The 57,671-nt window shown below is 70.8% G+C and carries 47 protein-coding genes, 2 tRNA genes and 1 pseudogene (2 of these 50 only partly in view); 13 read left to right on the top strand and 37 right to left on the bottom strand.

Going from position 1 to position 57,671, the window contains the following annotated elements; genetic code table 11:
- Nucleotides 1-1,076: the 3' portion of a potassium channel family protein gene (locus J2S58_RS15380; RefSeq protein ID WP_205256559.1), read on the top strand. The gene continues 805 nt to the left of window position 1, outside the view; the window shows 1,076 of its 1,881 coding nt (coding positions 806-1,881); the start codon falls outside the window, past its left edge; the stop codon is at nucleotides 1,074-1,076.
- Between the two features lie 167 nt (nucleotides 1,077-1,243).
- Entirely contained in the window at nucleotides 1,244-1,945 is a 702-nt protein-coding gene (locus J2S58_RS15375; protein ID WP_205256560.1) for a GntR family transcriptional regulator, read from the top strand.
- Nucleotides 1,946-1,966: 21 nt separating this feature from the next.
- On the opposite strand, the gene J2S58_RS15370 is transcribed toward J2S58_RS15375, so the two are convergent.
- The 11 genes from J2S58_RS15370 to J2S58_RS15320 all read right to left on the bottom strand — a co-directional run bounded on the left by J2S58_RS15370 (nucleotide 1,967) and on the right by J2S58_RS15320 (nucleotide 13,686).
- Complete coding sequence (locus J2S58_RS15370) at nucleotides 1,967-3,304, bottom strand: MFS transporter (RefSeq protein ID WP_205256561.1); 1,338 nt, start codon at nucleotides 3,302-3,304, stop codon at nucleotides 1,967-1,969.
- 102 nt (nucleotides 3,305-3,406) lie between these two features.
- Complete coding sequence (locus J2S58_RS15365; RefSeq protein ID WP_205256562.1) at nucleotides 3,407-4,666, bottom strand: NAD(P)/FAD-dependent oxidoreductase; 1,260 nt, start codon at nucleotides 4,664-4,666, stop codon at nucleotides 3,407-3,409.
- Complete coding sequence (locus tag J2S58_RS15360; protein WP_205256563.1) at nucleotides 4,663-4,986, bottom strand: 2Fe-2S iron-sulfur cluster-binding protein; 324 nt, start codon at nucleotides 4,984-4,986, stop codon at nucleotides 4,663-4,665. Before J2S58_RS15360 ends, J2S58_RS15365 begins: the two co-directional genes overlap by 4 nt.
- Nucleotides 4,987-4,988: 2 nt before the next feature.
- Entirely contained in the window at nucleotides 4,989-5,963 is a 975-nt protein-coding gene (locus J2S58_RS15355) for a phosphotriesterase family protein (RefSeq protein WP_205256564.1), read from the bottom strand.
- Nucleotides 5,960-6,718: an HpcH/HpaI aldolase family protein gene (locus J2S58_RS15350; protein WP_205256565.1), complete on the bottom strand. Its 759-nt coding sequence runs from the start codon at nucleotides 6,716-6,718 to the stop codon at nucleotides 5,960-5,962. Before J2S58_RS15350 ends, J2S58_RS15355 begins: the two co-directional genes overlap by 4 nt.
- Nucleotides 6,715-7,800: an amidohydrolase family protein gene (locus J2S58_RS15345; RefSeq protein ID WP_205256566.1), complete on the bottom strand. Its 1,086-nt coding sequence runs from the start codon at nucleotides 7,798-7,800 to the stop codon at nucleotides 6,715-6,717. The genes J2S58_RS15350 and J2S58_RS15345 overlap by 4 nt, the downstream gene beginning before the upstream one ends.
- A 46-nt stretch (nucleotides 7,801-7,846) precedes the next feature.
- Nucleotides 7,847-8,524 carry a Rieske (2Fe-2S) protein gene (locus tag J2S58_RS15340; RefSeq protein WP_205256567.1) on the bottom strand — a complete coding sequence of 226 codons (678 nt, stop codon included), beginning with the start codon at nucleotides 8,522-8,524 and terminating at the stop codon, nucleotides 7,847-7,849.
- Entirely contained in the window at nucleotides 8,521-9,750 is a 1,230-nt protein-coding gene (locus tag J2S58_RS15335) for an alpha-hydroxy acid oxidase (protein WP_205256568.1), read from the bottom strand. Before J2S58_RS15335 ends, J2S58_RS15340 begins: the two co-directional genes overlap by 4 nt.
- 2 nt (nucleotides 9,751-9,752) lie before the next feature.
- Nucleotides 9,753-10,922, bottom strand: coding sequence for an amidohydrolase family protein (locus J2S58_RS15330; RefSeq protein WP_205256569.1), 1,170 nt, complete (start codon nucleotides 10,920-10,922; stop codon nucleotides 9,753-9,755).
- A 984-nt stretch (nucleotides 10,923-11,906) separates the two neighbouring features.
- Nucleotides 11,907-12,893, bottom strand: coding sequence for an aldo/keto reductase (locus J2S58_RS15325; RefSeq protein ID WP_205256570.1), 987 nt, complete (start codon nucleotides 12,891-12,893; stop codon nucleotides 11,907-11,909).
- A 25-nt stretch (nucleotides 12,894-12,918) separates the two neighbouring features.
- Nucleotides 12,919-13,686, bottom strand: a complete 768-nt coding sequence (locus J2S58_RS15320) for an MBL fold metallo-hydrolase (protein ID WP_205256571.1) — start codon at nucleotides 13,684-13,686, stop codon at nucleotides 12,919-12,921.
- Between the two features lie 507 nt (nucleotides 13,687-14,193).
- On the opposite strand from J2S58_RS15320, the gene J2S58_RS15315 reads away from it, so the two are divergent.
- The 3 genes from J2S58_RS15315 to J2S58_RS15305 all read left to right on the top strand — a co-directional run bounded on the left by J2S58_RS15315 (nucleotide 14,194) and on the right by J2S58_RS15305 (nucleotide 19,723).
- A complete protein-coding gene (locus J2S58_RS15315) occupies nucleotides 14,194-16,509 on the top strand; it encodes an EAL domain-containing protein (protein WP_205256572.1) in 2,316 nt (771 codons plus the stop codon).
- A gap of 625 nt (nucleotides 16,510-17,134) precedes the next feature.
- Nucleotides 17,135-17,836: a hypothetical protein gene (locus J2S58_RS15310; RefSeq protein WP_205256573.1), complete on the top strand. Its 702-nt coding sequence runs from the start codon at nucleotides 17,135-17,137 to the stop codon at nucleotides 17,834-17,836.
- Between the two features lie 45 nt (nucleotides 17,837-17,881).
- Nucleotides 17,882-19,723, top strand: coding sequence for a LamG-like jellyroll fold domain-containing protein (locus J2S58_RS15305; RefSeq protein WP_205256574.1), 1,842 nt, complete (start codon nucleotides 17,882-17,884; stop codon nucleotides 19,721-19,723).
- 16 nt (nucleotides 19,724-19,739) lie between these two features.
- On the opposite strand, the gene J2S58_RS15300 is transcribed toward J2S58_RS15305, so the two are convergent.
- From J2S58_RS15300 to J2S58_RS15250, 12 genes are all read right to left on the bottom strand, one after another.
- Nucleotides 19,740-20,939: a VWA domain-containing protein gene (locus tag J2S58_RS15300; protein WP_205256575.1), complete on the bottom strand. Its 1,200-nt coding sequence runs from the start codon at nucleotides 20,937-20,939 to the stop codon at nucleotides 19,740-19,742.
- On the bottom strand, nucleotides 20,936-23,269 hold the full coding sequence (locus J2S58_RS15295) for a DUF5682 family protein (RefSeq protein WP_370881838.1): 2,334 nt from the start codon (nucleotides 23,267-23,269) through the stop codon (nucleotides 20,936-20,938). Before J2S58_RS15295 ends, J2S58_RS15300 begins: the two co-directional genes overlap by 4 nt.
- Before the next feature lie 31 nt (nucleotides 23,270-23,300).
- A complete protein-coding gene (locus J2S58_RS15290; protein ID WP_205256593.1) occupies nucleotides 23,301-24,404 on the bottom strand; it encodes an AAA family ATPase in 1,104 nt (367 codons plus the stop codon).
- Nucleotides 24,405-24,412: 8 nt separating this feature from the next.
- On the bottom strand, nucleotides 24,413-25,933 hold the full coding sequence (locus J2S58_RS15285) for a DUF5691 domain-containing protein (protein ID WP_205256577.1): 1,521 nt from the start codon (nucleotides 25,931-25,933) through the stop codon (nucleotides 24,413-24,415).
- Nucleotides 25,930-27,252 carry an SWIM zinc finger family protein gene (locus J2S58_RS15280; RefSeq protein WP_205256578.1) on the bottom strand — a complete coding sequence of 441 codons (1,323 nt, stop codon included), beginning with the start codon at nucleotides 27,250-27,252 and terminating at the stop codon, nucleotides 25,930-25,932. The genes J2S58_RS15285 and J2S58_RS15280 overlap by 4 nt, the downstream gene beginning before the upstream one ends.
- A gap of 1,025 nt (nucleotides 27,253-28,277) precedes the next feature.
- Entirely contained in the window at nucleotides 28,278-30,404 is a 2,127-nt protein-coding gene (locus J2S58_RS15275; RefSeq protein ID WP_205256579.1) for a GmrSD restriction endonuclease domain-containing protein, read from the bottom strand.
- Between the two features lie 476 nt (nucleotides 30,405-30,880).
- Nucleotides 30,881-31,465: a toll/interleukin-1 receptor domain-containing protein gene (locus J2S58_RS15270; RefSeq protein WP_205256580.1), complete on the bottom strand. Its 585-nt coding sequence runs from the start codon at nucleotides 31,463-31,465 to the stop codon at nucleotides 30,881-30,883.
- Nucleotides 31,462-32,142, bottom strand: a complete 681-nt coding sequence (locus J2S58_RS15265; RefSeq protein WP_205256581.1) for a hypothetical protein — start codon at nucleotides 32,140-32,142, stop codon at nucleotides 31,462-31,464. The genes J2S58_RS15270 and J2S58_RS15265 overlap by 4 nt, the downstream gene beginning before the upstream one ends.
- Nucleotides 32,143-32,175: 33 nt before the next feature.
- Nucleotides 32,176-32,586: a hypothetical protein gene (locus J2S58_RS19235; protein ID WP_344469869.1), complete on the bottom strand. Its 411-nt coding sequence runs from the start codon at nucleotides 32,584-32,586 to the stop codon at nucleotides 32,176-32,178.
- Between the two features lie 104 nt (nucleotides 32,587-32,690).
- Entirely contained in the window at nucleotides 32,691-33,152 is a 462-nt protein-coding gene (locus tag J2S58_RS15260) for a hypothetical protein (RefSeq protein WP_205256583.1), read from the bottom strand.
- 552 nt (nucleotides 33,153-33,704) lie between these two features.
- Entirely contained in the window at nucleotides 33,705-34,148 is a 444-nt protein-coding gene (locus J2S58_RS15255; RefSeq protein ID WP_205256584.1) for a PIN-like domain-containing protein, read from the bottom strand.
- Nucleotides 34,145-34,822: a DUF433 domain-containing protein gene (locus J2S58_RS15250; RefSeq protein WP_205256585.1), complete on the bottom strand. Its 678-nt coding sequence runs from the start codon at nucleotides 34,820-34,822 to the stop codon at nucleotides 34,145-34,147. The genes J2S58_RS15255 and J2S58_RS15250 overlap by 4 nt, the downstream gene beginning before the upstream one ends.
- Before the next feature lie 80 nt (nucleotides 34,823-34,902).
- On the opposite strand from J2S58_RS15250, the gene J2S58_RS15245 reads away from it, so the two are divergent.
- Together J2S58_RS15245 and J2S58_RS15240 are read left to right on the top strand one after the other, a co-directional pair.
- A complete protein-coding gene (locus J2S58_RS15245; protein ID WP_240188852.1) occupies nucleotides 34,903-35,757 on the top strand; it encodes a tyrosine-type recombinase/integrase in 855 nt (284 codons plus the stop codon).
- Nucleotides 35,758-35,819: 62 nt separating this feature from the next.
- Nucleotides 35,820-36,809: an IS481 family transposase gene (locus tag J2S58_RS15240; RefSeq protein ID WP_306828789.1), complete on the top strand. Its 990-nt coding sequence runs from the start codon at nucleotides 35,820-35,822 to the stop codon at nucleotides 36,807-36,809.
- Nucleotides 36,810-37,242: 433 nt separating this feature from the next.
- On the opposite strand, the gene J2S58_RS15235 is transcribed toward J2S58_RS15240, so the two are convergent.
- The 4 genes from J2S58_RS15235 to J2S58_RS15220 form a co-directional block, all read right to left on the bottom strand.
- Nucleotides 37,243-37,315 (bottom strand) — tRNA-Arg (locus tag J2S58_RS15235).
- A 77-nt stretch (nucleotides 37,316-37,392) separates the two neighbouring features.
- Nucleotides 37,393-37,479: transfer RNA gene (locus tag J2S58_RS15230), tRNA-Ser, on the bottom strand.
- Nucleotides 37,480-37,581: 102 nt separating this feature from the next.
- Nucleotides 37,582-38,526, bottom strand: coding sequence for a hypothetical protein (locus J2S58_RS15225; RefSeq protein ID WP_205257987.1), 945 nt, complete (start codon nucleotides 38,524-38,526; stop codon nucleotides 37,582-37,584).
- The gene (locus J2S58_RS15220; protein ID WP_205257986.1) at nucleotides 38,523-40,499 is read right to left on the bottom strand and encodes an acetoacetate--CoA ligase; all 1,977 of its coding nucleotides are present in this window, start codon (nucleotides 40,497-40,499) and stop codon (nucleotides 38,523-38,525) included. The genes J2S58_RS15225 and J2S58_RS15220 overlap by 4 nt, the downstream gene beginning before the upstream one ends.
- Nucleotides 40,500-40,607: 108 nt before the next feature.
- Here J2S58_RS15220 and hisC point away from each other — a divergent pair, with 108 nt between their 5' ends.
- Nucleotides 40,608-41,681, top strand: coding sequence for a histidinol-phosphate transaminase (hisC, locus tag J2S58_RS15215; protein WP_205257985.1), 1,074 nt, complete (start codon nucleotides 40,608-40,610; stop codon nucleotides 41,679-41,681).
- 3 nt (nucleotides 41,682-41,684) lie between these two features.
- Here hisC and J2S58_RS15210 read toward each other — a convergent pair whose 3' ends face one another.
- The 9 genes from J2S58_RS15210 to aceB all read right to left on the bottom strand — a co-directional run bounded on the left by J2S58_RS15210 (nucleotide 41,685) and on the right by aceB (nucleotide 52,051).
- Nucleotides 41,685-43,025: an acetyl-CoA carboxylase biotin carboxylase subunit gene (locus J2S58_RS15210; RefSeq protein ID WP_205257993.1), complete on the bottom strand. Its 1,341-nt coding sequence runs from the start codon at nucleotides 43,023-43,025 to the stop codon at nucleotides 41,685-41,687.
- A gap of 56 nt (nucleotides 43,026-43,081) precedes the next feature.
- The gene (locus J2S58_RS15205) at nucleotides 43,082-43,948 is read right to left on the bottom strand and encodes a 5-oxoprolinase subunit C family protein (RefSeq protein ID WP_205257984.1); all 867 of its coding nucleotides are present in this window, start codon (nucleotides 43,946-43,948) and stop codon (nucleotides 43,082-43,084) included.
- The gene (locus tag J2S58_RS15200) at nucleotides 43,945-44,592 is read right to left on the bottom strand and encodes a 5-oxoprolinase subunit B family protein (protein WP_344470543.1); all 648 of its coding nucleotides are present in this window, start codon (nucleotides 44,590-44,592) and stop codon (nucleotides 43,945-43,947) included. The genes J2S58_RS15205 and J2S58_RS15200 overlap by 4 nt, the downstream gene beginning before the upstream one ends.
- Before the next feature lie 23 nt (nucleotides 44,593-44,615).
- Entirely contained in the window at nucleotides 44,616-45,395 is a 780-nt protein-coding gene (locus tag J2S58_RS15195; protein ID WP_240189307.1) for a LamB/YcsF family protein, read from the bottom strand.
- Nucleotides 45,396-45,558: 163 nt separating this feature from the next.
- Nucleotides 45,559-46,617, bottom strand: a complete 1,059-nt coding sequence (gene alc, locus J2S58_RS15190; RefSeq protein WP_205257983.1) for an allantoicase — start codon at nucleotides 46,615-46,617, stop codon at nucleotides 45,559-45,561.
- A complete protein-coding gene (gene allB, locus J2S58_RS15185; RefSeq protein WP_205257982.1) occupies nucleotides 46,614-47,969 on the bottom strand; it encodes an allantoinase AllB in 1,356 nt (451 codons plus the stop codon). The genes alc and allB overlap by 4 nt, the downstream gene beginning before the upstream one ends.
- A gap of 49 nt (nucleotides 47,970-48,018) precedes the next feature.
- Nucleotides 48,019-49,158, bottom strand: coding sequence for a glycerate kinase (locus J2S58_RS15180; protein ID WP_205257981.1), 1,140 nt, complete (start codon nucleotides 49,156-49,158; stop codon nucleotides 48,019-48,021).
- A gap of 42 nt (nucleotides 49,159-49,200) precedes the next feature.
- On the bottom strand, nucleotides 49,201-50,439 hold the full coding sequence (locus J2S58_RS15175; protein WP_205257980.1) for a DUF6986 family protein: 1,239 nt from the start codon (nucleotides 50,437-50,439) through the stop codon (nucleotides 49,201-49,203).
- Between the two features lie 4 nt (nucleotides 50,440-50,443).
- Complete coding sequence (gene aceB / locus J2S58_RS15170) at nucleotides 50,444-52,051, bottom strand: malate synthase A (protein ID WP_240189306.1); 1,608 nt, start codon at nucleotides 52,049-52,051, stop codon at nucleotides 50,444-50,446.
- 109 nt (nucleotides 52,052-52,160) lie between these two features.
- Here aceB and J2S58_RS15165 point away from each other — a divergent pair, with 109 nt between their 5' ends.
- Nucleotides 52,161-52,946, top strand: coding sequence for an IclR family transcriptional regulator (locus J2S58_RS15165; protein WP_205257979.1), 786 nt, complete (start codon nucleotides 52,161-52,163; stop codon nucleotides 52,944-52,946).
- Nucleotides 52,947-52,953: 7 nt separating this feature from the next.
- Here J2S58_RS15165 and J2S58_RS15160 read toward each other — a convergent pair.
- Nucleotides 52,954-53,731: pseudogene (locus J2S58_RS15160) on the bottom strand (sulfite exporter TauE/SafE family protein).
- A gap of 482 nt (nucleotides 53,732-54,213) precedes the next feature.
- On the opposite strand from J2S58_RS15160, the gene J2S58_RS15150 reads away from it, so the two are divergent.
- The 4 genes from J2S58_RS15150 to J2S58_RS15135 form a co-directional block, all read left to right on the top strand.
- Nucleotides 54,214-54,990 carry a DeoR/GlpR family DNA-binding transcription regulator gene (locus tag J2S58_RS15150; protein ID WP_205257978.1) on the top strand — a complete coding sequence of 259 codons (777 nt, stop codon included), beginning with the start codon at nucleotides 54,214-54,216 and terminating at the stop codon, nucleotides 54,988-54,990.
- A gap of 265 nt (nucleotides 54,991-55,255) precedes the next feature.
- On the top strand, nucleotides 55,256-56,140 hold the full coding sequence (locus J2S58_RS15145) for a ketose-bisphosphate aldolase (RefSeq protein ID WP_205257977.1): 885 nt from the start codon (nucleotides 55,256-55,258) through the stop codon (nucleotides 56,138-56,140).
- Nucleotides 56,141-56,205: 65 nt separating this feature from the next.
- On the top strand, nucleotides 56,206-57,546 hold the full coding sequence (locus J2S58_RS15140; RefSeq protein WP_205257976.1) for an ABC transporter substrate-binding protein: 1,341 nt from the start codon (nucleotides 56,206-56,208) through the stop codon (nucleotides 57,544-57,546).
- A 70-nt stretch (nucleotides 57,547-57,616) separates the two neighbouring features.
- Nucleotides 57,617-57,671, top strand: partial view of a carbohydrate ABC transporter permease gene (locus J2S58_RS15135; protein ID WP_205257953.1) — the 5' end (the start) only. Its footprint extends 836 nt past the window's final position; only the first 55 of its 891 coding nucleotides appear in the window; the start codon lies at nucleotides 57,617-57,619; its stop codon lies beyond the right edge, outside the window.

Genomic DNA, 57,671 nt, shown 5'->3' with positions numbered 1-57,671 from the left:
CCGTGGTCGCCCGGACCAGTTCCCGCTCCGTGGGCAACCGGATGGCCGCGTTCGGCGCGTCCGGAGTGGTCAATCCCTTCGACCGGTTCGGTGACCACCTGCGCACGGCGCTGCGCTCGCCGGCGTCCTACCAGCTGCTGAGCTGGTTGGAGGCCGGGCCGGGAGCGCCACTGCCGGACCGGGAGCGACCCCCCTCCCACGGGCACTGGGTGATCTGCGGTTACGGCCGGTTCGGCCGGGAGATGACCGCGGACCTGACCGCGGAGGGCCTGCAGGTCACCGTCATCGACCCGCGCCCGCAGGCGCAGGAGGACCACGAACGGGACGAGCACCCGCCGCACGGCCGGGCCTCGTCCACCGAGTTCGTGCTGGGTGACGGGTCCGAGCCGGACCTGCTGGAACGGGCCGATCTCGCGCACGCGGTGGGCTTCGTGGCCGGGACCGACAACGACACCGCCAATCTCTCCCTGCTGGCCGCCGCCCGACGGATCAACCCGGATCTGTTCCTCGGCGCGCGGCAGAACCGGTCCAGCAACGCCCCGCTCTACGCCGCCATGACGGTGACCTCGCTGCTGGTGCCGGCGGAGACCGTCGCGCACGAGGTGTACGCGCAGCTGAGCACCCCCCTGCTGTGGCGGTTCCTGCAGGAGATGCCCGGACGGGGCGAGGAGTTCGCCGCGGACCTGGTGCACCGATTGACCCGTGACTGCGGTCACGAACTCCCCGCGCTGTGGAAGATCCAGCTGGACGGCGAGCTCGCCCCCGCGGTCCGCAGCTGGCTGACCGCCGGCGGCGCAACCCTGGGCGACCTGCTCCGCAATCCGGAGAACCGTTCCGAGCGCCTGCCCGTGGTGGTGCTCATCGTCGCCGGCACCGAGCGCACCGCCCTGGCCCCGGCCGACGACGTCGAGCTCCTCCCGGGGGACGAGCTGTTGCTCGCCGGCCGGCCGGTCGACCGCCGGGAGGTGGAGACCACCCTGCTGTCCGAGGCGACGGCCGCGCTGGTGCTGCACGGGCGGGAGGAACCGGCCGGGTGGGTGTGGCGGAGGCTGGGCGGCACGGGCCGGTCCGGCTGAACCGAGCGTCCGGATCGTCAGGGGTGAAGGCCGGATCGAGCGGCCTGGTCAGGTGGGACGCCCGGGTCGGTGGGTCGGGTAGAAATAGGGCGCAGCCCGGCGTGAACGTGCACGTCAGCGGGCCGACCGGGACGGGGTCCTGTGGAGGCGATCGGGGAGGGACAGCGGTGCGGGCACCTGCCAAGCGGGAACTGTTGGGCGGTGCCGTCGTCGGTGTCGTCCGCGATCTCATCCTGTCCGGCGACGTGCGCCCCGGTGAGCGGCTGGGCCTGACGCGGCTGTCCGAGCTGATGGGGATGAGCTCGACGCCCGTGCGGCAGGCCCTGTTCCAGCTCTCCCAGGACGGCTGGCTCGTGCACGAGCCGCACCGCGGATTCTGGGTCGCGCCGCTGGACCGGGCCGATCTGCAGGACACGTACCAGGTCTGGGCCCGACTGGAGGGCGAGATCGCCGTGCGGGCCACCCGTCGCGCCACCGCCGAGCAGCTCGCCGCGATCCGGACCCTGAACGGTGCGCTCACCGAGCTGGTCGACCACCGCAGCCAGACGGCCCTGGACCTCAACGAGCAGTTCCACTCCGCCGTGCACGCGGTCTCCGGCGCGCACCGCCTCGTCTGGTTCGCCGACGTCGCGATCCGTTCCGTGCCGCTGCGGTTCAATGAGGCGTTCCAGACGGTGCCCGGGTGGGCCGAGGTCAACCGGCACGGGCACACCGCGATCGTCGACGCCATGGAGTCCGGCGACGCCGACCGGGCGGGCGAGCTCATGCAGGAGCACTTCGTCCGCACCGGTGAACTGCTCATCTCGCAGCTGGACGAGTTGCGCCTGTGGGCCGGTCCCGTCGCCGGGACCGACCTACGGGACGGATGACACGTGTGGTGACGACCGGGGTTACAGCACGTCCTTCGACGTCTCCCGGGCGGCCAGGGCGGCGACGAACGCGAGCACGTTGACCGCGATGCCGAAGGCCACGATGTACCCGGTGTTGAAGGTGCCGCCGCCGGCGATGAGCAGTGCGGCGCAGATCAGCGGGGTGAGACCGCCGATGGAGCCGGCCAACTGGTAGCCGAGCGAGGCACCGGTGTACCGCAGGCGCGTCGGGAACAGCTCCCCCAGCCAGGCCGCGACGGGGCTGTAGCAGATGGAGTGCCCGATGGCGATGGCGGCCATCGAGATGTACAGCGCTCCGAGGTTCCCGGAGTTCAGGTCCCGGAACAGGAACACCACGCTGACCGCCTGCATGGCGAGCCCGATGAGGGTGACGTTCCGCCGCCCCCAGTAGTCCGACAGCGTCCCGAAGATGGGCTGTCCGAGGAAGCCGATGGCCGCGCTGAGGAGCACCACCCCGGACATCTCGGCCCGGGTGAACCCCGTCTGCAGCCCGTAGGCCGCGGCGTACGTGGAGTAGATCGAACTGACCGCGAACGGGCCGACCACCAGGGCGATGGCGATGATCAGCGTCTTGGGGTGCCGCAGGACCTCGATGATCGGGGCCTTCTCGACCTCGGAGGTCGCGGCCTTCTTCTGGGCCTCCAGGAAGACCGGGCTCTCGTGCACACCGAGTCGGATCCACAGCCCGACGACGACCAGCACCGAGGACAGCAGGAACGGCAGGCGCCAGCCCCAGCTGAGCAGCGCATCCGACGGCAGCTGGGTGAGCAGGGCGAAGACGCCGGTGGCCAGCAGGATCCCGCCGGTCAGCCCCATCTGCGGGATGCTGGTGGAGAACCCGCGCCGACGCCGGGAGTGCTCCATGGCGATGAGCACCGCACCGCCCCACTCCCCGCCCGCAGCGACGCCCTGCAGGGTGCGCAGCACGACGAGCAGAATGGGCGCGGCGATCCCGATCTGGGCGTAGGTCGGCAGCAGGCCGATCAGCGTCGTCCCGATACCCATGAGGATGATCGAGAGCACCAGCATCTTCTTGCGGCCCAGCTTGTCGCCGTAGTGACCCCAGATGGCGCCGCCGATGGGCCGGGCGAAGAAGCCGATGGCCAGGGTGGCGAAGGAGGCCAGGGTGCCCGCCGCGGAGCTCACCGTCGGGAAGAACAGCTGGTTGAAGACCAGCGCCGAGGCCAGGCCGAAGAGGTAGAAGTCGTACCACTCGATGAGCGAGCCGATGAAGCTGGACACCAGCACCCGGCGGATCTGCCGTCGTTGTGCCGGGTCCAGGTGGTCGGGCGCCGAACTCTTCAGTGCTGTGGTGCCGGGAGACGACGTCGTGTCCACGGGATCCTCCAGTGCATCGCGGGAAGGTGCTGGGCGGCGAGCTCCGTCCCCGGTGTGGAGGAGTCGCAGGGTGGTGCGGGGAACGGGTCGGGCGGGTCCGGGTCAGGCGGCCGGGACGGGGCTGGTCCGCGAATGACCCTTCAGGTCGAAGGTGGGATCGGCGACCTGCTCCGGGGTGAGCGGCAGGGAGCGGTCCAGGATGCGCCGGGCGGCCAGGTGGTCGGCGGCGTTGTTCACCGACTCGGCGCCGGCGAAGTCGTCGCCGACGAAACGGAAGACGGAGAACGATCCGCTCGCGGGGTCACCGCGGAGCACGGAGCGGGCATCGGTGGGGATGAGACCGGCGATCTGCAGCCGGTTCCCGCCCTGGTGGGACCAGAACCACGGGGTCGCGGCGTACGGCGTGGGTGTCCCGGTCAGCGTGCGGGCGAGGATCTTGGCCTGATCCACCGCGTTCTGCACCGATTCCAGCCGGATGAGTGCGCCGGTGCGGGCGTCGGGGTAGGCGCAGCAGTCGCCGAGGGCCCACACGTGGGGATCGCTGCTGCGCAGGTACTCGTCGACGACGATGCCGTTGCCGACGGCGAGACCGGCCTGCTGCGCGATCTCGATGTTGGGCAGCACCCCGACGCCGACGACGACGAGGTCCGCCGGGTACCGCGTCCCGGACGACCCGACACCGGCGACCACTCGGCCGTCCTCACCCAGGATCTCGGTGATGCCCTCGCCGAACACCGTGCGCACCCCCGCGGCGGTGTGCTGCCCATGGAAGTGGTCGGACATCTCCGGCGACAGCACGCGGCCCATCATCCGGGGCGCCATCTCCAGCACGGTGACCTCGACCCCGTGGGCCCGGGCGGACGCGGCGAACTCCAGGCCGATGAACCCGGCCCCGACGACCAGGGCCCGGCGCGCGGTGAGCAGATCGGCCCGCAGCGCGGCGGCGTCGTCCAGGGTGCGCAGGGAGTGGACCCCGGCCAGCTCGGCCCCCGGGATGCGCAGCGCGCGGTTGCGCGCCCCGGTGGCCAGCACCAGGTCGCGGTACGGCAGCACCTGCCCGTCCACGGCGGTGATCGTGGCCGCCGCCGGGTCGATCGTCTCCACACCGACCCCAGGGTGGAAGGTGACATCCCGTTCGACGAAGAACTTCTCGGCCCGGATGGGCAGGGCGGTGGCGTCCTGCCCCGTTTCGTCCGGCACGCCCAGGAAGTCCTTGGAGAGCGGCGGCCGCTGGTAGGGCAGGTGCACCTCGGTGCCGAACAGGTCGATGGGTCCGGTGTACCCCTCGCCGCGCAGGGAGTCGGCCAGCTGGACGCCGCCCTGGCCGCTGCCGACGATGACGATCCCGCGGGCCGTGCTCACTGCTCCGCCGGGACGTCGACGACGATCTTCTCCAGGCGCGGGCCGGTCTTGAGCTGGCAGCCCAGCCGGGAGCGCTCGGGATCCCGCGGGGCGGCGGTCTCCTCGAGCATCTCCTCCTCGTCCTCGCTGAGCGGCGGCAGGGCGGCGAGGTACTCCGGACGCACGTACACGTGGCAGGTCGCGCAGATGGCCTGCCCGCCGCACTCCCCCACGATGCCGGCGATCCCGCCGGCCACGGCCCCGCGCATCACGGAGGTGCCCGGGACGACGTCGATCTCGTCGACCGACCCGTCGAGGTGGTGATAGGTGATGGTGGGCATGGTCAGCGGGCCCCGACGAGGATGCGCGCGGCGTTGGTGATCATCATCTGGTCGATGTCTGCGTCGGAGACCCCGCGCTCACGCAGCTGCGGGAGGATGTCCCGCGAGATGTGGGCGTGGTTCCAGTCCGGGGACTCGCGCCGCCGGAACGACGGCGGGGTGTTGATGCTGAACACCCCGGCGTCGTGCGACAGGGTCAGCTTCTCGGCGTAGCCCAGCTCGACCAGGCGGACGACGGTGTCCACGCGCTCGGAATCACTGCGCATGGAGACCATGCCGAACCGGTCCATGCCGAGAGTGGAGCCGTTGTCCATCAACTCGCGCAGGTAGTCCAGGTCGGTGCTGTCCCCGGAGTGCCCGATGAGCACGTGCTCCAGCGGGACGCCGCGGGAGCGGAAGAACTCCTGCTGGTCGCGGCCGCGGAACTCCCGGGCGTGGGTGTGGGTGGTGATGGTGGCGCCGGTCTCCAGGTGCGCGGTGGCCGCGGCCCCCATTACCCGCTCGACCCCGGGGGTGAGTCCGGGCTCGTCGGTGGCGACCTTGATCATCACGGCCTTGACGCCGGTGTCGCCGATGCCGGTGGTCAGGTCGCGGATGAACATGGCCGGCATGGGGTCGTCCATGTCGACCATCAGCCCGGGGCCGTGGGTCTGGAAGAACGTGGGCAGGGCGTTGAACGTGTAGTAGCCGGTGGCCACCACGATGTTGACCGCGGTGGCCGCGGCCACCCGCTGGATGCGCGGGATGGACCGGCCCAGACCCGGGACCGTCAGATCGATGATGGTCTCGATGCCGAGGGTCTTGAGCTCGTCGAGGGTGTCGACGGCCTTGGCGACCATGGCGTCCTCGCCCTCCCACTCGGGGTCGGGCCAGCCCTCCTCGATCTCCGGGTTCTTGGTGAAGATGTGCTCGTGGGTCAGGGTGCGGCCGATGGCCTCGAGTGCGACGGGGCCGTTGACGGTGTCGACGGTGCTCATGCCGGTCCTCCTGAGGTGTGGGCGAGCGCCGCGAGGGACGCCCGGATGAAGCCGATGTCGGACCCGGCGGTGACCATGCCGAAGCCGTCGGCATGACGCGTGGCCGGTGTGCCGGTGATGGCGGTGACCTTGCCGTGGCGGGTGCAGGACTCGCGGATGGAACGGACGGCGTCGTGCAGGGCCGGGTCGGTGGCCGCCTCGATGCCGGTGGGGGCGCCGCCCAGGCTGACCGACAGATCGGCCGGCCCGATGTACACGCCGTCCACGCCGGGGGTGGAGACGATGGCGTCGACATCGGCCACACCCGCCGCGGTCTCGATCATCACCAGGCACATGACCTGGCCGTTGACGGTGGCCGGGTCGCCACCCAGCCCGTGGGTGGCCCGGATCGGTCCCCAACTGCGGGTCCCGTCCGGGAAGTAGCGGCAGGCGGCCGCGGCCCGGGCCGCCGCGTCGGCGTCCTCGACCATCGGGACGATGACGCCCTCGGCGCCGGCGTCCAGCGCCTGCCCGATCAGGGTCGGGTCGTTGCCGGCCACCCGGACGAGCGGGGTGGCCGACCCCCGGGCCAGGGCGCGGAGCATCGACACCAGGCGCTCGGCGGGGATGAGGCCGTGCTGCTGGTCGAGGTAGACGTAGTCGTACCCGGCCATGGTGAACTCCTCGGCGATCTGCGCGTCGCCGAGCACGCAGGACAGTCCGGTGGCGTTCCCGCCGCCGGACAGTCTGTCCCGCAACCGGTTCGGTCGGCTCACAGCCGGTACCACTGCCGGGCCGACTCGGCCATCAGCTTGGGCCGCATGGTCTCCGGCATGGCCTCGAGCAGGAGCTCCAGGTCGTCGTCGTGCCGGTGCGGGTAGTCGGTGGCGAACATCAGGATGTCCTCGGAACCGAGCCAGTCCAGGATGGTCCGGGTCTGGGCGACCGAACCGAGGTCGGACGGGGCGACGGAGAAGCGGATGTGGTCGCGGACGATGTCCAGCGGGAGCCGGTCCAGCCAGGGGAAGTCGCGCCGCAGGCCCTTCCACTTCTTGTTCATGCTCCAGCCCCAGGTGGGCACCCAGGTGAACCCGCCCTCCATCACCGCGAACCGCAGCGTGGGGAACTTCTGGAACACGCCCTCGAAGATGACGCTGGTCAGCTGGGCCAGGTACAGCTGGGTCTCCACCGCGTACTCCTCGGCGTAGTGCCCGGCGTACCCGGTCGGCGACGGCGCGTCCTCGGTGGTCCCACCCCAGTGCAACCCCAGGACCAGGTCGTGCCGTTCCGCCACCTCGTAGATGGGGTGGAAGTAGCGCTGCCCGTAGAGCCGCTCGGAGCGGACCGGCAGCATGACCTGCTTGAACTGCGGATGCCCACCGATGCGGTCGATCTCGGCCGCCGCGGCCAGCGGGTCGCGGGCCGGGATGACCAGGGAGCCGACCAGGCGCTCGTCGGCGGCGAACCACTCGGCGACCATCCAGTCGTTGACCGCCCGGGCCAGTGCCGGTGCCCAGTCGGGGTGGCGCAGCGAGTCGACGCCGTAGTAGCAGTTCAGCACCGCCTTCTCGGTCCGCCACGGTTCGAGCACCTGCTGCTGCAGCAGCTCGACCCGGGTGGCGCTGGTGCCGTCGGCCTGCCGCCACTCGGCTCGGGCGGTGGTGGGAGCGCCGGGCGGGTAGCTCAGCGCCGGGCCGGTCGGGCCGTGCCAGCCGCGCTCGCGGGTCGCCTCCTGCCACACCGGATCGAGGTACGGCAGGATCGCGTCCAGCGAGGGGACGTTGGCGTGTACGTCGCAGTCGATGACCGCGCCGGTCCACGTCGAGGGCCGGGTCGCTTGCGGGAGAACAGTCGTCATTGTCTGGTCCTTCGCGTATGGGTGCCGCCGCGTGCGGGACGGTGGGTCAGGAGGCGGCGGGCGGGACGGGGGCGGGTGCCGACCCGGCCTCGGTGACCGGCTGGGGCACGGTGGGCCGCGGCTCGACGGGTTCGGCCGTGGCCGGCCCCGGGACGGCCACGTCGGTGGGGCCGTCCGGGACCGGGGCTGTCGCGACGCGGCGCCGGGACGGCGCCTTGAGGGTGAGGACGATGTACTGCTCCTCGACCTCGACGTCGAACTTCTCGGCCTGGTACGGGCCGGGCACCATGCCGGCGATCCCGGACTGCACGTCGGACTGCAGGGCGGTGCCGGCCTCCACCCCGATGGGGAACGGCCGGGCGGACAGGCCGTGCGGGTCGAAGTACGACTGCCCGGTCCGGATGTCGAACTCCCAGTTGTGGTACGGGCAGGTCAGCAGGGTCTGCGAACGGTCCAGGTTGACGATGCCCGGCGCCGGGGACGACACCTTGCTCACGATCTGGCCGTAGCACAGCGGGCCGCCCAGGTGCGGGCAACGGTTGAGCACCGCGTGGAACTCGCCGTCGACCTGGAACACGCCGATCTCCCGGCCGTTCACCTCGACCAGCAGCCGCCCGGACTCCGGGAAGTCCTCCACCCGGCCGACCACGTAGCGCTGGGGCTTCTTCGCCCTCGCCGGTGCCGGCTCGTTCCCGGCCGTCGGATCGGTGATCTGTTCGGTCATCGCTGCACCAGCTCCGGTTCGGTCTCGGACAGCGGCCGGGTCGACCGGTCGGTCACCCAGCTCGCGTCCAGGTCGTGGATGTCGTGGCAGCCCAACAGCTGCAGGGTGCGGATCAGCTCGATCCGCATGCGCTCCAGCACGTGGCTCACCCCGGCGGTGCCGCCGGCGGCGAGGCCGAAGGCCGGGTAGCGGCCGACGAGCACGGCGCGGGCGCCCAGCGAGAGCGCCTTGACCACATCGGCGCCGCGGCGGATGCCGCTGTCCAGGATGATCTCCAGGTCGTTGCCGACCGCGTCCACGATGCGGGGCAGCGCCCGCAGGGTGGCCGGCGCCCCGTCGAGCTGACGGCCGCCGTGGTTGGACACGATGATCCCGTCGGCGCCGAGCGAGCGCGCCCGCTGCGCGTCGGCCACGGTGAGCACGCCTTTGATGATCAGCGGGCCGGCCCAGTTCGCCCGCATCCAGGCGATGTCGTCCCAGTCCGGGGAGTGGGACTCCGCGCCGGTGCGGGTCAGCGCGGAGAGCTCCATGGGCTTGCCGTCGGGGGTGATGTCCGCGGTGTTCGGCAGCTTGAACGGCATGCCGTCCCGGGTGAAGCGGTAGACCCAGCCCGGGTGGCCGATGACCCGCGGCGTCATCCTGACGACGTTCTGCAGGTTGATCCGCATGTTGTAGCTGAACCCGTTGCGGAAGTCCCGCTCCCGGTTGCCGCCCACGCTGGTGTCGATGGTGGCGACGAGCCCGGCGTACCCGGCGGCATCGGCCCGGCGGACCAGGGATTTCATCGCCTCCTGGTTGGAGAACCGGTACGCCTGGAAGAACTTCGGCCCCGGCACCTGCGCGATCTCCTCCAGGGAGAACCCGGACGCCGACGTCGAGACGTGGATGGTCTCCGCCTCGTGGGCGGCCTGGGCGATGCCCAGGTCACCGTCGGGGTGGATGAGCCGCATGCCGCCGCAGGGCGCCGTCATGATCGGCATGGAGATCGGGATGCCGAACACGGTGGTGGCCAGCTTCGGGTCCGGGACCCAGACCGCCCCGCGGGGGGCGAACGACAGATCGGTGAACGCCTGGCGGTTCCAGCCCAGGGTCAGCTCGTCCTCCGAGCCGGCGTCGATGTACTGGTAGATCGACTTGGGCAGGGCCCGCTTCGCCGCCCGCCGGGCGTCCTCGTAGTTCAGCACGCCGGCCAACCGACGGCGGGTGAGCGCCGTGGTGCGGAGCACGATCAGACGTCCGTCGGGGACGGCAGGCCGTGACCGGGCTTGAGCGGCAGACGGTAGAGCTTGCTGGCGTTCTCGCCGAGGATGCGGCGGCGACGATCCTCCGGGAAGTGCTCGGGGACGGACTCGTACGGGGAGTCGAAGTCCCAGTGCGGGTAGTCGCTGGAGAACATCAACCGGTCGGCGAACCCGGCCTCCTCGAACATCCGGAAGACGCCCTCGGTCATCTCGGGCTTCTCCGGCTCCTCCAGCGGCTGCGTGCTGAACCAGAAGTGCTCGCGCAGGTACTCCGACGGCTTGCGCGACAGGTGCGGCAGGTCCTCGCGGTGCTTGTCGTAGACGGCGTCCAGCCGCCAGCTGAACGGCACCACCCAGTCCCAGCCCAGCTCCAGGGCGGCGATCTTCAGCTTGGGGAAGCGGTCGAACACGCCCTCGAAGATGAGGCTGGGCACCATGGACAGCGGGAGAACCGAGAAGGCGGCGTGCATCTCGCCGTAGAAACTCTGCTTGCCCGCGCCGGTGGGCTGCCGACCCATACCGGGGACGTGGAAGCCCAGCGGGATGTCGTACGCCTCGCAGGCCTCGAAGATCGGCCAGTAGCGGCGGCGGCCGATGGGGTCGGCGCCGGACGGGGACATGAGCACCTGCACGAAGGAGCCGGGGTGCTCGGTCATGCACCGCTCGATCTCCCGCTCCCCGCCGGGGATGTCGCGGGCCACGGTGATCGAGGCCCGGAACCGCTCGTCGTGCCCGCACCAGGTGGTGGCCAGCGCGTCGTTGTAGGCGCGGTACAGGGCGGTGGCCAGCTCGTGCGGCATGTTCACGCCGCCGCTGGTGATGATGTACGTCTGAGGGCAGGTGAGGACCACCGCGGACATGTCGTACAGGTCGACGACCTGCTCGATGGCCAGCGCGGGGTCGACGCCCACCCGGCCGTTCACGTCGACAGCGTCCAGACGGTGGGTGAACTCCCGCTGCGCCGGCGACACCCCTCCCCCGAACGAGCCGAGGCCGTAGCGGGCGATGTGGTCGCGCCACCGCTGCGGCAGGTGCTCGGCGACCTGCGGATCACTGGGGATGGGCATCGGGTGGAAGTCGACGTCGATGACGCCCAGGCGGTTCTTCGCCGTACCTGCGCCGGCGGTCTCGGCCTTGTCGAGCTCGGTGATCGTCACGGGAATCCTGCCTCATCGTCGAGAGCGTGGTCGTGTCGTACTGCCCTGGTGCACCTGCGGCCCTGCCACACCTGCGGCGCCGACGCGGCGGTCGACGGAGGCGGTGCGGCCGGTGGGGCGGCGCGGCCGGGAGCGGAGCTGCGGGCCGCCGCGTCGAGGGGGGGTCAGCGGCGACCCGAGGACGACCGTAGCAGCAAGTTTATTTTTTGCAAAGTTTGCTGAGGGTGGTGAGGGGGGTGCGCTGGGTGGTGCTGCGCGCGGGATCGGGTCGGCGTCCGGACGGCCGGGGCACGCCCTCTCGAACGCGCCCACGATGAACGTTCGCGCCGCTCGTCGGAGGCGCGTTCACGCAACTCGGGCGCGTTCACCCAACCCCGGGCGCGTGGTCCCCCACGCGCCCGCGATGAACGTTCGCGCCGCTCGTCGGAGGCGCGTTCACGCAACTCGGGCGCGAACACGCCGGGTCCCCCGTCCTGGCGCCTGAGCTGTCCCTCCCGAGCCGCACCCGACGCCGCCGACCACTTGCCCGGGCCCGCCCGCGCCCCACGGTGCCGGCCCGATCTCCCCCACGCGCCCGCGATGAACGTTCGCGCCCCTCGTCCGAGGCGCGTTCACGCAATCGGAGCGCGTTCACTCGACCCCGGCACGTCCTCTAGAACGCGCCCACGATGAACGTTCGCGCTCCTCGCTGGAGGCGCGTTCACGCAACTGGGGCGCGTTCACGCAACTGGGGCGCGTTCACGCAACTGGGGCGCGTTCACTCGACCCCGGGCGCGTCGTCCCCCGCGCGCCCACGATGAACGTTCGCGCCCCTCGCTGGAGGCGCGTTCGCTCAACCCCGGGCGCGTGGTCCCCCACGCGCCCACGATGAATGTTCGCGCCGCTCACGCGAGGCGCGTTCATGCAATCAGGGCGCGTTCACCCCACCCGGGCGCGAACACGCCCGGGACCGCCCACCCCTGGGTTCCGGGGCGCAAAGCCGGGTCAGCGCCCGACCAGCCCCATGTGCATCGCGTTGTAGCGATCCCCGGCGACTCCCGCCGTGCTGGCGAGGGCGTCGAGGTCGGCGATCTCGTCCGCGCTCAGGGCCACGGCGGTGGCGGCGGCGTTCTCCCCGAGCCGCTCGAGGCGGCGGGTGCCCGGGATGGGCACGATCCAGCTCTGCTGGGCCAGCAGCCAGGCCAGCGCCACCTGCCCCGGGGAGGCGTCGTGACCGTCGGCGATGGCGCGGACGCGGTTCACGAGGACCTGGTTGATGTCCCGGTTCTCGGAGGTGAACCGGGGGATCCCCGCGCGCACGTCGCCGTCGGCGAACGAGGTGGACGGGTCCACGGTGCCGGTGAGGAACCCCTTGCCGAGGGGACTGAACGGGACGAAGCCGATGCCCAGCTCGGCGCAGGTGGGCAGCACCTCCGCCTCGGGGTCACGGGTCCACAGCGAGTACTCGCTCTGCAGCGCGGTCACCGGGTGCACGGCGTGCGCGCGACGCAGGGTCGCCGCCCCCGCCTCGGAGAGCCCGAAGTGGCGGACCTTGCCGGCGGCCACCAGCTCCCCCACCGTCCCGGCGACCTCCTCGATCGGCACGTCCGGGTCGACCCGGTGCTGGTAGAAGAGGTCGATGGTGTCGATGCGCAGCCGGCGCAGGCTCGCGTCTGCGACCTTGCGGATCTGCTCGGGCCGGCTGTTCAGCCCGACCGACGCGCCGTCCTCGATGCGCCAGCCGAACTTGGTGGCCAGCACGACCTGGTCGCGGACGGGGGCCAGCGCCTCGCCGACGAGCTCCTCGTTGACGTAGGGGCCGTAGACCTCGGCGGTGTCGAAGAACGTGACCCCCAGGTCGACGGCGCCGCGCAGCACGCCGATCATGTCGTCGCGGCTGCCGGGGTTCGGACCGTAGCTCTGCGACATCCCCATGCAGCCCAGGCCGATGGCCGAGACCTGCAGCCCCTGGCCGAGTGTGCGGTCGTGCATCACGTGCTCCTGTTCGAGTGAGGCGTCAGCGAGGGAGGCGGAACGGTTCCCCCGGCGCGAGGACCCGGATGCGCCCCGGGTTCGTCACCCGGTCGGGCAGGACGGCGGGGTCACCGTTGAACGGCGGGAAGTCCGGGGCGTCCACCGAACCCCAGTGATAGGGCAGCAGCGTCGTGTCGGGGTAGGTGTTGGCCATCTCGACGGCCCCGTCCAGCCCGAAATGCCAGTCACTGTCCGAGAAGTCGAACAGCATGACGTCCGCGGCGGGCATGGTGAGGTGGTGGTCGCGGATGAGCCGGGAGTCCCCCGGTGCCCACACCGTGCCGTCCGGGGTCTCGATCCAGAATCCGCAGGAGTCCTCGTCGGCGAACACCCGGTCGGCCGCCCCGGGCGAGTCGTTCTGCCAGGCGTGGTCGGCCGGGGTGACGGTGATGCGCAGCGGCCCGACGGAGAAGACGTCACCGATGACGTGCCCGTGGCCCGGAAGGCCCTCCGCCGCCATCTCCGACCCGACGTACTGCGTGGAGTGGAACGCGGCGGTGACACCGGCGAGCTCCCGGCAGGTGGCCCGGCTGTAGTGGTCGTTGTCGGCGTGGGTGACCAGCACGGCGTCCAGCTGAGGCACCTGTGCGGCGGTGATCGGCAGGTCGATGAGCAGGGGCATGTCGAACCCACCCAGCAGCGGATCGATCATCACCGCGGTGCCGTGCGACGTCAGTAGGAAGCCGGCCATGCCGAGCCAGCGCAGTTCGGTGCCCTCGGTGCGGGTGAAGGCATCAGGGCCGAAGGGCACGGTCCGGGGGGCCCGGGCCTGACCGGGACGAGGGACCGACGCCGACACTGCTGCCTCCCGCAGAGACGGTGGCCGGGCTGCCACCACCGATCGGACCGGCGCCACCACCCTGCACGGGTCGTGGCGTGCCGCCCCGTCGGACGGACCCCGGAACCGTACCGCCGGGCGGATCCGGCCCGCCCGCTCGGCCGGCCGTTCATCGACGAGCGACGTCCGCGGCTCCCCCGTCGTGACGACCAGCCACCCCGAACCGTCGTGCGGTTGGTCCTCGCCGCCGGTCGCCGCTGATCCACCCCTCCCTTCGGCTCCGGGCAGTCGTCCGTAGGCCGGGCGCACGGGCGGGTTCGGAATGGATCCCCCACGGCATCTCACAACCCGAAAACCGACGACTCCCGCCCATCCCGGTGCATCCGGTCCGCCATTCCCGACCGGCACACCACATATCGCGCCAATTCCTTTCGGCGGCACGACACACGCACCCCACGGCCCTACCATCCGTCAGTGCCCATGAGCTACGAGTCACGCAGAAGCCGCTCTGCGCAGCACTATCTCGCTCAGGGCTCGTCGACGGCGAAGCTGGAGACTCTGCTGACGTTGATCTCGCAAACCATGGGTTTTCCCGAGGTGCGGGTGAACATCGTGGACCACGAGAAGCAGCACACCATTGCCGCGGTGGGTACCGGACGCCCCTCGTCCGTGGCGCGGTCGCAGACGTTCTGCGACGAGGTGGTCCGGTCGGGGCGGGCGGTGGCGGTGGGTGAAGCCGCGCGGGATCCGCGCTTCGCGGACTTCACCGCAGTGGCGGACGGGGAGATCGGGTCCTACGTCGGCGTGCCGCTCGTCGGTCGGGAATCCATGGTCGTCGGTGCGGTGTGCGTCCTGGATCCCGCACGACGCGAGATCGGCCCGGACCTGGTGGGACGGCTCACCCAGTTCGGCAGCGTCGTCGAGGATCAGCTGGATCTCCTGCGCCGGTTGCGGGAGGGCCGCCTGGACGGGGCGCCGGCCACCGACGAGATCGCCCGGGCCATCCGGGACGGGGAGATCGTCCCCTGGTACCAACCGGTGGTGGACCTGACGACCGGGGCCGTCCGGGGTCTCGAGGCCCTGGCCCGATGGGAGGACCCGGCTCGCGGGGTGGTGGATCCCCTGGAGTTCGTCCCGCTGGCCGAGAACAGCGACCTGATCATGATGCTCGATCTGGCCGTGATGCGCCGGGCCCTGCGCGAGTTCGCGCCCTGGCAGCGTCAGCTTCCCGATCTCCGTCTGCAGGTCAACCTGTCCGGGCGCCATCTGACCGACCGCGACAGCGCCGCCACCGTCCACGAGGTCGTCCTCGACGCCGGGATCAGCCCCACGTCGGTCGACCTGGAACTCACCGAGACGGCCCAGATCGACGTCCGGGGCGGTGACGCCCACGCCCTGGTGCAACGGATGCGGCACAACGGGTTCCAGGTGTGGCTCGACGACTTCGGAACCGGCTGGTCGTCGTTCGAACATCTGGTGTCTCTCTCGGTGGACGGCATCAAGATCGACCGGGCGGTCGCCGTCGCACTGGGCACGCCGGTCGGGAACGCGCTCGTCTCCGCCGTCACCGGTCTGGCGTCGGCCATGAAGCTGCACACCACGATCGAGGGCATCGAGACCCGGGAGCAGGCGGACCAGGCCCGTGCCCTCGGATGCGATCACGGCCAGGGGTTCCTCTGGGCCGCCCCGGCGCCGGCGCCGTCCACCGCCCGCCTGCTGACCGCAACGCTCCCCGTCACGGACCCGCTCCCCCGGGCCCCGGCCCGCAGGCCCCTGCCGCCGCCGACTCGGTCCGACCCGCAGACCGGATCCCCCGACGACCACGCCGGGAGGCCGCCGTCCGGCACCGACGAGTCCCTCGCCACGGTGCCGGTGCAGTTGTCCCCACCGGACCACGGCCCGCTCTGGTCGGTCGGCGGGCTGGCGTCAGCGGCCCTGGACGCACTGCCCGACGCCACCGCCGTGCTGGACCATCGGGGACGGATCGTCGCCGTCAACCACACCTGGCGCATGTTCGCCCTGGACCACGGCGAACCGGACAGCGACAGCGGGGTGGGGGTCGACTACCTGGACGTCTGCGCCCGATCGGCCCGCGCCGGATGTGTGGACGCCGCCGAGGTGGCCGTCCGCCTGCGGGCCGTGCTGAGCGGCCGGTGCGTCGAGCAGGAGTACGAGTACCCGTGTCCCACACCGGGGGTCGAGCGCTGGTTCCTCGCCCGGATCAGCGCCCTGGCGGGCCCGGTCCGCGGGGCGGTGATCTCCCATGTCAACACCACCCGCCGTCGACGCGCGGAGGCCGAGCTCGAACACGCCGCCTCGCACGACCCGCTGACCGGTCTGGCGAACCGGGCCCTGTTCCACCGCCGGCTGACCGCCGCGCTGCGGACCCGCACGCGGACGACCAGGCATGTCGCGAGCAGCGGTGTCCTGTACATCGACCTCGACGGGTTCAAGCCGGTGAACGACATCTTCGGGCACGGCGCCGGCGACGAGGTGCTGGCCATGGTCGCGCACCGACTGCGTCGAGCGGTTCGTCCCGGGGACACCGTCGCGCGCCTGGGCGGTGACGAGTTCGCCGTCCTGGCAACGGGTGTCGACCTCCCGGGGCTCGAGGCCCTCGCCTCCCGCGTGGAGCAGTCGCTGACCGAACCGCACATCGTCCACGGACGCACGGTGACCGTGCCGGCCAGTATGGGGGCCCATCTCGCGCATGCCGGGGACAACCCGGACCGAGTGATCGATGCCGCCGACCGGCTCATGTACGCCGCCAAACGTGGGCGCAGCCTGACCGGATAGCCGGGGCGGCTCGCGGGCCGGCCCCCCAGGAGCGCGGGGCCGATGCCGTCGTCGGTTCGGTCGGTCCCGTTCAGGCCCCGATGAACCCCGACTTTGTGTTCCGCCCCCCGGTCGGAATACGACGAATCGCGCCAACGCGACGATTCGCGCCATTCACTCACGACGATTCGCGCCACTTCACGGATACCCATTGGGTTGCGTCCACCACAGGTCCCGGTCGGAAGAGGATCGGAATGTCATCTGAACCGGATCCCCTCCCCCCGACCGGGGGCACGTGACCATGAGTGACACCCGATAGTGCCTCGTTCACAGAGGGTCTCGGGTTCTGATGAGTGATTCGTGACGGCCGGGAGCCCGGTTTGCCGGACCGGGCGCATCTTTTGGGTATCACCTCATCACCGCACGTGAGTATTGCAAGATCAAGACATTCTTCCGCTCCATATATCCGGCTCGGGAGAGGGATCGGACCGCAGACCCGTGGACAGAACTCCTGGTACCGCTCACATTGGTCATGGGTGAGGAGATGCAGTGCGCCCTTTCCCCTCGTCACGTCGCGCCGCCCGTCGAGGCGATGCGCCGGTGATGTCGATCGTTCTCCACCACCTCCCCCTCCGAAAGGTTTCCCGTGCCCGACTCACCCTCCGCTGCATCCGATCCGATCCCCCCGACGCGCCGCCGTCGCAGGTCCTCGCTCCTGATCGTCGCCGGTCTCCTGAGCGCCGTCGTCCTGTCGCTGTCCATGACGAACACGTTCTCCGCGTTCACCGCGGCGATCACCAACACGGTCAACACCGCGGCCACCGGCACCCTGATCCTGCAGGAGACCAGCGGCGCGACGGTCTGCAACAGCAACGACAGCACCGGCGCCAACTCCGCCAACACCATCAACACCAACGCGGCCACCTGCGCCACCATCAACAAGTACGGCGGATCGACCACGATGGTGCCGTCGGCCTCGAACACCACCCCGACCAACGTGGTGACCACCAACATCGCGTTCCGCAACACCGGAACCGCGGCCGCCGCGAGCTTCACCCTGACCCCGGGTGTGTGCGCGCAGACCAACAACGGGGCGATCAACGGCAGCGCGACGGACTTCTGCGCCAAGCTCCGGGTGTCCATCACGTCCGGCGCGACCGTCGTCTACACCGGAACCGCGGCGGCGCTGACCGCCCCGATCGTCATTCCGGCCTCGCTGATCCCGGCTCCCGCTCCCGGCGGCGCCGCGGTCCCGTTCGTGGTGTCGGTGTTCGTCGACGCCACGGCCGGCAACACCTACCAGGGTCTGAGCGCCTCGCAGACGCTGCTGTGGACCTTGAGCTCCTGATCCGCACCACCGTCGTCCGCTGATCGAGAACGGGAGATCGTCGTCGTGAGCTCAGGTGACGCGCCGGTGGCCGTGTCGCTGGAGGACCTCCTGCAGACGCCGGAGGCGCAGGACTCACGGCCGGTCGACCGGGGCGGGCGATCGATCTCCCCGTGGGCGAGGACGGCGGCCGGCGCGGCCGTCGTCCTCGCCCTGCTGGCGGCGGCGCTCTGGTGGACGACCGGTGGTCGCTGGCAGACGGTGGCGACGCCGTCGATGGGTGAGGCCGCTCCGGTCGGCACCCTGGTGCTGACCCGGCCGGTGACGACCGGCGAGGTCGAGGTCGGCGACATCGTCACCTTCCGCTCGCCGGCCACCGCGGGTCGGATCTACACCCACCGGGTGGTCGAGATCGATGCTGCCGGCGGTCTGCACACCCGCGGCGACATCAACGGTGCCGAGGACCCGTCGATCCTGCACACCGACGACCTGATCGGCCGGGTCGTCGCCCGCTGGTGGGGCGTCGGATGGCTGCTGAAGGCGCTTCCCGTCCTGGTGATCGGCGGCCTGCTGCTGTGGGTCCTGCCGCGGCGCTGGGCCCTGCCGGACCGCCGGGCGGCGATCCGGATCCTGGGTGCGTCCATCCTGGTGTCCGGGTGCGCGGCGATCCTCAAGCCGTTCGTCAACTTCCTGGTGATGGTCACCGTGCCGGCCCAGGACGGCACGGAGCTGACCCTGGTCTCGACCGGCCTGTTGCCCATCCGGATCTCGGCCACCGGGGGCGATCACCTGGATCTCGTCGACGGCGGCATCGGTGCGCTGACCGCTTCCGGGGAGCCTGGAGCGAACGGGTACGAGCTCACCTCCGCCGTCCACCTCACCCTGGCGTGGTGGGTCGCGCTGATCTTCATCTGGTCCGTCCCGCTCCTGGTGGCCCTCGTGCTGTCCCGGGAGTCCCGCCGTCCGGAGGCGCCCGATGACGACCCACCGGGCGGGCCGGTCGACAGCGGAACGACGGGGGGTCCGCTCGCGGTTCCGGCTCACCACCGACGCTCGTCGAGCCGTCGTTCCCAGAAGCTCATCGCCGTGCTGGCCCTGTCAGCGGCATTCGCTGCCGCCGTGGTCCCGCCGACGCAGAGCGCGTTCGCCGCACGGGTCACGAACCCGACGAACTCTGCGGCGTCCAATCCCTACTTCACCTGTCTGGCGGCCGCGACCTCACCGCAGGGCCCGTCTTTCTTCGCCTTTCCGCTGTCGGAGACCCTCCTGCTGGGCGCGGCCGACGTCTCAGGCAACGGGCGCAACGGCACCTATGCCACCCTCGGTGCCTGGTCGACCACCACCTCCCGGCCGTGCCCGCGCGACACCTCCATCAGTGCCGTGGTGTCCGGCGGGACGGCCTCCTCGACGAACTACATCGCCAGCACGGCGTCGCTCGTCAACCCCACGGTCTTCAGCGTGGAGATCTGGTTCCAGACCGGCGCCACCATCGGCGGGCGGCTCATCGGCTTCAGCGACGCCAACAACCAGCTGCTGATCTCCAGCCTGTACGACCGGCACATCTACATGTCCACCACCGGCCAGCTGTACTTCGGAGTCTTCCCCAACGCGTTCAAGCTGATCTCCAGCCCCGGGTCGTACGCGGACGGCCAGTGGCATCAGGTCGTCGGCACGCTCGGGCCGACGGGGCAGCGGCTCTACGTCGACGGCGCCCTGGTCGCCAGCGACCCCACGACCACCACCGCGCAGGTCTTCACCGGTGCCTGGCGGGTGGGCTACGACAATCTGGCCACCTGGCCGAACGCGCCTGCCGGCTACAACTTCCGGGGCGCGCTCGCGTGGGCGTCGGTGTACACCACCCAGCTCTCGGCGACCCTGGTGCAGCAGCACTACGCAGCCGGGCGGTGAGCCGGGAGCCCATCCCTCACTCCGCCTCCGCGCGGAACCGGTGCGCCCAGGCGGCCAGGTCGCCGCGCTGGACGGCGCAGGCCAGCAGGTCGGGGAAGGCGTCCGGGGTGCAGGCGAAGGCGGGGACGCCGATGGCCTCCAGGGCGGCGGCGTGGTCCCGGTCGTAGGACGGGGCACCGGAGTCGGACAGGGCGAGCAGCGCGATCACCTGCACCCCGGCCTGGCTCATCGCGTTCATCCGCCGCACCAGCTCACCCTTGATGCCGCCCTCGTACAGGTCGGAGACGAGCACGAAGATGGTGTCGGTGGGGTCGTCGATCAGGTCCTGGCAGTAGGCGACCGCGGCGTTGATGTCGGTGCCGCCGCCGAGTTGGGTGCCGAAGAGCACCTCGACCGGGTCGTGCAGCTGATCGGTGAGGTCGACGACCACCGTGTCGAAGACGACCAGCGACGTGCGCAGGGCCGGCAGCGCCGCCATCACCGCCCCGAAGATCGAGGCGTAGACGACGGACTCGGCCATGGACCCGGACTGGTCGATCGCGACCACCACCGACCGCTGCACCGAGTTCTGCCGCCGGCCGTACCCCACGAGCCGCTCGGGCACGACGGTGTGGTGCTCGGGCAGCCAGTGCTGCAGGTTCGCCGAGATGGTGCGGTTCCAGTCGATGTCGGCCTGCCGGCGGGGACGCCGGACCCGCGCGGAGCGGTTCAGCGCGCCCTGCACCGCCGTCCGGGTCCGGTCGGCGATGCGCCGCTCGATCTCCCGGACCACCGAGGCGACCACGGCACGCGCGGTGGCGCGGGAGCGCTCGGGGAGCAGCCCGCTCATCGAGATCAGCGTGGCCACCAGCTCAACGTCGGGTTCGACCGCGTCGAGGAGCTCGGGTTCCAGCAGCAGCTGCTGCAGGTTCAGCCGCTCGACGGCGTCCCGCTGCACGACCTGCACGACGGTGGACGGGAAGTAGCTGCGGATGTCGCCCAGCCAGGCGACCACCCGCGGCGCCGATCGGCCGAGACCGGCACTGCGCCCCCCGCCGCCCCCACCGGAGCCCGTTCCCGTGCCAGGGCCTTCGCTGTTGTAGACCGCGGCCAGCGCGGCGTCCATCCGACGGTCGTCCGCGGACAGCTCCACCCCGTCGGCGGTGGACGACTGGTCGGATCCGCCGATGAGCAGCCGCCAGCGACGCAGGCGTGCGGCCTCCAGTTCCTCGCTCATGACGCTCCCCGCAGCAGCAGCCGAGCGGTGGCCAGGACGGCGTGCGCCCGGCCGAGGTCGAGATCCCCTGTGTCTCCCTGGGCCGCGGCTCGCCCGCTGCCGGACAGGGACCCCACGGCGCGCAGCAGGTTGCCGCGCTCGGCGGGCGCGAACGAGCCGAAACTGCGCCGCAGCAACGGCACCACGTCCAGGAACTCCCCGTCGGCCAGGCTGCGGACCCAGCGGTCCAGCACGGCCAGCAACTCGTCGTCGTGGATCAGCAGCAAGGCGCCGCCGGCGACGAAACCCTCCACCCAGGCAGCCTTCTCGACCGGGAGACTCCCGACGGACAGGGCGGCGTGCAGGCGGTCGGCCGCCTGCGCCCGGGTGATCGTCCCGACGTCCATGAGCATGCGGACGATCCGTCCGCCCAGCAGCGGCGGCAGGTCCCGCCGGCCGGAGGCGCGTTGCAGGGCGTCGTACCAGCCGTCCCGGGCTGGGCCCTCCGGCAGCAGCGGGACGACATCGTGGGTGCGGTCCAGTGCGCCGAGCACGGCGCGGGCCGCGTCGTCGTCCAGACCGCCCAGCGCGGACGGCAGCCCGGCGCAGATGCGGACGAGGACGCCCTGCGCGACACCGGCGATCGCGGTGACGTCGGTGCCGCGCACGGTCCCGTAGCGCTGTGCCCGGACCAGCTCGGGCAGCGCGGCCAGGAGTGCGGCGATGTCCGCCGAGCCGGCCGCGAACCGGTCCAGGGCGGCCAGCAAGCCGTCGAGCACGTCGGGGAGATCGGCCGCGATGCAGTCGGCGATGGCCGCGGTGCAGGCGGCGAGGCTATCCACCCGGTCGACCAGCCGGCCGGCGGCGGCCGCAGCCACGGTGGTCCCCCACATCGACGCGACGACGAGCCGGACGGTGAGCTCGGGACGCCAGCTGAGTGTCCAGCCCTCCTTGAAGGTGCCCGTCCCGGCGACGGCGAGGGGGACGGCCCACGGGACGTCGAGGATGCGCAGCCGCCAGAACAGCCGGGACTTGCCCAGGTCATTGCGTTGCCGCAGGTCCAGCACGACCTCCTTGGGGGTGGGGTCGTACCGCAGCCGCAGCGATTTCACCGTGGCCCGCAGGTCGGCCTCGAGCGGCACCATCGGCGCGGAGTCCGGGACCCGCCCCAGCTCCTCCCCCACCACGGCGTCCCGCAGAACGAACCCGACGGCGGCCTCGTTCCCCTCGCAGAGCACCGCCCGGGTCGCATCGACCACCTCGGAGAGCCCCGGCTCGGCCCGGTCACGCAGCTGGGCCAGGGATCGCGCCAGCCGCACGGCCTCGATGACGTGCGCGGTCGAGGTCGGCAGGTCGTGGGCGCGCAGCACCCCGGCGGACCGGGTCATCCACCGTTCCAGCCCGTGCTCCCCGGCGGTGAACAGGTGCCGGTACCAGCCGGGCGAGTCGACGCCGGCGCCGTAGCCGGAGGACAGCGCGAGGCGGGAGTGGGTCCAGGGCACCCAGGTCGCGGTCACCTTGGCCGTCGGCAGCCCCCGCAGCAGGGCGGTGTCGGACGTGGCCGACGGAAGCTTGCCGGTCAGGGCGGGAGCGTGCCAGGCCCCGCAGATCACCGCGATCCGCTGCGCCCCGGTCTTCATCGCGGAACGGAGCGACCGGCGCATGTGCGCCTCGCGTTGCAGGGTGCGCGGGTCGGTCTCCGGCTGGTCGTCGCGGACGGCGGTCATCGCCTCGGTGATGGCCTCGAAGGCACTGAAGGGGTCGATTGCTGAGCTGAGCGCGGGGTCCGACCCCGGCTGCTGGGTCGGGTCCAGGTCGGTGCCGGAGTCTGCCGGTGCACGGTGTCCCCGCGACTCGACGACGTCCTCCCACCAGCGTTCCGGGTCGTCGTACCCGGCGACCTCCGCGAGCACGGCGATCGGGTCGGTGTGCACCGGCCCACCTGATCGGCGTTCCTCGCTGTCGTCGCCGGCCAGCATGGTCGCGGCGGGCAGATCCATGAACGTGACGGGCACCCCGCGGCGGGCGCCCCAGGTGAGCGCCTGCCATTCCGGCGAGAACACGGCGAACGGCCAGAACGCGGCCGCCGCGGGGCGGTCGTTCCGGTAGACGAGCAGCGCGACCGGCGGCACCAGATCGGGGTCGCCGGCCAGGCCCACCAGAGAGTCCGCCTCGGGCGGGCCCTCGACGAGGATGCGGTCGGGCTGCAGCCGGTCCAGCGCGGCCCGCACCGCGCGCGCCGAACCGGGCCCGTGGTGGCGCACCCCCAGCACCTGGACCGTCGGGGACGGTCGGGCGGCCGTGGTCGTGGTCGCCGGGCCGCTCGTGCTCACTGAGCCGGTCGTGGTCATCGGGTGGGCCGGGCGCATCGGGCCGGGCCGGTCATCCGGTGACCTCCCGGCACGCCCGGTAGAAGTCCCTCCACTCCTCGCGCGGGCGCACCGCGGCCTCGAGGTACTCCGTCCACGCGATGCGGTCGGCCACCGGGTCCTTGACGACGGCGCCGACGATGCCTCCGGCGACGTCCGCGGCCCGGAGGATCCCGTCACCGAAGTGGGCGGCCAGGGCCAACCCACCGATGACGACCGAGATCGCCTCCGCCGTCGACAGACTCCCGCTCGGCACCTTCAGCGAGGTCCGCCCGTCCTCGGTGGCGCCCGTCCGCAGCTCGCGGAACACGGTGACCACCCGGCGGATCTCGGCGACGGCGTCGGTCGCGGACGGGAGGTCCAGCGACCCGCCCAGGTCGGCGACCCGGCCGGCGACGATGCGCACCTCCTCCTCCACCCCGGCGGGCAGCGGCAGGACGACGGTGTTGAACCGGCGCCGGAGCGCCGCGGACAGTTCGTTGACCCCGCGGTCGCGGTCGTTGGCCGTGGCGATGACGTTGAACCCGGGTCGGGCCTGCACCTCGGTGCCGAGTTCCGGGACGGGGAGGGACTTCTCGCTCAGCACGGTGATCAGTGCGTCCTGCACGTCGGACGGGATCCGGGTGAGCTCCTCGACCCGGGCGATCGCCCCGGTGCGCATGGCCGTCATGATCGGCGACGGGACCAGAGCGCCCTCCGTCGGGCCTTCGGCGAGCAGCCGCGCGTAGTTCCAGCCGTAGCGGATCGTCTCCTCCGCCGTCCCGGCGGTGCCCTGGATCAGCAGCGTGGAGGAGCCGCTGATGGCGGCCGAGAGATGTTCGGAGACCCAGGACTTCGCGGTCCCCGGCACCCCCAGCAGGAGCAGGGCGCGGTCGGTGGCGATGGTGGCCACGGCCACCTCGATGAGGCGCCGGGAGCCGACGTACTTGGGGGTGATCAGGTGTTCGCCGACCGTCCCGCCCAGCAGGTAGGTGACGACGGCCCACGGCGAGAGCAGCCAGTTCGCCGGGCGGGGTCGGTCGTCGGTCGCGCGCAGGGCCGCCAGTTCCCCGGCGAACTGCTGCTCGGCGTGCGGTCGCAGGACCTCGACGTCGGGCGGCGATGCGGGGGCGTCGATCGGTTCGGTCACCGGGCTCCTCGGGTGGCGCTGGGGTCGGGCGGGGTCTCGTTCAGGGCTGGGGCCAGGGCTTCGTGCAGGACGGACCGCAGGGTGAGCAGGTTGAGGGCCACGCTCGCGCGAGTGGTCAGGGTCGGGGCCTGGTCACCGGTCGCTGTGGCGATCATGCCCCGGGCGATCTCGGCCACCGCACGGCAGTCGGCGGGCGCGGTGGCCGTCGCCCACAGCTCCCACAGGCCGCGCGGCGCCGGCACTCCGGACGCTCCGCCGGTGGGCAGCCAGGCGGTGAGGCGGGTGATCGCCGCGAACGTCCAGGGCAGCGGCAGGGCGGCCGCCGCGACCGCCACCTGGTCGGGGCGGACCTGCGGCGAGCGCAGCAGCCGGTCGAGCTGCCCGGCGGCGTCGGCCGGGGCCAGCAGCGACCACAGCTCGGCGTCGATCACGGGCGCCAACCTGGGGTCACGGCCCTCGGCGGACGCCGTGAGCAGGGCGTCGGCGAGTCCGGGGTGCCGGAAGGTGAGGGCCGCCCGACGGAACGCCGGGCGCAGGGGGCGCAGCTCCTCGGTCCGCCGGGTGATCAGCGCCAGCACGTCGCCCCCGAGGAGGCGCGTCCACTCGGCCGGATCGATGCGGGCGAACACCGCTCCGGCGAGATCCGCCTCGCCCAGGGGCCAGCCCGCCAGGTCGCCCGCCGCGGGGGTCTCGACGGTGACGACGGTGCGGAGCAGCAGCCGGTGGATCCGGACCGTCCGGGCCGCCACCGCTTCGAGGTCGCCCCGCAGCTGTGAGGCGGGCAGGAGCGTGAGCAGATCCAGCGCCGCCGTCACCACCGCCCGGCTCCGGTCGCCGACGGCGGTCATCAGGAAGATCTCGTCCGCCGGTCCGAGTCGCTCACGCAGGACGGCCAGCAGCTCGGCCCGGTGGGCGGCGCTCTCCCGGGAGAGCCCGGCCGCGAGCACCTCCCGCGCTTCGTCGGGGTCGATCCGCCGCAGGGCGCGGAGCCAGGCGGTCCGTTCGGCGAGGGTGCCGTGCTCCCACACGGTGCGGTCGCGCGGGTCCGGCTGTTGCGGCGGCGCCCACCGCGGGTTCTTGGACATCAGGAGTCGGCCGATCGAACCGGCCACCGGCCGGGTGGCGGCGACCACCTCCGGCCTCCGGTCGTCCAGCAGGCCGGGGACCAGTTCGGGCGGGAGGCGCAGGCCGGCCCGGTCGATCAGGGTGAAGGCCTCGACGAGCAGCGGCGCTTGGCCGGTCACCCGGTCGACCACCTGGGCCACCACCGTGGGGACGACGGGACGGTCGTCGGCGGCCGGGAGCACAGACAACACCGTCGGTGCCTTGGACGCAGCGGCCACCGGGGGGAGGGTGCGGGCGGCCAGGGCCGAGAGGGCGGCGGCGTCCAGCAGGGCGAACGCGGGTTCGGCGGGCAGCGGGTCGGGGCGCAGATCGACGGGGAGGGCAGCGAGATCGACGGAGCGGTGGGCGGTTCCCACCGTCGCGGCGGTGACCAGGTCGGTCCGGGTGGTCACAGGCCCACCAGGTGGCCGTCGGTGTGCACGGCGGCCGGCCGGAAGCCTCGCGTGCTCCATTCACCGGAGAGGTCGACCACGCTGCCGGCGGTCCGCGCCAGCAGCCGCCACAGGTCGGCCTCGGTCCCGACGACGGTCACGGCCTGCCCGGTGGTGTCGGTGAGGGTCCAGCACCGGTCGTCCACGTCGATCCGCCCGCGGAGCAGGGCGGGGATGTCCTGCTGCCAGGGGTCGGCGGCGAGGGCGGCCGCCCACTCGTCGGCGGCCCCGGCGACGGTGCTGCCCACGGGCCACCAGTCAACGAGCGGGACGGCGTCGGCGTGGCCGGTGCCGACGGCGGCGCGCAGCCCGGCCCGGCCGGGGTAGAAGTGCAGGTCGGCGTCGAGGACGGTGCCGGGTAGTAATGAAGTATCCGGGCCGGCCCCGCCGGCCGCGAAGAACAGCACCTGCGCCCATCGCTCGGACGTGCTGCCGCGCAACCACACTCGGCGGGTGGAGACGGTCTCGGTGTCCAGATCGCGGAACGAGACCACCGTCCAGCAGTCCCGGACGGGCGGAGCGGTGAGCACCTCGGCCCGAGGAATGGTGAACCCGATGTGGTCGCGGACGGTGGCCAGGAGATCGGCAGGCAGCTCGGCGCGCCGGGTCCAGCCGCTGATGAGCAGGTGGATCAGGGCCAGCTCGTCCAGCAGCCGGCCGGGCCACCCGTGCCCGGAGGCGATGACCTCGGCCAACCGGCGTAGCCACGACGCGACCCCGGGGGCCTGCGCATCGACCATCCGGGCCGCCATGCCCTCCGACCAGCGATAGGGATCCTGGGCGACCCGGGCCAGCCCGCCGGCGACCTGGTCGGCGAGCCACCGGTCGAGCTCGGCGAGCCCGTCGTCGACACGCCGCACCCGCTCCGCAGCGCGAGCCGCGGCCGCCACACGCTGCGCCTCGGTCTGCTCAGCAGGCGTCCTCAGTCCCGGTTCGTCGCCGTCCGGGGCGGATCGGCCGCGTTCGCCGAACTCCCGCGCCCGCGGGTCGGGCTCGCCTGACTCCCCGATCCGGTCCTCGGCCCACAGGTAGAGCAGGGCCACCGCGTGCTTGCAGGGGAACTTCCGCGACGGGCACGAACACTGGTAGCGCCGACCGGCGGTGTCCACCGTGACCCGGTACGGCGTCGTCCCCGACCCCTGGCACTCCCCCCACAGCAGACCGTCGGAATGCCCGATGTCCCGCCACGGGCCGGGCTGGGCCAGGCGCCGACCGGCGACCTGGGACGTGGAGTCCGGGGCAGCCGCCATCACCTGCTCGACGGTCCAGCGCTCCCCCATGCGAGCCACCCTAGGGCGGGGTACCGACGGTCGGTCGGCGATGGGGGAAAGGTCGATCACGCCACGGGATCGCCCGCCGGAACGAACGATGCCCGGCTCCTGAGGAGCCGGGCATCGTCGAGAACTGGTGCGCACGGAAGGATTCGAACCCCCAACCTTCTGATCCGTAGACACGAGGAGGGGGTGTCAACACGGTTCGCTCGAGGTGGCTCCGGACTCATATGCGCTGGTCAGCGTGCTGCAGCGTGTCGGCATGGTCCGGCTGAATATGACGGTTGCCGAAAGCTCTGTGACCGATCGGTGACCAGTCAGGGTCGCCTGGTGGTCACCTGGGGACGTCTACCGCTCAGGCCGCTGGCCCCCGGTTTGCAACCGCTGCCCAACCGACAACCCTGCCCGATAACGACATATTATCTTGCGTATGGGGCTGAAGCAGGATAAGCGCGCTTAACCTGCACATCCCCCATGGCTACCCCTCTGAGCGCCGGCAGCGAGTGTATAAAGATCATCAGAGCCTGGCCGCCGACGCCATGGAGATCAGATAGAGAGACTCGTCGCAGTGGAGCGGCACCTCACTGCTCTGCGGAACCTGCAGTCCATGGCGATCGCGCTGGCGCAAGCCGGCGCGCCGCAACGGGCCTTGGCGGCGATCATCGGTGTAGTGCGCCGCCGATCGACCGAATAGTCGCCGTCCAACCGGCCGACATCAGCTGCCAGCTCCGCGACACCTGGGAGAACTGGTGCGAAGGGCCGATCTACCGGCTCCGCGAGCTCACCGGCGTCCCCCGACGACATCGTCGAAGCGGACGCATCCAGGCATACGTGAACGAACGGGAGGGTGCTGGAACCCGCAGCGATGCCCCCTGACACTTCCTCGACGGGCGCTGCTCTTCCGCGCCGGGGCATCCGATAACGCTTGCCCCAACCATGCCAATCCATCGAAAGGCCAGCAATCGTGGATTGCGGCCGGTGCGACGCTCCCACTGGTCGCGAGAGCGACGACCGGCACTGGAAGCGCGCGGGAGTCAACCAGCGGCGAGATGGGCGAGCGAGACCGGCCCCGAGGGCCCGTCTGCCAACCAGAAGTGCCAACCGTCGACGCTGAACCCAGCTGACGCCACGGCCGCCTCCGTAGGCGTTTCGTAGACCTGTCCCTCTACTTCCAGGTCACCGTTGTCGAGCACCGTCGCGAGCACGTCGAAGGAAGAGTCGGCAGGCAGGAGCACCGCCCCGGAAGCGACCAGTCCCTGCTCAATCATCTCGGCCAGTGACACCAGCACGGGCGTCTCGGCGTGCGTTTGAAGGTCGCTAGTCGCAGTCGGCGCCTTCGAAGGCTGCGGGTAGCTGGGCGTGTAGGAGCTGTTGCGCAGCTTCGCGAAGGCGTCGTGGACGACGGCTCCCATGAGCTTGCGACGGGCGACGAGGAAATCGCCGTAGGTCATCTCCGTCCAGCCGTCGGGCAGCGCGTGAAGCCGCATCTGCTCGGCAAGCTTCTCTTCGCCGAAGTTGCGGGCGGCGACCTGCGCAGGCCAATACTTCGCGGGCGGATCGTCAGATACAGCGATGTTGTCCGCCCACTCGACCAGCGCCATGTTGGCGATCTGGTTGACCTGCTTAGTGTCGGTGATCTTCAAGGCCTCGCGCAGATACCCCTTGGGGAATAGGTGGTGCCGCTCGATGCCCTTCTGCGCGACGATGGCCGGGTCGAGCCGGGAACGCACCTTGCCGGTGCCCATCAGCGCATCGGCGTCGAGGATGTTCAGAGCGGCGATATAAGAACTCAACGCAGGACTGCGTGAAGCTGAGGTCGCCAGGTCGTTGGGCAGCGTGATGCTCCAGTAGTCGGCTGACAAGGTGTCGTCGACGATGCGGTCCAGCACCTCGATGAAGCCGTCGGCGGTATTCAAGTTGGCGAAGCGGGCAAGGTCGGATTCGACTTGACTTTCGAACGAGCCGGTGTAGCGGCCAGTCACCTGGACCATGAAGAACCAGCGGGCGATGACCTCACGCAACTGCTGGACACTCATGCCGTAGTCGACGCGACCGATGAGCCACAGCCCGTAGCTGTACAGAACGGCACTCTCGCTGGTTACCATCTTCCCGCTGCGGTAGCCGGCTCGTTCCAGGCACTGAAGAAACTCGTGCCAGTTGGTGAGGCTGAGTACGTGCTCCTGGGCCGCCTTCAGTTCCCGGAACTGTTCGTCACGCTTGTCGACCGACACCTGCCCGGTGTCCAGGTCTTTGCCCCGCAGCAGCGTGTAGACGGTCTTCAGCACAGCGCGACGGAACGCCAGGGCCACCGACACGCGCAGCAACTGCGGAGGCTGTGGCTGGATGAACCAGTTGAAAGGTGATGCCTTAGCGATGGACGGCTGCTTTGCCGCCCGGCAGAAGTCCTCAAGCTCAGCGCGGCCCTTGTCCCAGAACACGCTCATCAGCGTGAGGATGAAGTCGGCGCGGTTGAGCTTGACGCCCTCAGAGTTGATGCGCACGAAGACTTCGGCGACTTGCTCCTCGTCGACGTCCGGGGACAGCTCCACGACCTTGAACGGGTAGTTGTGCAGGTCGTACAGCCGGTCGATGGCGTCGTCGAGACGGTCCTCCTCAGCCTGGGTGATGTCACGCTTGGTGCGCAGACGGTCGAGGAAGGCGCGGACGGTCTTCTTACGCCCCGCGTAGCCCCAAAGAGCAGACACGTCTGGGATAAACTCCGGGTCCTTTTCGATCGCCGCGTCCGCGACACTGAAGGTGGCGTCCGTCGGCCGGAAGGCGATGCGGATGCGCCACTCCGTGTAGTCCTCGCGGACGACCTGTGTCCCCGTCAGAACCGCGAACAACGAGGTCAGGCGCTGCTGCCCGTCGACGATCAACAGCCGAGGCGCGGCCTGCTTGACGTCGGTGCCGATCTGCCGGGTGCCGGCGCCGGCGCCGGTCTCCCAAAACAGCAGGTAACCAACGGGGAAGCCGCGGTACATGGAGTCGAACAGGTCCCGGACCTTCGCAGCAGGCCACACGAACGGTCGCTGAATGTCCGGTAGCGCGACCTCGCCGCGCCTGATGTCGCCGATCAGCCCGCTTAGCGTGTACGTCGTGTCCTTGAAGAGGGTGATCGGCAAGTCAGGCTCCACTCCGCAATGCTCGTCGCCGGGCACTCGGCCCAGCATCGCAAGATGGCAATCTCACCACGCCTGGCCTGTGCGGCCGAATGGCGGGACCCGGCTCATGCCTTGCCGCACGCCTGCATCTCCTCGACCACCCGGCCGGGAATCGGGGTGACGATATCCGTGCTCGCCATCGCGCCGAAGATGTCGGCGGAAGGCGCGCTGATCTCCCCGGTGGTCAGACCCTGCCTACAACGCCAGCATCACCTCGTCGACGTCAGGCACCACCCCGCTGCCCGATCCAGAGACTGCCCGCCGGCGGTCGCTGCGTACGCATGACGCTGGCCTACCCCGAACAACACCGACCGTCGAGCTAACCTGCGGCTGTTGTCACCCCAGGCGGGAGCGGTGGGTGAGCGGACCCGGTGATGCCAGAAACGATCAATGAGTGCAGACTCCCCCGCCAGCTCCCTAGCGCTAGGCACGGCGCAATCTCAACCCCTTCAGACAACTGGGCATCGCTAGGCCTAACGGCCGCACGCTCTACAGCTCACCGAGTAGTAGATGTCGTCATGCTTCTCATCGATGTCTTCATGGACAATCAGCTCCGAGACTGGAGCACCGCAGTTGTCGCAACACACGTACACTTGACCATCAGCGAGCGTCAGGACTTCGATGTCTGACTCAACGAGCGCCTCTTGGATCGCCTTCAGCCGCTCAGCATCGTTCTGGAAGCCCATGATCGAGTTGACCGCTGCGTCTACGGCGTCGGCACGTAGATCAACCCACAGCAGGTGGCTGATGATTGTCGGCAGTGGTGTGTCGTCGAGGACCACCGGGATCACGCGGACATCTGACCCCGGCGCAAGGCTCCGTGACAGCCCGCTGGCGAACTCGGTCTCTACCCAGCGAGCACCGTTCGCGTTGGCCGACCAGCAGACGAGGATTTGGTTCATCGTCTGCAGCCCCTCGTTGACCTTGAGTGGGATTGAGTCACCGGGGCGCATCTCCCATTCGTCGAGCCAAACATCAGCTCCGGCCAACTGGAGCTGCCGGCTCAGCGCCCGTACACGAGGCTTATCCCGGTGGTTGTGAGACATAAAGAGCTTCATCGCTGGAACCACCACTCATCGCCTGCGCTGGCCAAGATCTTTGCCTGCTTCATCTCGTCGAGCAGCACCTTGTTCTTAGACTCAGACTCTTCAGGGAGCGCCTGCAGCAGTTCGGCCATCTTGAGGCGACAACTGTAGGGGTTTTGACCTTTCTCCTGGGACAGCCGGACGAAGGTGCGGTAGACCTCCATCTGAGGTTCCGTCATTCGCTTGACGCTGCGCACGGCGTTGACTGCGACGCTGACGGGGAGGGCGATCGGCACGGCTAGGTGCAACCCCAACAGCAGCACGAGGTTGGTCCAGACGATGCCCATGCTCTTGTCCTTGAAGTCAGCCACCGAGAACCACACCTCAGTGCCGGGAAGCTTGCCCGCTTCTTTCTTCCGAAGTCCACCCTTTTCCCAGTCGCTCACATTCAACCTGTCCAGCATCTCGGGATCGACCCGGTTATTGTCGGCCTCTTCTTCCAGCTCGGCATAGACGCGTTGCTTGTGGTTGTAGGTGGTCTCAGCTCGCTCTGCAGCCTCAAAGGCATCGATCAGGCTCTCATTGGTCTCTCCGAATACAAAGTCGTCTGGAAGAAACCTGAGTCGGGCAGCCAGCGCGTCGTTGTACGCAGCTTGATTGGCGGAGTCGACCTCATACGGGTTGCCTCCCCGGGCCAGGATTTCGCGCATCTTGTCAACGCTTCGCAATTCCACGATCGCCTCTCAGGCTTGCCGGATACACGTTCTAACGTGCTTACATACTTCATGCATGTTCGACGCACACGCCGAATAGTCATCAGCGTCCTTCGCTACGCCGCCAGCCCAGTCACGACCGGCAACAGCTTCGTGCTTGTACCTCGCGATGGTCATGACTCCCAGCCGGACATGCGTTTCTCCTGAGTCGAGACGCGGTCGGCAGGTGCGCCGGGCGGGTCTGCTGGTCGGCCTGCAGGTGATTGAACACGATGCGGGCAAGGCGTCGTTCCAGGCAAGCGTAGGGCTTCGGCGGTCGACATGCCGTCGGCCTTCTTTCGTTCGTAGTTGGGCCTTGCCCTGAGAGCCGGGCAGGCGGATCGGGGTGACCGCGATGCGGTGGAGCGCGGCGTTGAGCCGCCGGTTACCCGACGGCGTCATCCGGACCCGGCCCGCGCTGTTCCCGGACCACACCGGGATCGGCGCCACCCCCGGCGTGGCGGGCGAACTTGGCCTCGCGGGAGAAGCGGGCGATACCGGCGGACTCACCAGTGCTCCGCCGCGGTCACCGCCCCACAACCAGGCATCGCCAGCAGCGCCGGCGCCCCCTTCCCTAACCGCTCGCCGATTCCGGCCTGCGACGCGTTGATCTGCCCGGTCAACGCAATCACGTGGTCCAGTGCGTCCAACGCCAGGTCGGCCACTACACCGCTCATCCCCTGCAAGGCCCGCAACCAGTCCCCCAATTCACCGCTGACCTGGCCGTCAGGCAGCGCCAGGCCCACACTGACCCCGCCAACACCGGGTGTCAGCGCGACCTGTCCAGCTCCAACGACAATCTCGCGGGGCTCGGCGACGACCGGATTGATTAGGCGAGCGAGGCAAACGCCAGGCTCGATCCTGGTCAGGTCAAACGCCTGGCCGCGAACCTGCAGGCCGCGCTGACCAACTGCGCCATCGACCAGGCTGTCGGCATCTGCACCGAATGGCCAGGTGCGGCAACACAACCGGCGCTGCGGCCAAATAGTAGTCGATGAACTGCGCCTCGGTCGTCCCGTCGCCGTATTTGGCACCCGTCCCGGGCTGCTCACCCGAAACGACTCACCACCCACCGTGCGCTCCCCGATCCGATCAGCCTCCACAGCACACCCCCACCAGGACGGCGCTGGCCGGGGACGCCGGCGGGCGGGCTGTGCGCGTGGCGCCCAGTCTGTGGCCCCAAACGCCACAACGGCACAGCGCGAAGTGGGTCCGGATCGTGTCAACGGCGCCCCCTCTCGCGTACCCGTCGCCACGACGTGTACTCCCAGCGAGCTCCACTTCACCTGCCACACACCTCATACACTTTAGACACGAGCCGGTCACGCAAAGTCGTTGTCACGACAGACGCCTGACCCACGCCATTCAGGCGTGATGCTCGTTTACGCACTGGCCCAGCTGCCACCCATTGGCGGGCCACAAGGCGAGCCCGCCCTGTCAGGTGAGGCGAACGCCGACACCTGCAGGGCCTGGTCCGTCGGCCTCGAATGGCTACTAGCGGAGCGCCCGGCTCAGCCTGGTCAGTCCAGAGAGATGCGCCGGCGTTGCCCTGTCCGGCTCAAGCTGTAGATGAACGGGCCGGGCTCGGCGTGCATCTGCTCGATCTCTCGCCAGCGGGTGAGGAGCACCTCGAGCTGCGTCCAGATCGTTGCCGCGTCGTCACTGAAAAGGTTGACCATCTTCGCCCGGTGGTCTCGTACGGCATGACGCTCCCGGGTGTGCTGCTGGATCTTGCGATCTCTGGTGATGATGAGCCAGCCACGGGCTGCCACCTCGGGAATCCACTCCACGTCCTTGATGGCCGTCGCCGGGATGGGACACGGCGGTCGAAACCGTCTGCGGATCAAGGCGCCTTCATCCCCAAGGTAGGTGATGTCAGGGCGCTCCTGGCAGACAAGCCTGGCCAGCCCGCGCAGGTCTGCGTCGATGAAGAAGCGGACGGTAGCGAGCTGCGGGCGGCTCACGCAGCCCGCGCAGCCTCTTCGGACTCATAGCTCAGCGCCCATCGAACGTCCCGGATCGTCAAACCGAACAGGTCCACAAGATCAGGTACAGCGGCTCCGTCCTCGGCTTGCTCCCAGAGGGCGGCGGTGCTGATTCCGCCGACGGACGGACGACCTCCGCGGATCTCTGGGTCGATGACGACCGTGGACCGATCCGCGCTTGCCGGCCGCCACTTGGCCGCGACATCGTTGATCCAGGTCACGCGCTGGTAGAACTGCTCGGCACTCGGTGTCAGCACCAGCTGCCCGTTGACCGTCGCCACTAGCGCGAAGTCCGGGTGGAGGTCCGCATCATCCTGGGCGTTGAGCAGGAGCTCGCGGCCGCTGATGAACGGCTTGGCGTGCGCAAGCGGGTAGGGGATGCCATAACTATCCTGAAGATGGGTGATGAGAGCCCTGAGCTCCGCCATCGGCACGTTGTGCACGCGGCGGTACTGGCGCAGCAAGCCAGCCTCGATAAACTCCGCCCAGGTCACGTTCTTGTTGCCGGTCGAATGTTCGCGGATCACCGGACGGTAGGTCTTGGTGCCTGACGCCTTGCCTTCGAGCCAGTAGTGCAGGGTCGGTTGGGGCACACCGAGGAGCGACGCTGCGCCCGCCTCGGTGTACATCTCCTGCTCCAGAAGGGTGACCACAGGGACCAGTGTGACACCACCCCGGGAAAGCCGTGTGCTGATCTCACTACCTAGGCACCCTCAGGCCGTCCACCGTGACGATGTATCGGTTCTATGCCGAGGGCCGCATCCGTAAGCACCTGGCTTCGGTGGAGCTCCGCGACCTCAAGCGGCCCGCGGTGGCTGCCATGATCCGTGCGCTGGTCGAAGCAGGCGACGGCCCCACGACGATCCATCGATGCGTTGCTGCACTTCGTTCGGCCCTGACAGCTGCAGTTCGAGCCAGCTTGATCCCGACCAACCCAGCGCGAGATGTGGAGCTCCCCCGCCGCACCACCGCCCGAGCGAACCCCTGGGAGCCGGGCGAACTCGCGGCAATCCTGACCGAAGCCCAGACCGACCGCCTCGGCGTACTTTTCGAGCCTCTGGCCTTCACCGGGATGCGGCGCGGCGAGGCGCTGGCGCTGCGTTGGGACAAAGTCGATCTGTTCACTCGACAATTACAGGTGCGCCGCCAGGTGGTGCAGGGACAGACGCCCATCTGCCAGTGGTGCGGCGGTAGTCACAAGGTCGCCTGGCGCGAACCGAAGACTGCCGCCGGGACCCGGATCGTCGAGATGGACAAGCAGACCGCGGCAATGATGCACGGCCACCGCAAGGCTCAGCAGATCGAGCGTGATCATTGGGCCGGCGTCTACACCGACCACGGTCTGGTGTTCGCGCGTGAGAACGGCCTGCCCCTGTATCCGACGGTGGTGACCCACCGGTTCGCGTCCATCGTCGCCAGAACTGCCACCGCTGGGCCGGAAGGTTCCGCCACGCTGAGGATGATCGAGCTGCACGACCTCCGCCACGGCGCGGCATCACTCGGCATCGCAGCCGGCGTCCCCATCGAAGTCGTGTCGAAGAGGCTAGGTGTAATGCCCACGAGGGTTGTTGACAGTTGGGTCTGGTGATCGGGGAGACCTCCGGGTGAAGGTGTGGGTGCTGACGCCTCACCGACAACCCGGAGGTCTCGATGTCCCACGCTAATGCCCGTCTGACCGTTCACGGCCGTGCTGAGCTGATCCGGCGGGTAATCGAGCAAGGACGCCCGGTGGCCCACGTGGTGGTCGAGATGAACATTTCCCGCGCCACGGGCTACAAGTGGTTGGCCCGTTGGCGGGCCGAAGGTCCGGCCGGACTGATCGATCGATCCAGTCGGGCGCACCGGCTGCCGGGCCGGACCCCGCGCGGACTGGAGGACAAAATCCTGGCGGTGCGCGCCGCGCGCAAGCTCGGACCGGCCCGGATCGCACCGTTGGTGGGTTTGGCGCCCTCCACGGTGCACGCGGTGCTGCGCCGTCACGGCATGCACCGACTGGCCTGGATGGACCGCCCCAGCGGGGTGGTGATCCGCCGCTACGAGCGGGCTGCTCCCGGGGAGCTGCTGCACGTGGACGTCAAGAAGCTGGGCGCCATTCGGCAGGGCGGAGGGTGGCGGGTGCACGGACGCGGATCGCTCGAGCACCTCGCCGCGCAGGCCGCCCTCAAAGCCGGCCGGCGAGCCGGCTACGACTACGTGCACTGCGCGATCGACGACCACACCCGACTGGCCTACGCCGAGATCCACCCCGACGAGAGCGCGGTGACCTGCGCGGCTTTCCTGCGTTCGGCTGCGGCCTGGTTCGCCACCGTCGGCGTCACCGGCATCCAACGCGTGATGACCGACAACGCTCTGGCCTACCGGCGGAGCCAGGCCTGGCGGCAGGCGCTGGCCGACGTGGGCGCCCAAGCCCGCTTCACCCGCAACTACCGACCCCAGACCAACGGCAAAGCCGAACGGTTCAACCGGACCCTGGCCGAAGAATGGGCCTACGTCAGGCCCTTCGCCAGCTCAGCAGAACGCGCTGCGGCCTTGCCCGAATGGCTCCACACCTACAACCATCACCGCAACCACACCGCCCTGGGCGGAAACCCACCCATCAGCCGCACGACCGTCAGCAACCCACCTGGGGATTACAGCTAGGCCACAGTTCCATCAGTGCGACCGCCGATATCTACGGCCACCTGCTGGACGGCGTCGGGCACCAGGCGGCGGAGGCCGCGGCGGCCTTGGTGCCGCGCACGCGCACTTCCGACAGCTGAGCTGGCACCGGAGGCACTCCTGGGCTTGTCGACCGCAAGCCCCGCCAGTCGGTGCATGCCAACGACTTGGGCGGGCAGCGCAGCCAACCCCTGCAGCAGCCGGCTCACGCAGGGCAGCCCACCCGCCTGACGTCCGCCGCCACACCCCGGCTGGGGAGAAGTGCGCGACCACAGATCGGAATCTAATAAGGTCTGGCGGACATCAATGGGCACGGCGGGGGGCTGTGTGATTAATCGGTGACCAACCCGCCGCTCGCAGGTGGTTCAGGGTAAGGATGAAAGCTCATCAGTGCAGGTCGGCGGCCTGCTGTAAGTGCGCCCGGAGGGATTCGAACCCCCAACCTTCTGATCCGTAGTCAGATGCTCTATCCGTTGAGCTACGGGCGCGTGTTCAGTTTTCGTGCTGTGGTGCGGTCCTGCTGGGTACTACCACCTCTCGGCAGCCCGAAGGCACCCGGTCAGCGCGGAAGCGGAGGGATTTGAACCCTCGGTACTCTTACGAGCACAACACATTAGCAGTGTGTCCCATTCGGCCGCTCTGGCACGCTTCCTGGGGCCACCTGCGGAGGCCGCCGGGTGCTGACAGTACCCGGGGGATGTGGCCGGAAGCAAAACGGCCCGACCCATCCCCATCGCCCCTGGTCAGGCCTCGATCAGGACAGGCAGGCCGCCAGGTCGAGGCCCACCGCGCCGGGGTCGGCGGCGGTGTCCGCAGAGCAGCCCACGACCACGTAGCGCTCACCGGACCAGCCGAAGACCATCCACACCGTCGCCCCGTCCGCGGCGTCCTGCACAGCGATACCCAGTCCACCGTCCAGGTCGACCGTCCGGCCCTCCGCTGTCGCCGACGGGAAGGCGTCGTTGCCGGAGACGTCCCGCCAGGCCCCCGTACCGGTGAGCTCGAACGCGGACAGGATCGCGCGGCCGTCGGACTGCCGCGCGGTCACCACGCACCGGGCCTGGCTGTCGCAGGGCAGCACTTCACCGGTCGGGGCGGGGAACTCCGCGCCGTAGGGGATGTTGATCAACCCGCGCACCGCGCCGTCGGGCCCGACGGACAGCAGCAGGGCGCGGCCGGTGCCGCTGGCCACCAGCGCCGCTGACAGGTCTCCGGTGACACCGGCGTGGGTGGCGAGCACCGTGCAGCCGGGGCAGTTGGCCAAGGTCACCGGCACGGTGTTGCCGTCCCCCGCCGCGGGCGGGGCGGGCTCGGCGCTGGGGGCGGCCGACGCGGCGGCCTGCGACGTCGACTCCGGGGTCGGGTCGGCCGCCGGCGTCGGGGCAGTCACTGCGGGCTCCTGAGCCGGTGCAGAGCTGCTCTCCGTCGGGGCGGCAGGTTCGGCCGGCGACGCCGCCGGCTCGGCGGGCGGGGACGCGACGGGTGCGCCGCCCAGGTCGGGCACGGTGACGGTGACCGCCGCCCCCGGAGCGGAGCTCGCGGCTGAGGACGTCGCGCCTGACGGCACAGTCGGCACCGACGCACCCACCCCAGAGCTCGTCGCGGTCAGCGCACCACTCGCCGCTCCTCCGCATCCGGCCAGCACCACCGAGGCCGCGACGGCCAGCGCGGCGAGCCCGGCCCGCACTCGCCCGCTCATGCCGTCACCCCGGCGGTCCGGGCCGCGTCCAGCAGGGCCTGCAGGCTGTCCGGGTCGGCCAGCGCGTCTCGGGAGACGGCTTCATCGATAGGCGTCCCGGTCTGCACCCGTTTCACCGGCACCTCGCACTTCTTGCCGTTGACCGTCCGCGGGATCACCAGGACGGCGACCACCGCGCCGGGGACGTGGCGCGGCGAGAGCTCCTGCCGTACGGCTGCCCGCACCGCCGCGGTCAATGCGTCCAGGTCGACTCCGTCGGCGGGGACGAGGAACAGCACCAGCTGTCCGTAGTGGGCGCCGGACGACGTGTCCACGACCAGGGCGTCCAAGACGCCGTCCACGGCCTCGACCACCCGGTAGAACTCCGCCGTGCCCATCCGCACCCCGCCCCGGTTCAGCGTCGAGTCCGACCGGCCCTCGATCACGCAGGAGCCGCGGGAGGTGAGCCGAATCCAGTCGCCGTGCCGCCACACCCCGGGGTACTCGGCGAAGTACGCCTCCCGCAGCCGGCTGCCGTCCGCGTCGCCCCAGAACCCGACGGGCATGGACGGCAGCGGAGCGGTGAGCACCAGCTCGCCGACCTCGTCTATCAGCGCCTCACCCGAGGGGGAGAACGCTTCGACCCGGGCACCCAGGGCCCGGCAGGAGATCTCAGCCGACCACACCGGCACGGTCGGTGCGGCCCCGACGAACGCGGTGCAGACATCGGTGCCGCCGGAGATGGACGCGATCTGCACGTGGCCGCCGACCCGGTCGTGCAGCCAGCGGAATCCGTCCGGCCCGAGCGGCGAGCCGGTGGAACCGAACGTCCGCAGCCCGGTGAGGTCGTACCGCTCCGCCGGATGCAGACCGGCGGTTCGGCAGGAGTGCACGTACGCGGCCGACGCCCCCAGGTAGTCGACCCGGTGCCGCTCGGCCAGCCGCCACAGGGCGTCGAGGTCCGGGTGGGCGGGGCTGCCGTCGTACAGCACGACGGTCGCGCCGGTCAGCAGTCCGCCGACGAGGAAGTTCCACATCATCCAGCCGGTGGTGGAGAACCACAGGAACCGGTCGGCGGGGCCGAGATCGCACTGCAGCCCGACGGCCTTGAGGTGCTCGAGCAGGATCCCGCCCTGCGACTGCACGATCGGCTTGGGCAGGCCCGTTGTCCCCGAGGACCAGAGCACCCACAGCGGCGCGTCGAACGCTATCGGCTCCGCGATCACCGGGCCGGGTTCGGCGAGCAGATCGGTCCAGCGGACGGCCTCGTCCGAGGTGGTGCTGAGCACGGGCAGCCACACGGTGGCGGCCAGGCCGGGCAGGGCGTCCTGCACACGGCGCACGGTGTCGGCGACGGGATAGTCCTTGCCGCCGTAGCGGTAGCCGTCCACGGTGAGCAGCACCGTCGGCTCGATCTGGGCGAACCGGTCGATGACCGCCCCGGCGCCGAAGTCCGGCGAACAATTCGACCACACCGCGCCGAGACCGGCGGTGGCCAGCAACCCGACGAGTGCGGGCAGGGCGTTGGGCAGCAGCGCGGCGACCCGATCGCCCGGTCCGACGCCGTACCGGCGCAGCCCGGCCTGGGCCGCGCCGACCAGCTCCCGCAACCGGCGCAAGGTGATCATCTGCTCGGCGCCGGACTCGTCGACCGCGATGACGGCGAGATCGTCGGGGCCGCGGCCCGGCCGGTCGGCCAGGGCGTGCTCGGTGTAGTTCAGCGTGCCACCGGGGAACCACACCGCGCCGGGCATCCGCGCGTCGGCCAGCGCCGCGGTCGGGGCGGTGTGCCAGTGCACGGCGAAGAAGTCGGCCACCGCCGTCCAGAACCCGCCCAGGTCGTCGACCGACCACTGCCACAGGTCGTCGTACCCGGTCAGGTCCCGGCCCGCCCGGTCGCCGGCCAGCCGGGCGAACGCGGTGATCGCGGCCCCCTCGACCCGCTCGGGCCGGGGAGTCCACAGCACCTCGGGGACGACATCTGTCCTGCTCATGGCTCGTTCCTACACGAGCGGGCCGGGCCGGTCAGGCTGCCACGGCGCACCACATAGCCTGGTCCGGAACGGTTCGTGGATGACTCGTACGGGAACGGGGCACGTGGGATGACGGTGCGGTTGCGATCGGCCCTGGACGGTCTGCCGTCCTACGCCCCGGGGCGGAACGTGCCCGGCGCGGTCAAGTTGGCCTCCAACGAGCTGAGCTTCCCCACCCTGCCGTCGGTGGCCGAGGCCATCGGCGCGCACGCCGCCCAGGGCGCCACCGGTGGGCTCAACCGCTATCCGGACAACGCCGCGAACCTGCTTGCCGAGCAGCTGGCCGCGCTGGCCGGCGCGCCGCGCGAGAACCTCGTCGTCGGTGGCGGATCGGTCGCGTTGTGCCATCAGATCGCCGAGATCACCGTGGACCGCGGTGACGAGGTGATCTACGGCTGGCGCTCGTTCGAGACCTATCCGATCGTCACCGGTCTGATGGGTGGCCGGGCGATGCAGATCCCGGTGACCGCCGCCCAGGAGCTCGACCTGGCCGCGATGGCCGACGCCGTCACCGACCGCACCCGGCTGATCTTCGTGTGCACGCCGAACAACCCGACCGGCACCGCCGTGCGCACCGACCAGCTGACCACGCTGCTGGACGCGGTGCCGGAGGACGTGCTGGTCGTGGTGGACGAGGCCTACCGCGAGTTCGACCGGGACCCGGAGTCGCCCAACGGGGTGCAACTGGCACTGACCCGGCCGAATGTGCTGGCCCTGCGCACGCTCTCGAAGGCCTACGGCCTGGCCGGTCTGCGGGTCGGCTATGCGGTGGGGCCGCTGGACGTGGTGACGGCGCTGCGCCGGGTGGCCATCCCGTTCGCGGTGAACAGCCTGGCCCAGGTGGCTGCCCTCGCCGCCCTGGAGCACGGAGCGGAGTTCGTCCCCCGCTGGGAGCAGGTCGTCGCCGAACGCGACCGGGTGTCGATTGCGTTGCGCGGCTTCGGGTTCGAGGTGCCGCCGTCGCAGGCGAACTTCGTCTGGCTGCCCCTGGCGGAGGAAGCCACCCGGTTCGCCGCGCACTGCGAGACCCACCGGGTCATCGTGCGGCCGTTCGCCGACGCCGCCGGCGGCGTGCGGGTGTCCATCGGGTCGCCCGAGGAGAACGACCAGTTCCTGGCCGCGGCCGGCAGCTACCCGGGCTGACCCTCAGCTGCGCATCCGCCCGACGATGCCGGTGTCGTAGTGCCCGGAGACGAACTCCGCGTCGTCCAGCAGCTCGGCGAAGAACGGCAGATTGCTCTTCGGGCCGACCACGGTGAACCCGGCGACAGCCTCCCGGGCCCGGGCCAGCACCTGCTCCCGGTCGTCCCCGAAGACGATCAGCTTGGCCATCAACGAGTCGTAGGACGGGGTGACGGTGGTGTCCGGGCCGTACCCGGCGTCCACCCGGACCCCCTCGCCCGACGGCTCCACCCACTCGCGCACCACACCCGGTCCGGGCAGGAAACGTTTCGGGTCCTCGGCGTTGATCCGCAGCTCGAGCGCGTGCCCGGTGACGGTCACCGCGTCCGGGTCGAAGGTGACGTCCTCGCCGGCGGCGATGTGGAACTGCTGCTCGACCAGGTCCAGCCCGGTGACGGCCTCGGTGATCGGGTGCTCCACCTGCAGCCGGGTGTTCATCTCCAGGAAGACGAAGTCCTGCGCGGACTCGTCGACCAGGCACTCCACCGTGCCGGCGTTGCGGTAGCCGACGGCCTCACCGGCGCGCACCGCGGCGGCCAGCATGCGCGCCCGCAGCTCCGGGGACACCGCCGGTGACGGGGTCTCCTCGGCGACCTTCTGGTTGCGGCGCTGCACCGAGCAGTCCCGCTCCCCCAGCGCCACCACGCGTCCGTCGGCCAACCCGAGGATCTGCACCTCGACGTGCCGGGCCACCGGCAGGAACCGCTCCAGCAGCACCGACCCGTCGCCGAACATCCGCTCGGCGAACGCGGCGATCCGGTCGAACTGCTCGGCCGCCTGCGCGGCGTCCTCGGCCACGCTCATCCCCATGCCACCGCCGCCGGCCGCAGCCTTGATCATCACCGGGTAGCCGATCCGCTCGGCTTCGCGCACCGCGGCATCGCGGTCGGCGACGGGCTCGCGTGTGCCGGCGGCCACCGGAACCCCGGCGTCCTCCATGAGGTTGCGGGCGTTGATTTTGTCGCCCATCTTCTCGATGACGTCGGCGGACGGGCCGACCCAGATCAGCCCGGCGTCCTGCACGGCCCGGGCGAACGCCGCGTTCTCCGACAGGAACCCGTAACCGGGGTGGATGGCCTGCGCCCCGGTGTCCCGCGCGGCCTGCAGGATGCGCTCGATGTTGCGGTACGACTCGGCCGGCGCCGCCCCACCGAGCAGCACCGCCTCGTCGGCCTCGGTGACGAACGGCAGGCCGGCGTCCACGTCGGAGTGCACGGCGATGGTGCGGATGCCCATCTCCCGGGCGGTCCGCAGGATGCGGCGGGCGATCTCGCCGCGGTTGGCGACGAGCAGGCTGTCGAACATCGGGTTCTCCGGATTCTGGCTGGACTTCACGGATGGGCGGTCGGACGGCGGTGCGGTCAGCTGGCGCGGAAGGCGAGCCGTTGACCCGGGCGGAGCTGGGCGGCGCGGTCGACGTCGGCGTCCAGAACCACGGCGACGACGGGGTACCCGCCGGTGAGCGGATGGTCGGCGAGGAACAGCACGGGTTCGCCGCCGGGCGGGATCTGGACGGAGCCGAGAGCCATGCCCTCGCTGGGCAACTCACCCTCGACGGCGCGGATCAGCCCCGGGGCGTCGGGATCGGTCCGCTGTAGGCGCAGCCCGACCCGGTTGCTGCGCGGGCTCACCGTCCACTCCCCCGTGGTGAGGGCCGACGGATCAGTGAACCAGTCGTCCCGTGGGCCGAACCGCACCCGCAAGGTCACCGGTCCGTCCGCCGGGATCTCCGCGTCCGGGACCGTCGACGGCGGGGGCTCGTCCGACGCCCCGACGGGCAGCACGTCCCCGGCGGCGACCGGGGGTGGGCCGATCCCGGACAGGGTGTCGGTGCTGCGCGACCCCAGCACGGCGGGTACGGCGAACCCGCCGGCCACGGCGAGGTAGGTCCGTAGTCCGGTCCGCGGGGCGCGCATCCGCAGCGTCTGCCCGGCCCGCAGGTCGAACCGGGTCGCGTGCGGGACGGGTTCCTTGTCCACCTCGACCGGGGCGGGGGCCCCGGCGACCGCGACGACGAGATCGGTCTCCGCCCTGACCTGCAGCCCACCCAGCGTGCATTCCAGCACCGCGGCGCCGGAATCGTTGCCCAGCAGCGCATTGGCCCGCGCGGCGGACGCGCGATCGGCGGCACCCGATCGACCGACGCCGTCCGCGGCGTGGCCGGTGCGGCCGGTGTCCTGCAGCAGCGCCAGCGGCCCGGTGCGCAGCACGGTGAGCCGGCCGGTCACCGCGACCCGCCGTCAGCCACGTCGACGAACCGGACCCAGCGCCCGGGCTGGATGGTGGCCGGTGGCTCGACCGTCACGTCCCACATGCCCAGGTCGGTGGTGCCGATGAGCTGCCACCCGCCGGGCGACTCCCGCGGGTAGACCGCGGAGAACTCGCCGGCCAGGGCGACCGACCCGGCGGGCAGCGAGGTACGCGGCTCGGCGCGGCGGGGCACGGCCAGGGCGGGGTCGCCTCCTGCCAGATAGGCGAAGCCCGGGGCGAAACCGACGAATGCGGCCCGCCACGGGGTCCCGGTGTGCGCCCGGATCACCCCGTCCCGGCCGAGACCGGTCAGCTCGGCCACGTCGTCCAGGTCGGGCCCGTCGTAGCGCACCGGGATCACCAGGGCGTCGGACGGGGCACCGTCGCCCCGTGCGGTCCCGGCACCGACCACCCCGACGAGGTCGCGCAGCGCATCGGCGGTCGCGTCGAGGTCGGCGTCGGCCGCGAGGCGGACCAGCACCGTCCGGGCGGCGGGCACCAGGTCCTCGACGCCGGCCAACTCGCCGGCCGAGAGGGCGGCGCTCAGGTGGTCGGTGAGGGCGAGAACGGCGTTCAGGTCCGACGTATCGATGAGCAGGGCGCGGTCGCCGGCCGGCTGGATCCCGGCTGTCACCGCGGAGCCGCTCACGCGAAGGCCCGCACGTCGACGCCTGCGCCCCGCAGGGCGTCACGCACGGCCGCGGCCATGGCGATCGCGCCAGGGCTGTCGCCGTGCACGCAGATGCTCTCGGCGCGGACGGCGACATCGCTGCCGTCCACCGCGGTGACCACGCTCTCGGTCACCATCCGCACCATGCGGGCGGCGACCTCGGCGGCGTCGGAGAGCAGGGCGCCCGGCTCACTGCGCGACACCAGGGTGGCCCGCGGGGTGTACCCGCGGTCGGCGAACGCCTCGGTGACCGGACGCAGCCCGGCCGCCTCGGCCAGCTCCAGCAGGGCCGATCCGGGCAGGCCCACCAGCGGCAGCGACGGGTCGACCGCGCGCACCGCGTCGACCACGGACCGAGCCTGGCCGCGGTGGTGGACGGCCGTGTTGTACAGCGCACCATGGGGTTTCACATACCGGACCGAGGTGCCGGCCACGGCGGCGAGCGCCTGCAGGGCACCGATCTGGTAGACCACGTGATCGGTCAGCTCGATCAGATCCATGTCGATGAACCGGCGGCCGAACCCCCCGAGGTCCTGGTAGCCGACCTGCGCGCCGACCGTCACCCCGGCCGCCGCGGCGGCCTCGCAGGTGCGCCGCAGCGTGGTCGGGTCGCCGGCGTGGAAGCCGCACGCCACGTTGACGCTGGTGACGTAGGGCATGAGCGCGGCGTCGTCACCGAGCACCCAGCGGCCGTAGGACTCCCCGACGTCGCTGTTCAGATCGATGCTCGACGTGCGGACACGGGACTCACTCATGGGGCCTCCCCCCGCTTCAATTGTCCGACAGCATGCACCCGATCTGCCCTTCCCCCTGCGCTCCCTGTCCGGGTGGGCGCCCTGCCGGAAGCCGACGGCGGCGGGGCGGCCCAGGCACGGCAGGACCACCCGGACGCCTCCGAGGCCGACGGACCGGCCGCCCTCACCAGGTCGGGCTGACCGCCGCCCGGGTGTGCACCGAGGGCAGCAGCCCGGCGAAGGCCGCCGTCTGCTGCTCCGCCGTCACCGCATCGATCTCCCCGTGCACCCGCACCCGGGCGAGCCCGCCATCGGGGTGGACGTCGAGCCGGACGTGGGTGAGCGGGGCGGCGGTCAGCGACGGGAACACGTGCCGGGTGTCCGGCTGCAGCGGGGTGCGGTCCAGCACCGGCACCCAGGCCTCCGTGTCGGTGAGATCGGCTGCAGCGGCGTCGATCCCGGTCATCCACGCCGCCCCGGGGGCGTTGCCGACGAAGTAGGAGGTGTCCAGTTCGAGGCGGCGGATGCTGCCCCGCGCGCCGAGGGCGATGACCAGGTGTTCGTTGCCGGGAACGCGGCGGCGGGAGTTCTCCCAGCCCTCCCCCATGATCCGGGCCCGACCCGGGAGCAGCAGGTTGGCCGGCGAGGAATAGAACATGTTGGAGCACTCGATGACCGTGCCGCCGTTCTCCAGCGCGGCCAGGTCGACGGTGCCGGTGAGCACCCGCGGATCGGGCACGGCGACACCGTGCACCCGGAAGCGGGCCACCCCGCCGTCCGGGTAGATGGTCAGCCGCACATGCGTCCAGCGGTGCGGATCAGCCACGGTGAAGGGGTTCTCGCTGTCCCCGGCCACCGGGGAGCGGGGTACCAGGGTGGCCCACTCGGCGGCCAGCAGCTCGTCGGTGGACGGGTAACCCTCGACACTGGTGGCCTCGACCGACACCTCGGGCGGGTAGTTGCCCTTGAACCAGGCGGTGTCCACGACGACCCCGTGCACCACGCCGGGTACGCCGAGCCGCACGATCGCGATGTCCACGCCCGGCTCGCGGCGCCGGCGGGTCTCCCAGCCGTCGTAGATCTTCCCCTTGTGCCCGAAGGTGTCGGTGGAGAACACCGACGCCGCCGGGGTGATCAGGTTCTCCTTCTCGGCGAACGTCTCGTCGTTGGCGTACACGACGCTGCCGGCCAGCAGCCGGGACGCGAGATCGGGCAGGTGCCGGAAGTCGGCGGGGGTGCTCATGCTTCTCCTCTGCGCAGGAGACGACCGTGCCGTCCCCCGTCGGTGGTGATGTCGACGCTGATGTCGCGGCCGGCCAGGTAGGTGGACCGGACCCGGCCGGTCAGGGTGCGCCCCGCGTACGGGGTGATCGCGTTGCGGTGGAACAGTTCGGCCGGGTCGACGGTGAAGGTGTCCTCCGGCGCGAAGACCGCGAAGTCGGCGGCGCCCCCTTCGGCGATGCGCCCCTTGGTGGTCAGCCCGGCGTGCTCGGCCGGCGCCTGGGCCATCCAGCGGACGACGTCGGTCAGCGGGATCCCGCGCTCGCGGGCCTGCGTCCAGATGGCCGAGATGCCCAGCTGCAGCGAGGAGATCCCGCCCCAGGCCAACCCGAAATCACCCACGTCGAAACGCTTCAGCTCCGGGGTGCACGGCGAGTGGTCGGAGACGATGCACGCGATGGTGCCGTCCTGCAGCGCCGCCCACAGCTCGTCGCGGTTGGCCGATTCCCGGATCGGCGGGCAGCACTTGAACTGCGTGGCCCCGTCCGGGATCTCCTCCGCGGCGAAGGTCAGGTAGTGCGGGCAGGTCTCGACGGTGATCCGCACCCCGTCGCGCCGGGCCGAACGGATCATCGGCAACGCGTCGGCCGACGACAGGTGCAGGATGTGCACCCGCGCGCCGGTCCACCGGGCCAGCTCGATCACCTCGGCGATGGCCAGGTTCTCGGCGCCCCGCGGGCGGGACTCCAGGAACGCCTGGTAACGCCCGCCGTCGGTGGCCGGCGCCCGGTCGATGGACTCGGCGTCCTCCGCGTGGATGATCATCATGGCGTCGAGCCCGGCCAGCTCGGTCAGATCGGTCTCCAGCTCCGCCCCCTGCAGCGCCGGGAACTCGTCCACGCCGGAGTGCAGCAGGAAGCACTTGAACCCGAACACCCCGGCCTCGTGCAGCGGCCGCAGATCGGCGGTGTTCCCCGGGACCGCGCCACCCCAGAACCCGACGTCGACGAACGTCTTCCCCGCCGCCGTCTGCTGCTTGACCTCCAGCGCGGCCACGTCGACCGTGGGCGGGATGCTGTTCAGCGGCATGTCGATGACGGTGGTGACCCCACCGGCGGCCGCGGCGCGGGTGGCGGTGCGGAAACCCTCCCACTCGCTGCGGCCCGGGTCGTTGATGTGCACGTGCGCGTCGACCAGACCGGGCAGCAGCACCTCGTCGGGCCCGAGCGTGACGACCCGGTCGGCGGTCAGCTCGGGGGCGGGTCCCTGCACCGAGACGATGACGCCGCCGCGCACGCCGACGGTCACCGCGGCCTCGCCGTCGGGCAGGACGGCGCGGTCGGCATGGATCACCAGGTCGAGCTGATCGGTCATCGGGGCCTCCGGCGGGTCGGGACGGGTGCGATCCAGGCAGGGCGAGCGATCACGCCGGATCACCGGACGGGAGCAGCTGTTCCCGGGCCAGTGTCGCGGACAACTCGCGCAGCAGTCCCGCGGCCCCGGCGATGCACCGGGTGACATCGGCCTCGATGTCGGTCAGCGCGTACACCGCGCGGATACCCGCGGCCGCGGCCCGCTCCGGGGTGAGCAGCGACCGGCCGCACACCGCGACGACCGGGATGCCGCGGGCGCCGGCCACCGTGGCCACCCCAATCGGGGCCTTGCCGGACAACGACTGCTCGTCCAGCGACCCCTCCCCGGTGATGACCAGATCGACTCCGGCCAGCGCGTCGGCGAATCCGACCAGTTCGAGCAGGAGGTCGATGCCGGGCGCGAGAGCGGCACCCAGCACCGCGACCGCGGCGAAGCCGACCCCGCCCGCGGCGCCTGCTCCGGGCGTCGTGCGCAGGTCCGCACCCGTGGCGGCGGCGATCCGGTCGGCGAGCAGGTCCAGCGCCCGGTCGAGCTCGGCGACCTGAGCGGGAGCGGCGCCCTTCTGCGGTCCGTACACCGCGGCCGCCCCGGACGGGCCGGTCAACGGGTTGTCCACGTCGGAGGCGACGGTGACGGTCGCCGCAGCAAGGCCGGGGTGCAGCGCGGTGAGATCCACGGCGGCGAGGTCGGCCAGCGGACCACCACCATCGGCGAGAACCCGACCGTCCGGGCCGGTCAACCGGGCACCGAGCGCGGCGATCATGCCGGCGCCGCCGTCGGTGCAGGCGCTGCCGCCGATGCCCAGCACGAGGTCGGTGCACCCCGCGTCCAGCGCGGCGGCGATCAGCTCGCCGAATCCGCGGCTCGACGCCGTCATCGGGGCGAGGGTGCCGCCGGGCAGCTGGGCCAAGCCGGACACGGTGGCCAGTTCCAGCACCGCGGACGATCCGCGCCGGGCGTATCCGGTGTCCACCGGGTCCCCGGTCGGGCCGGCCGCCCGAACCGGCACCCAGCGGTACCCCGCGGCCAGGGCGGCCTCGATGGTGCCGTCCCCGCCGTCGGCCACCGGCACCTGCCGGGTCCGCACGTCGGGCCGGGCGTCGGCCAGCCCCAGGGCCACCGCGGCAGCCACCCCGGCGGCCGGCAGCGACCCCTTGAACTTGTCGGGCGCGATGAGCACGAGCGTCATGGGGTCATCCTGTCGTGCGCGGCCGACCTCGCCGCCGCCCGGTCAGACCGCGACACGGCGGGCGAGGACGTCCAGGGTGCTGCGGTGCAGACCGGTGCGCTCGGTGATCTCGTCGGCGTCCACGGCCCCGCACTCCAGGGCGCGGACGAGGAACCCGGCCAGGGCCACCGCGGTGGCCGGCTCGTCCATGAACCCGGACTCCTGCCGCTCGACGTAGGCCCGCAATCGCACGCAGGCCTGCGGGATCCCGGCCAGGTAGAAGGCGTAGGTGGCCGCGTACCGGGTGGGCAGCTGGGCCGGGTGCAGATCCCAGCCCTGGTAGTAGCCGCGGTGCAACGAGCGGCCGACCAGCCGGGCGTGCAACGCCCACGCCGCCCGGACCGCGTCGGCGTCACCGACCGGGACGATGTTGGTCGAGCCGTCGGACAGGTGCACGCCCGTGCCGGATGCGGCGAGCTGCATGACGGCCTTGGCGTGGTCGGCGGCCGGGTGCTCCATGCTCTGGTCCTGCGCAGAGATGCCCAGCGAGGCCGAGTAGTCGTACGTGCCGTAGTGCAGTCCGGTGACCCGCCCGGCGCCCGCGTGGATCATCGGGGCGATGGCGGCCCGGCCGTCGGCGCCGAGCACGGCCTGCGGGGTCTCCACCTGGATCTCGAACCGTAGGGCGCCGGCCGCCAAGCCCAGTTCGGTCTCCAGCGCCTCGCAGGCCAGCACCATCGCCTCGACCTGCTCGACCGAGGTCACCTTGGGCAGGGTGAGGACGAAACCGGCCGGCAGCGCACCCAGGCCGGCCAGGAACAGCCGCAGGGTGCGCAGCCCGCGCCGTCGAGTCGGCTGCTCGAAGCTCTTGAACCGGATCCCGACGAACGGCGGCGCGGTCCCGGCGTCCACGGCCTGTCGCAGGGCCGCGGCGGCGGCGACCACGGCCGCGTCCTCCTCGGCGTCCGGGCGGGGGCCGTAGCCGTCCTCGAAGTCGATCCGCAGATCCTCGATCGGCTCGACCGCGAGCTTGGCCAGCACCCGGTCGTACCCGGCGTGCACCCACTGCGGGTCCAGCCCGGTGGCGGCGGCGAAGGTGTCGGCCGTGTCGCCGTGCTCGGCCAGGGCCGCGAGGGCGCGCTCGCCCCACGCCGGCACGGTCCCGGCGTCGAAGCGATCGGCCGGGACGTACACGGTGTGCACCGGCTGACGAACCCCGCGATCCCCGGGATAGCGGCGGGTGAGATCCGCGTCCGCCTGGGCCAGGTGGGCGTCGAGCCGGTCCGCGAGCGGGTCGGTCACGGCGTCAGACGATCGCGGCGTAGGCCGGCAGCGTCAGGAACGCCACGTATTCCTCGTCCAGGGCGACGGACTCGAACACCTCGCTGGCCGTCACGAACTGCCCGGCCGCGAAACGCTCGGCGCCGACGGCGGTCTCGATCTTCGCCAGCTCCTCGGCGAGGATCTGCCGGACGAGCTCGGCGGTGATCACCGTGCCGTCGGGGAGGGTGGAGGCGTTGTGCACCCACTGCCAGATCTGCGAGCGGGAGATCTCCGCGGTGGCCGCGTCCTCCATGAGGTTGTGGATGGCGACGGCGCCGCCGCCGCGCAGCCAGGACTCCAGGTACAGCACGGCGACCTCGATGTTGGCGCGCAGCCCGTCCTCGGAGATCTCCCCCGGGGTCGCGGCGACGTTGAGCAGATCGTCGGCAGTGACCTGCACGTCGGGGACGACGTCGAGCTGGTTGGGCCGGTCACCCAGCACGGAGTCGAAGACCTCCCGGCACACCGGGACGAGATCGGGGTGGGCGACCCACGAACCGTCGAAGCCCTGGCCGGCCTCGCGTTCCTTGTCCGCCTTCACCTGGGCGAAGGCGCGCTCGTTGACCGCGGCGTCCTTGCGGCTGGGGATGAACGCCGACATGCCACCGATGGCGTGCGCGCCGCGCTTGTGGCAGGTCTGCACCAGCAGCTCGGCGTAGGCCTTGAGGAACGGCGCCGTCATCTTCACCAGGTTGCGGTCCGGCAGCACGTACTGCGGGCCGGAGTCCCGGAAGTACTTGATGATCGAGAACAGGTAGTCCCAGCGGCCGGCGTTCAGCCCCGAGGCGTGATCGCGCAGCTCGTAGAGGATCTCGTCCATCTCGAACGCGGCCGGGATGGTCTCGATGAGGACGGTGGCGCGGATGCTGCCGTGCGGGATGCCCAGCTCGGACTCGGCCAGGGTGAACACCTCGTTCCACAGTCGGGCCTCGAGGTGCGACTCCATCTTGGGCAGGTAGAAGTACGGGCCGCTGCCGCGGGAGAGCAGCTCGGCCGCGTTGTGGAAGGCGTAGAGGCCGAAGTCGACGAGTGCACCGACCACCGGGGTGCCGTCGACCTGGATGTGGGACTCGTCGAAGTGCCAGCCGCGGGGCCGCATGACGATGGTGGCCAGCGGGGCGTCCTCGCGCAGCGCGTAGGACTTCCCTGCCTCGTTGGTGAACGAGATCTGCCGGCGGATGGCGTCGAACAGGCTGATCTGGCCGCCGACGACGTTGGCCCAGTGCGGGGTGCTGGCGTCCTCCATGTCGGCCAGCCACACCTTGGCCCCGGAGTTGAGCGCGTTGATGGTCATCTTGCGGTCGGTGGGGCCGGTCATCTCGACGCGCCGGTCCTGCAGCGGGGACGGGTCGACCGAGACCTGCCAGTCGCCGGACCGGATGTGCGCGGTCTCGGCGAGGAAGTCGAGCCGACCGGTGCGGGCGACCTCCTCGCGCCGGCGGGTACGGGCGGCGAGCAGCTCGTCCCGACGGGCGCCGAAGCGCTCCTGCAGCAGACCCACGAACGCAAGCGCCTCCGGCGTGAGGATGAGCTCCCCGCCGGGAACCTCCGCTCCGGTGACCATGATGCCGTTCGTCGTCCCGCTACTCATGTCGCGCCTCTCGTCGACCGCTCCGTCCGCAGGTTACTTTCACCATGCGGAAGTTATCTTCTGTAATGTGGATTCTTGTGGATGGGACTGCCGGAGTCAAGGAGGGGTCATGACGAGCACGGGCGGGGACCGCGAGGACGGCTCGACCGGGAAGGCCCGGACCGGCGGCGTGCAGTCCATCGAACGGGCCTTCGCCATCCTCGAAGCGCTGGCCGGGCAGGACGGCGGGGTGGGCCTGTCCGCCCTGGCCGCCGACTCCGGGCTGCCGCTGCCCACCATCCACCGGCTGACCCGCACCCTGGTCGACCTGGGCTACGTGCGGCAGGAAGCCTCCCGGCGGTACAGCCTGGGGCCGAAGGTGCTGCTGCTGGCCGAGAACGCCACCGGTATGCTCGGGTCCCTGGCCCGGCTGCATCTGGCCGCGCTGGTCGACGAGCTCGGCGAGACGGCCAACCTCGCGTCGCTGGACGCCGGACGTATCGTCTACGTCGCCCAGGTCCCGTCCCGTCACTCGGTGCGGATGTTCACCGAGGTCGGCCGGCAGGTGCTGCCGCACTGCACCGCCGTCGGGAAGGCCATCATGGCCCGCATGCCCCGGGCGGACGTCCGGGAGATCCTGCGGCGCAACGGGATGCCCGGGTACACGGAGAACACGCTGACCGACCCCGACGCCTTCGACGCCGCCCTGGACTGGGCGGCGCAGCACGGGTACGCGGTGGACGAGGGCGAGCAGGAGGTGGGGGTGCGGTGCGTGGCCGTCGCCGTCCCAGGCGCCCCCGGACGGCTGGCCGTGTCGGTGTCCGGTCCGGCCGGCCGGATGACCCCGGAGCTGATCGAACGAGCCGTTCCCCTGCTGGCCGCCGCGGGGGCCGCACTGGCCGCCGAGCTCAGCTGAATCCGGCTCAGAACAACCGCCAGAGCGCGACCAGGCCCAGCACCACGATCAACCCGCGCAGCACGGCGGGCGGAAGCCGCCGGCCCACCTTCGCCCCGACGAACCCACCGACCAGCGAGCCGGCGGCGATGAGACCGGCTGCCGCCCAGCTGATCCGGTCGAAGGCGACGATCGTGTAGGTGATGGCGGCGACCAGGTTGACCATCAGCGACAGCAGATTCTTCGCCGCGTTCATCCGCTGCATCGTCTCCGGCAGCAGCACCCCCATCAGCCCGACGAGCAGGATGCCCTGGGCGGCGGCGAAGTAGCCGCCGTACACCCCGACCGCGTAGGTGGCCACCGCCAGCGCGGCCAGCCGGCCGCGGCTGAGCAGCCGCACGTCGCGCCCCGACCGCTCGGCCCGGGCCCGCACCCGGCCCTGGATCCATGGCTGCGCGACCACCAGCACCAGCGCCAGGATGAGCAGGACGGGGACCACCCGCTCGAAAGCCGCGGCGGGCAGGTGCAGCAGCAGCCAGGCGCCGGTCAGCGCCCCGAGGAACGAGGCGGGGATCTGCCAGCGCAGGCGCCGACCCTGCCCGCGCAGCTCCCGCCGGTACCCCCCACGTCCCGGACAGGCCGCCGGTGACCAGACCCACCGAGTTCGACATGGTCGCGGTGATCGGCGGGTACCCGAATGCCAGCAGGGTCGGGAACGTGATCAGCGTGCCGGACCCGACGATGGTGTTGATGGTCCCGGCGCCGACCCCGGCCAGCGCGATGAGCACGATCTCGTACCAGGGCACCGGCGCAGCCTAGGTGTCCTGCCCAGTGAACTCGGCCGAGGTGGCGATCGATCGGTCTGGGGCACGAGAGGATGGGGACTGCCTCCCGTGTGCAAGCCATCGAGGGACCGGTGCGATGCACCGAGGGCGCTGACCACCCTCGTGCCACATCCAGCCGCGAGCACGTCTCTGCCTGCCCACGCGGATCACGGAGTGGGCATGCCCCTTCCATCCGTGAGAAGGGCCGAGCCGGCCCTCCGAGCCCCGGGGCCTCGAGGTCCGTCGATGCGGGAGCCTGCCCCTGAGGTCTTCCAGGGTGGGGGTGGGCAGACTCGTTCGGTAGAGGCGATCACCAGGATGGCCCCAGAATCGCGGCTCCGTTCGACCGCCATCGGGCCTCGGCCGTGTGGTGTAACCCGAGTGTCACTTCTGGACGTGCACGCCACCAGGGTGATCGTGCGAACCTCCATGACCGGAGGGCTGAGCGAGACGAAGGGACCTCAATGCTGAACCGCGAGCTCGCCGAAGAGCGCCGGACGAAGATTCTCGAGCAGCTGTACCGCTTCGGGCAGGTCCGAACATCGCACATCTCCTCGCGCCTGGGGGTCAGCGAAGTGACGATCCGCAATGACCTCATCGTGCTGGAACGCAGAGGCCGCCTGGTGCGGACGCATGGCGGCGCCATGACGTCCCTCGACGACGCCGGCGCCCTCACGGCTTTCAGCGCGCGCATGACACAGCAACGGGAGGAGAAGCGGCGCATCGCGGTGGCAGCCGCCGAGATGGTCGTGGGTGACGAGACAGTGATCTTCGATGCCGGCACGACCACCCACCACCTGGCGCAGCTCCTCCCCCCGGTGGACAAGCTCACCGTGCTGACCCCTGGACTCAACATCGCACAGACGTTGATGGACGTCGAAGGCGTCGAGGTGTTCGTCCTCGGCGGCCGACTCCACCCCACCTTGCTGGAGACGGTGGGATCCGTGCCCGAGATGGGCCTGAGTGACCTGCCCGTTCACAAGGTGTTCCTCGGTGCCCGCGGCATCGACGACGAACTGGACGTCATCGACATCTCCCTGGACCTGGCCCAGGTCAAGCATCGCTTCGCGAAGATGGCTCGCCAGGTGGTCCTCCTGGCCGACTCGACGAAGTGGCACAGCAGCGGTGAGGTGAAGGCACTCGCACTGCGTGACGTCGACGTGGTCATCACCGACTCGGGCCTGTCGACCGAAGACCGCAGGCGAGTGCAGGACCTGGGCGTCACGCTCGTCATCGCTTGAGACCTTTCTCTTTTCTGATGAAATCCGGAAGGTTCTGAGGCCTTGTCCCTTTCGATTCTTTGCACTTAGGCTGAGACGGCTGGCCCAGCCCGCCGTAGCCACCAAGGCGTCGACCTGTGAAGCGACGCGTAGGTCCCGCTGTTCGGTTCGCTCCGCTGGTGAAAGAACCTGCACCGCCCGTAGCAACTGCGACGCCGTCGGCCCAGGGCCGAGTCCCGGCGCTATTGCCCCATGCCCTCTTCCTGCCTCAGGAGGCACCACCACCATGCTCACCACCGGCGCTGAGATCCTCTCGACCGGGCGTCGACACCATTTCGCCGTCCCAGCCTTCAACATGAGCGACTACGGCATGCTCAACGCCGTTTTCGAGGTCAGCACCGCTCTGAGCGCCCCCATCATGATCGCCATCCACCCCCTGGAAGTCGCCCTGGTGGGTGAGGAGTTCGTGGCCGCCGTGGTGGCCAAGGCCCACAAGGCACCGGTCCCGGTTGCCGTCCACCTGGACCACGGCGCCACGTACGAGGAGGTGGCCAACGCGATCCGGACGGGCTTCACCTCGGTGATGATCGACGCCTCCCACGAACCGTTCGAGGAGAACATCCGCGTCACCCAGGAGGTGACCCGGTTGGCTCATGCCGCGGGCATCTCGGTGGAAGCCGAGCTCGGTACCATCGGCGCAACGGACGGCTACGCGGAAGCCGGCAGTGACGACATCATCTACACCGACCCGGACATGGCGGCCCACTTCGTGCAGGCCACGGGGGTCGACAGCCTGGCGGTGGCCATCGGCACCCGACACGGCCTGTACCCGGCCACTCTGCGCGCCGCACTGCGTATCGACCTGCTGGAGAAGATCGCCCAGCGGGTGGACGTGCCCCTCGTCCTGCACGGCGGCTCGGACAACCCCGACGCGGAGATCAGCCAGGCCGTCGCGCACGGCGTCGCCAAGGTGAACATCTCCAGCGACATCAAGAGCCGCTACTACGACACGATGCGCGAGGTCCTGCAGGACAAGGGCCTCCGCGAGCCGCACGCGATCGTCCCCGCCTGCAGCCAGGCACTTCAGGACGTCGCGGCCCACAAGATCCGCCTGCTCGGCGCCGAGGGTGCCGCTGCCCACTTCCAGCAGTTGGCCTCCGCCTTGTCCTGATGCACCGCGCAGCACACGCTGCGCCCGTCCTGGCCGGTCCCTTCACACAATGGAGTCTGAGGATCATGAATCACTCGAAATCGTTCACCCTGACCGTTCTGGCCGCAGTCAGCGCCCTGAGCCTGACCGCGTGCGCGGGTTCCTCCTCGCCGAGCACGGCCGCCACGAGCAGCGGGGCCAGCAACACCGTGACATTCCGGTCGTGGAGCCCCGTCGACCAGACCACAGCCGCCATGGTCAAGGCCTTCGAGGACGCCAACCCGGGTTCGACGATCGACGCGACGATCTTCAACTACCCCGAGTACATCGTCGACCTGCAGACCCGCGCCAGCTCCGGCACCATGCCCGATCTGGTCGGCCTGCAGCCCGGCGCCCTGACACAGCAGTACCGCTCGAACCTCACGCCGCTCAACGACTGCGCGGTGAAGACCTGGGGCGCGGACTGGGAGGACAAGTTCTACCCGGTGGGACTGGACCAGGCGCGGGCCGGTAACCCTGAGGGCGACGAGAATTACTACGCACTACCGGTCCTCACCCAGACCGTCAATATGTGGGCCAACACCGAGATCTTCGACAAAGCGGGGGCGACGGTCCCCAAGACCTGGGACGAGCTCAAGCCCACCGTCGACAAGCTCGCTGCCGCTGATGACCAGGCGGCGCCGTTCCTGTTGCCGGCCAAGGACAGCTGGCTGCGCAACGTGGTCTTCATGCAGATCGCCAACAACATCTCTCCCGGCATCGTCCAGCAGGCCGAGGGCGGGGAGGTCAAGTGGACCGACGCGAAGATCGTCGAGGCCATCGACTACTGGGGCAAGCTGTTCACCGAGGGCATCGCCCAGCAGGGCGCCATCGGTCTGGACGCCTACCCCTCCGGCGCCAATCAGTTCGAGGCCGGCAAGGCGGCCATGATCCCCCTCGGTGCCTGGTGGATCCAGCAGTCCGACCCCACGAAGGATCAGTCGCAGATCCCTCCGCTGTCGGTCGGCATGTCGGGTTACGAACCCTTCCTCTTCCCGACCATCCCCGGTGGGGCGGCGGAGTCGCAGTTGGTGGGTGGCATCGACCTGGCCATGGGCATCTCCAAGAACAGTGCCAACCCCGACCTCGCCTGCAAGGTGCTGACGGACTGGATCGCCGGCGGCGGCGCGCAGAAGCTCGTCGACACCATGAACGACATTCCCGCCGTCACAGGCCTGAATCCCACGAACTTCACCAGCGACAAGCAGAAGCAGATGTGGGACCAACTGGCCAACCAGTGGCTGCCCGAGGTGAAGTACTCGCGGTACTTCGACGACCCGAAGATCGACCAGGCCGTCGCCGACGCACTGGCTGCGGTCGCCACCGGCTCGCAGACGCCCCAGGATGCCGCCGCTTCGGTTCAGGCCGTCCAGGATTCCCTGTCCTGACCGCGCCCTGACCACTGTGAGGCCGTGCCCCGGCATCGCCGGGGCACGGCCACCCCGAGAGGGAGCCAGCATGCTTCACCGACTGCGGCAGGGACTGCCGGGCCTGGGATTTTTGCTCCCGGCCC

Source organism: Nakamurella flavida (genome assembly GCF_030811475.1).
GTDB lineage: Bacteria > Actinomycetota > Actinomycetes > Mycobacteriales > Nakamurellaceae > Nakamurella > Nakamurella flavida.
The sequence above is the reverse complement of the archived record's forward strand: the minus strand, read 5'-3'. Positions and strand labels throughout refer to the sequence as shown.

Coding starts and splice junctions, on each gene's coding strand:
- allB (WP_205257982.1), bottom strand. CDS start 47,969: ATGACCGATCAGCTCGACCTGGTGATCCATGCCGACCGCGCCGTCCTG.
- J2S58_RS15280 (WP_205256578.1), bottom strand. CDS start 27,252: ATGGGGGAGCGCTGGACCGTCGAGCAGGTGATGGCGGCTGCCCCGGAC.
- J2S58_RS15300 (WP_205256575.1), bottom strand. CDS start 20,939: ATGAGCGAGGAACTGGAGGCCGCACGCCTGCGTCGCTGGCGGCTGCTC.
- hisC (WP_205257985.1), top strand. CDS start 40,608: ATGACGGTGCGGTTGCGATCGGCCCTGGACGGTCTGCCGTCCTACGCC.
- J2S58_RS19235 (WP_344469869.1), bottom strand. CDS start 32,586: ATGACGCCGTCGGGTAACCGGCGGCTCAACGCCGCGCTCCACCGCATC.
- J2S58_RS15165 (WP_205257979.1), top strand. CDS start 52,161: ATGACGAGCACGGGCGGGGACCGCGAGGACGGCTCGACCGGGAAGGCC.
- J2S58_RS15180 (WP_205257981.1), bottom strand. CDS start 49,158: ATGACGCTCGTGCTCATCGCGCCCGACAAGTTCAAGGGGTCGCTGCCG.
- aceB (WP_240189306.1), bottom strand. CDS start 52,051: ATGAGTAGCGGGACGACGAACGGCATCATGGTCACCGGAGCGGAGGTT.
- J2S58_RS15245 (WP_240188852.1), top strand. CDS start 34,903: ATGTATCGGTTCTATGCCGAGGGCCGCATCCGTAAGCACCTGGCTTCG.
- J2S58_RS15240 (WP_306828789.1), top strand. CDS start 35,820: ATGTCCCACGCTAATGCCCGTCTGACCGTTCACGGCCGTGCTGAGCTG.
- J2S58_RS15225 (WP_205257987.1), bottom strand. CDS start 38,526: ATGAGCGGGCGAGTGCGGGCCGGGCTCGCCGCGCTGGCCGTCGCGGCC.
- J2S58_RS15150 (WP_205257978.1), top strand. CDS start 54,214: ATGCTGAACCGCGAGCTCGCCGAAGAGCGCCGGACGAAGATTCTCGAG.
- J2S58_RS15315 (WP_205256572.1), top strand. CDS start 14,194: ATGAGCTACGAGTCACGCAGAAGCCGCTCTGCGCAGCACTATCTCGCT.
- J2S58_RS15360 (WP_205256563.1), bottom strand. CDS start 4,986: ATGCCCACCATCACCTATCACCACCTCGACGGGTCGGTCGACGAGATC.
- J2S58_RS15270 (WP_205256580.1), bottom strand. CDS start 31,465: ATGAAGCTCTTTATGTCTCACAACCACCGGGATAAGCCTCGTGTACGG.
- J2S58_RS15295 (WP_370881838.1), bottom strand. CDS start 23,269: ATGACCACGACCGGCTCAGTGAGCACGAGCGGCCCGGCGACCACGACC.
- J2S58_RS15210 (WP_205257993.1), bottom strand. CDS start 43,025: ATGTTCGACAGCCTGCTCGTCGCCAACCGCGGCGAGATCGCCCGCCGC.
- J2S58_RS15355 (WP_205256564.1), bottom strand. CDS start 5,963: ATGAGCACCGTCGACACCGTCAACGGCCCCGTCGCACTCGAGGCCATC.
- J2S58_RS15145 (WP_205257977.1), top strand. CDS start 55,256: ATGCTCACCACCGGCGCTGAGATCCTCTCGACCGGGCGTCGACACCAT.
- J2S58_RS15140 (WP_205257976.1), top strand. CDS start 56,206: ATGAATCACTCGAAATCGTTCACCCTGACCGTTCTGGCCGCAGTCAGC.
- J2S58_RS15220 (WP_205257986.1), bottom strand. CDS start 40,499: ATGAGCAGGACAGATGTCGTCCCCGAGGTGCTGTGGACTCCCCGGCCC.
- J2S58_RS15195 (WP_240189307.1), bottom strand. CDS start 45,395: ATGAGTGAGTCCCGTGTCCGCACGTCGAGCATCGATCTGAACAGCGAC.
- J2S58_RS15325 (WP_205256570.1), bottom strand. CDS start 12,893: ATGCACGACCGCACACTCGGCCAGGGGCTGCAGGTCTCGGCCATCGGC.
- J2S58_RS15340 (WP_205256567.1), bottom strand. CDS start 8,524: ATGACCGAACAGATCACCGATCCGACGGCCGGGAACGAGCCGGCACCG.
- J2S58_RS15265 (WP_205256581.1), bottom strand. CDS start 32,142: ATGCGCGAAATCCTGGCCCGGGGAGGCAACCCGTATGAGGTCGACTCC.
- J2S58_RS15345 (WP_205256566.1), bottom strand. CDS start 7,800: ATGACGACTGTTCTCCCGCAAGCGACCCGGCCCTCGACGTGGACCGGC.
- alc (WP_205257983.1), bottom strand. CDS start 46,617: ATGAGCACCCCCGCCGACTTCCGGCACCTGCCCGATCTCGCGTCCCGG.